The 57671-nt window shown below is 44.7% G+C and carries 47 protein-coding genes and 1 pseudogene (2 of these 48 only partly in view); 23 read left to right on the forward strand and 25 right to left on the reverse strand.

Translation table 11 applies throughout. The features are described from left to right. Together AB4249_RS02325 and AB4249_RS02330 are read right to left on the reverse strand one after the other, a co-directional pair. Window positions 1-184: the 5' end (the start) of a hypothetical protein gene (locus AB4249_RS02325; RefSeq protein ID WP_372102263.1), read on the reverse strand. 3332 nt of this gene lie to the left of the window's left edge; 184 of the gene's 3516 nt are visible here — the first part of the coding sequence; its start codon is at window positions 182-184; its stop codon lies beyond the left edge, outside the window. Between the two features lie 27 nt (window positions 185-211). Next, a complete protein-coding gene (locus tag AB4249_RS02330) occupies window positions 212-10606 on the reverse strand; it encodes a hypothetical protein (RefSeq protein ID WP_372102315.1) in 10395 nt (3464 codons plus the stop codon). Between the two features lie 310 nt (window positions 10607-10916). Here AB4249_RS02330 and AB4249_RS02335 point away from each other — a divergent pair, with 310 nt between their 5' ends. After that, the gene (locus AB4249_RS02335; RefSeq protein ID WP_372102264.1) at window positions 10917-12776 is read left to right on the forward strand and encodes a helix-turn-helix domain-containing protein; all 1860 of its coding nucleotides are present in this window, start codon (window positions 10917-10919) and stop codon (window positions 12774-12776) included. Window positions 12777-12804: 28 nt separating this feature from the next. Here the strand turns inward: AB4249_RS02335 and AB4249_RS02340 are convergent, their stop codons facing one another. Beyond that, window positions 12805-13671 (reverse strand): LysR family transcriptional regulator, encoded by an 867-nt coding sequence (locus AB4249_RS02340; RefSeq protein ID WP_136979691.1) that lies wholly within the window; start codon window positions 13669-13671, stop codon window positions 12805-12807. Window positions 13672-13812: 141 nt separating this feature from the next. On the opposite strand from AB4249_RS02340, the gene AB4249_RS02345 reads away from it, so the two are divergent. Next, window positions 13813-14187: a nuclear transport factor 2 family protein gene (locus tag AB4249_RS02345; protein WP_372102265.1), complete on the forward strand. Its 375-nt coding sequence runs from the start codon at window positions 13813-13815 to the stop codon at window positions 14185-14187. 204 nt (window positions 14188-14391) lie between these two features. Here AB4249_RS02345 and proX read toward each other — a convergent pair whose 3' ends face one another. Genes proX through proV form a run of 3 tightly spaced genes read right to left on the reverse strand, consistent with a single transcriptional unit; the run spans window position 14392 to window position 17677 of the window. Beyond that, complete coding sequence (gene proX, locus AB4249_RS02350; protein WP_372102266.1) at window positions 14392-15399, reverse strand: glycine betaine/L-proline ABC transporter substrate-binding protein ProX; 1008 nt, start codon at window positions 15397-15399, stop codon at window positions 14392-14394. Beyond that, a complete protein-coding gene (proW, locus tag AB4249_RS02355; RefSeq protein WP_102393819.1) occupies window positions 15392-16486 on the reverse strand; it encodes a glycine betaine/L-proline ABC transporter permease ProW in 1095 nt (364 codons plus the stop codon). The genes proX and proW overlap by 8 nt, the downstream gene beginning before the upstream one ends. 3 nt (window positions 16487-16489) lie before the next feature. Then, entirely contained in the window at window positions 16490-17677 is a 1188-nt protein-coding gene (gene proV / locus AB4249_RS02360) for a glycine betaine/L-proline ABC transporter ATP-binding protein ProV (protein ID WP_017067805.1), read from the reverse strand. A 640-nt stretch (window positions 17678-18317) separates the two neighbouring features. On the opposite strand from proV, the gene AB4249_RS02365 reads away from it, so the two are divergent. Continuing rightward, window positions 18318-19055 (forward strand): HAD-IIB family hydrolase, encoded by a 738-nt coding sequence (locus tag AB4249_RS02365; RefSeq protein ID WP_372102267.1) that lies wholly within the window; start codon window positions 18318-18320, stop codon window positions 19053-19055. Window positions 19056-19104: 49 nt separating this feature from the next. Here the strand turns inward: AB4249_RS02365 and AB4249_RS02370 are convergent, their stop codons facing one another. Then, complete coding sequence (locus AB4249_RS02370; protein ID WP_017065368.1) at window positions 19105-19317, reverse strand: TIGR02450 family Trp-rich protein; 213 nt, start codon at window positions 19315-19317, stop codon at window positions 19105-19107. A gap of 176 nt (window positions 19318-19493) precedes the next feature. Between AB4249_RS02370 and AB4249_RS02375 the strand changes: the two genes are divergently transcribed. Both AB4249_RS02375 and AB4249_RS02380 read left to right on the forward strand, forming a co-directional pair. Next, entirely contained in the window at window positions 19494-19769 is a 276-nt protein-coding gene (locus AB4249_RS02375) for a nitrogenase-stabilizing/protective protein NifW (protein ID WP_102333174.1), read from the forward strand. A 135-nt stretch (window positions 19770-19904) separates the two neighbouring features. Continuing rightward, the gene (locus AB4249_RS02380) at window positions 19905-21029 is read left to right on the forward strand and encodes a M14-type cytosolic carboxypeptidase (RefSeq protein WP_017060330.1); all 1125 of its coding nucleotides are present in this window, start codon (window positions 19905-19907) and stop codon (window positions 21027-21029) included. A 143-nt stretch (window positions 21030-21172) separates the two neighbouring features. On the opposite strand, the gene AB4249_RS02385 is transcribed toward AB4249_RS02380, so the two are convergent. Continuing rightward, a complete protein-coding gene (locus AB4249_RS02385; protein WP_017060329.1) occupies window positions 21173-21529 on the reverse strand; it encodes a hypothetical protein in 357 nt (118 codons plus the stop codon). Between the two features lie 267 nt (window positions 21530-21796). Next, window positions 21797-22420: pseudogene (locus AB4249_RS02390) on the reverse strand (LysE family translocator). A 209-nt stretch (window positions 22421-22629) separates the two neighbouring features. Between AB4249_RS02390 and AB4249_RS02395 the strand changes: the two are divergent. From AB4249_RS02395 to AB4249_RS02405, 3 genes are all read left to right on the forward strand, one after another. Beyond that, entirely contained in the window at window positions 22630-23868 is a 1239-nt protein-coding gene (locus AB4249_RS02395; protein ID WP_372102268.1) for a DEAD/DEAH box helicase, read from the forward strand. A 250-nt stretch (window positions 23869-24118) separates the two neighbouring features. Further along, window positions 24119-24340, forward strand: a complete 222-nt coding sequence (locus tag AB4249_RS02400) for a hypothetical protein (RefSeq protein ID WP_004734659.1) — start codon at window positions 24119-24121, stop codon at window positions 24338-24340. A 142-nt stretch (window positions 24341-24482) separates the two neighbouring features. Continuing rightward, the gene (locus AB4249_RS02405) at window positions 24483-24785 is read left to right on the forward strand and encodes a thiamine-binding protein (protein WP_017065764.1); all 303 of its coding nucleotides are present in this window, start codon (window positions 24483-24485) and stop codon (window positions 24783-24785) included. Window positions 24786-24842: 57 nt separating this feature from the next. Here AB4249_RS02405 and AB4249_RS02410 read toward each other — a convergent pair whose 3' ends face one another. Next, on the reverse strand, window positions 24843-25010 hold the full coding sequence (locus AB4249_RS02410) for a hypothetical protein (RefSeq protein WP_017060325.1): 168 nt from the start codon (window positions 25008-25010) through the stop codon (window positions 24843-24845). Between the two features lie 109 nt (window positions 25011-25119). Continuing rightward, window positions 25120-25383 (reverse strand): DUF1289 domain-containing protein, encoded by a 264-nt coding sequence (locus AB4249_RS02415; protein ID WP_017060324.1) that lies wholly within the window; start codon window positions 25381-25383, stop codon window positions 25120-25122. A 188-nt stretch (window positions 25384-25571) separates the two neighbouring features. Here AB4249_RS02415 and AB4249_RS02420 point away from each other — a divergent pair, with 188 nt between their 5' ends. From AB4249_RS02420 to AB4249_RS02440, 5 genes are all read left to right on the forward strand, one after another. Continuing rightward, entirely contained in the window at window positions 25572-26018 is a 447-nt protein-coding gene (locus AB4249_RS02420) for an META domain-containing protein (RefSeq protein ID WP_004734625.1), read from the forward strand. 428 nt (window positions 26019-26446) lie between these two features. Beyond that, the gene (locus tag AB4249_RS02425; protein ID WP_017060323.1) at window positions 26447-27613 is read left to right on the forward strand and encodes an ABC transporter substrate-binding protein; all 1167 of its coding nucleotides are present in this window, start codon (window positions 26447-26449) and stop codon (window positions 27611-27613) included. Window positions 27614-27618: 5 nt separating this feature from the next. Then, complete coding sequence (locus AB4249_RS02430) at window positions 27619-29319, forward strand: ABC transporter permease (RefSeq protein WP_372102269.1); 1701 nt, start codon at window positions 27619-27621, stop codon at window positions 29317-29319. Next, window positions 29285-29935 carry an ATP-binding cassette domain-containing protein gene (locus AB4249_RS02435; protein ID WP_017065359.1) on the forward strand — a complete coding sequence of 217 codons (651 nt, stop codon included), beginning with the start codon at window positions 29285-29287 and terminating at the stop codon, window positions 29933-29935. Before AB4249_RS02430 ends, AB4249_RS02435 begins: the two co-directional genes overlap by 35 nt. Further along, window positions 29925-30542, forward strand: a complete 618-nt coding sequence (locus tag AB4249_RS02440; RefSeq protein ID WP_017060320.1) for a CDP-alcohol phosphatidyltransferase family protein — start codon at window positions 29925-29927, stop codon at window positions 30540-30542. Before AB4249_RS02435 ends, AB4249_RS02440 begins: the two co-directional genes overlap by 11 nt. A 93-nt stretch (window positions 30543-30635) precedes the next feature. Here the strand turns inward: AB4249_RS02440 and AB4249_RS02445 are convergent, their stop codons facing one another. The 4 genes from AB4249_RS02445 to AB4249_RS02460 all read right to left on the reverse strand — a co-directional run bounded on the left by AB4249_RS02445 (window position 30636) and on the right by AB4249_RS02460 (window position 35712). Further along, entirely contained in the window at window positions 30636-31589 is a 954-nt protein-coding gene (locus tag AB4249_RS02445; protein ID WP_372102270.1) for a class I SAM-dependent methyltransferase, read from the reverse strand. An 8-nt stretch (window positions 31590-31597) separates the two neighbouring features. Further along, window positions 31598-32296 carry a TIGR01621 family pseudouridine synthase gene (locus AB4249_RS02450; protein WP_017060318.1) on the reverse strand — a complete coding sequence of 233 codons (699 nt, stop codon included), beginning with the start codon at window positions 32294-32296 and terminating at the stop codon, window positions 31598-31600. 177 nt (window positions 32297-32473) lie between these two features. After that, complete coding sequence (locus tag AB4249_RS02455; RefSeq protein ID WP_372102271.1) at window positions 32474-34090, reverse strand: methyl-accepting chemotaxis protein; 1617 nt, start codon at window positions 34088-34090, stop codon at window positions 32474-32476. A gap of 188 nt (window positions 34091-34278) precedes the next feature. Then, window positions 34279-35712: a sodium-dependent transporter gene (locus tag AB4249_RS02460; RefSeq protein ID WP_050546918.1), complete on the reverse strand. Its 1434-nt coding sequence runs from the start codon at window positions 35710-35712 to the stop codon at window positions 34279-34281. Between the two features lie 366 nt (window positions 35713-36078). Between AB4249_RS02460 and cls the strand changes: the two genes are divergently transcribed. Continuing rightward, a complete protein-coding gene (cls, locus tag AB4249_RS02465; RefSeq protein WP_372102272.1) occupies window positions 36079-37533 on the forward strand; it encodes a cardiolipin synthase in 1455 nt (484 codons plus the stop codon). Window positions 37534-37715: 182 nt separating this feature from the next. Then, window positions 37716-38900, forward strand: a complete 1185-nt coding sequence (locus AB4249_RS02470; protein WP_017065338.1) for a cystathionine beta-lyase — start codon at window positions 37716-37718, stop codon at window positions 38898-38900. Between the two features lie 244 nt (window positions 38901-39144). Here the strand turns inward: AB4249_RS02470 and AB4249_RS02475 are convergent, their stop codons facing one another. The 7 genes from AB4249_RS02475 to pspA all read right to left on the reverse strand — a co-directional run bounded on the left by AB4249_RS02475 (window position 39145) and on the right by pspA (window position 46469). Beyond that, the gene (locus tag AB4249_RS02475) at window positions 39145-39711 is read right to left on the reverse strand and encodes a DNA-3-methyladenine glycosylase I (RefSeq protein WP_017065337.1); all 567 of its coding nucleotides are present in this window, start codon (window positions 39709-39711) and stop codon (window positions 39145-39147) included. Window positions 39712-39787: 76 nt separating this feature from the next. Next, window positions 39788-42898, reverse strand: a complete 3111-nt coding sequence (locus AB4249_RS02480; RefSeq protein ID WP_372102273.1) for an efflux RND transporter permease subunit — start codon at window positions 42896-42898, stop codon at window positions 39788-39790. Further along, entirely contained in the window at window positions 42891-43976 is a 1086-nt protein-coding gene (locus AB4249_RS02485) for an efflux RND transporter periplasmic adaptor subunit (RefSeq protein WP_029222096.1), read from the reverse strand. The genes AB4249_RS02480 and AB4249_RS02485 overlap by 8 nt, the downstream gene beginning before the upstream one ends. 1 nt (window position 43977) lies before the next feature. After that, complete coding sequence (locus AB4249_RS02490) at window positions 43978-45012, reverse strand: efflux RND transporter periplasmic adaptor subunit (protein WP_017086192.1); 1035 nt, start codon at window positions 45010-45012, stop codon at window positions 43978-43980. A gap of 157 nt (window positions 45013-45169) precedes the next feature. Beyond that, the gene (gene pspC / locus AB4249_RS02495; RefSeq protein ID WP_372102274.1) at window positions 45170-45556 is read right to left on the reverse strand and encodes an envelope stress response membrane protein PspC; all 387 of its coding nucleotides are present in this window, start codon (window positions 45554-45556) and stop codon (window positions 45170-45172) included. Continuing rightward, window positions 45549-45782: an envelope stress response membrane protein PspB gene (gene pspB / locus AB4249_RS02500; RefSeq protein ID WP_004734605.1), complete on the reverse strand. Its 234-nt coding sequence runs from the start codon at window positions 45780-45782 to the stop codon at window positions 45549-45551. Before pspB ends, pspC begins: the two co-directional genes overlap by 8 nt. Before the next feature lie 15 nt (window positions 45783-45797). Beyond that, window positions 45798-46469 carry a phage shock protein PspA gene (pspA, locus tag AB4249_RS02505; protein ID WP_004734604.1) on the reverse strand — a complete coding sequence of 224 codons (672 nt, stop codon included), beginning with the start codon at window positions 46467-46469 and terminating at the stop codon, window positions 45798-45800. A gap of 316 nt (window positions 46470-46785) precedes the next feature. Here pspA and pspF point away from each other — a divergent pair, with 316 nt between their 5' ends. From pspF to AB4249_RS02540, 7 genes are all read left to right on the forward strand, one after another. Next, window positions 46786-47808: a phage shock protein operon transcriptional activator gene (gene pspF, locus AB4249_RS02510; RefSeq protein WP_065583878.1), complete on the forward strand. Its 1023-nt coding sequence runs from the start codon at window positions 46786-46788 to the stop codon at window positions 47806-47808. A 102-nt stretch (window positions 47809-47910) separates the two neighbouring features. After that, window positions 47911-49533, forward strand: a complete 1623-nt coding sequence (sapA, locus tag AB4249_RS02515) for an ABC transporter substrate-binding protein SapA (protein WP_372102275.1) — start codon at window positions 47911-47913, stop codon at window positions 49531-49533. After that, window positions 49533-50495, forward strand: a complete 963-nt coding sequence (locus tag AB4249_RS02520; protein WP_017060307.1) for an ABC transporter permease subunit — start codon at window positions 49533-49535, stop codon at window positions 50493-50495. The genes sapA and AB4249_RS02520 overlap by 1 nt, the downstream gene beginning before the upstream one ends. Beyond that, complete coding sequence (locus tag AB4249_RS02525; RefSeq protein ID WP_372102276.1) at window positions 50482-51369, forward strand: ABC transporter permease subunit; 888 nt, start codon at window positions 50482-50484, stop codon at window positions 51367-51369. The genes AB4249_RS02520 and AB4249_RS02525 overlap by 14 nt, the downstream gene beginning before the upstream one ends. Continuing rightward, window positions 51369-52370 (forward strand): oligopeptide/dipeptide ABC transporter ATP-binding protein, encoded by a 1002-nt coding sequence (locus AB4249_RS02530; RefSeq protein WP_017060305.1) that lies wholly within the window; start codon window positions 51369-51371, stop codon window positions 52368-52370. The genes AB4249_RS02525 and AB4249_RS02530 overlap by 1 nt, the downstream gene beginning before the upstream one ends. Further along, window positions 52367-53149, forward strand: coding sequence for an ATP-binding cassette domain-containing protein (locus tag AB4249_RS02535; RefSeq protein ID WP_017060304.1), 783 nt, complete (start codon window positions 52367-52369; stop codon window positions 53147-53149). Before AB4249_RS02530 ends, AB4249_RS02535 begins: the two co-directional genes overlap by 4 nt. Before the next feature lie 36 nt (window positions 53150-53185). After that, on the forward strand, window positions 53186-53965 hold the full coding sequence (locus AB4249_RS02540; protein ID WP_029236443.1) for a DUF2927 domain-containing protein: 780 nt from the start codon (window positions 53186-53188) through the stop codon (window positions 53963-53965). A 98-nt stretch (window positions 53966-54063) separates the two neighbouring features. Here the strand turns inward: AB4249_RS02540 and AB4249_RS02545 are convergent, their stop codons facing one another. Both AB4249_RS02545 and AB4249_RS02550 read right to left on the reverse strand, forming a co-directional pair. Further along, entirely contained in the window at window positions 54064-54453 is a 390-nt protein-coding gene (locus AB4249_RS02545) for a DUF2750 domain-containing protein (protein ID WP_004734596.1), read from the reverse strand. A gap of 149 nt (window positions 54454-54602) precedes the next feature. Further along, window positions 54603-55508 carry a manganese-dependent inorganic pyrophosphatase gene (locus AB4249_RS02550; RefSeq protein WP_017065328.1) on the reverse strand — a complete coding sequence of 302 codons (906 nt, stop codon included), beginning with the start codon at window positions 55506-55508 and terminating at the stop codon, window positions 54603-54605. Window positions 55509-55709: 201 nt separating this feature from the next. Between AB4249_RS02550 and AB4249_RS02555 the strand changes: the two genes are divergently transcribed. After that, window positions 55710-56924: a putative manganese transporter gene (locus tag AB4249_RS02555; RefSeq protein WP_372102277.1), complete on the forward strand. Its 1215-nt coding sequence runs from the start codon at window positions 55710-55712 to the stop codon at window positions 56922-56924. Between the two features lie 294 nt (window positions 56925-57218). On the opposite strand, the gene torA is transcribed toward AB4249_RS02555, so the two are convergent. After that, on the reverse strand, window positions 57219-57671 hold the 3' end of the coding sequence (gene torA / locus AB4249_RS02560) for a trimethylamine-N-oxide reductase TorA (protein WP_102320260.1). 2010 nt of this gene lie beyond the right edge of the window; only the last 453 of its 2463 coding nucleotides appear in the window; the start codon falls outside the window, past its right edge — the gene reads right to left on this strand; its stop codon occupies window positions 57219-57221.

A 57671-nucleotide genomic window follows, 5' to 3' on the forward strand; every position in this document is an offset into this window, starting at 1 on the left:
CCCAAATAGCGCCTTGCTCTAAGTAAATACGCGAGCTGTCTTGGTCTTGGTTCGGCTTGGTGATTTCAATGCCAGTCGTCTCAGAACCGAGTTTTTCAAGCTTACCTGTGTCTTTCGCTACCGCCATTACAGGGATGGCAGTCAACAAACACGTCGCTAAACGAGACTTACTAAATACTTTCATACAATTTCCAGATACGGTTCCAATGGCTTACTTCTGTTCACTTTGTTGGTCTTTGCGATGAACGCTAAAGTTGAACTTGGTGAGCTTGTTCGGGGTAATTCGCAACACTTTCGGGTTTTCGCTTACCACTTCCATGGAGGTGGAGAGCGAATCAGTGTCCAACTTCACTAGGAAGTTCTTACCTTTCTTATTGAGTACCCATTGGTCGGGCACGTGGTAACGACCGTACTGGTCTGTGTAAATAACGATTCCCTCAACCGTCATCAACTTAACGCCCGGAATACCATCTTCGTAAATACCTTTGTTCTCGATAACGATTTCCCACAGGTAATCCTCACCATCGCGATACAGGTTTCTGGTTACGTTGAGATTTTCCGCGCTCAGTCCCTTCTTCTTATCGGATTCATGCTTAAACTGAATCTGACCTTGTGCGTCGAACTCGATGCGAGAGCCCGCATCAGTCGTGACGTAGAAATCAAAGCTTTGCTGCGTGCGAGTTTTAAATTGAATCACCACTTTGCTGGTTTCTGGCAGTGTTCGATTTACTGAGTGTCCCCAAAGGTCACCAAGCTCCAAACCTTGTTCAAGTGCAGTGGTTATCGCACCATCTTGAATAGCAACGTCTTGACCATCACGAATGATGTGCGTCGAATCAGCGATGTAGCCTTGTGTTGCTAAGTTCGCAGTTAGCTCAACATCAAACGCGGTTGCATCAGCTTGGAATCCATCTTTGTTATGATCTTCAAAAACTTTACCGATGATCGATGAGGTATCGAACACCTTGTCCGGCTCAATGGTCACTTTGGCGGTGTCTTCATTAGAAACAGCCGAGCCATCAACCTTCGCTACTGCGGTGTTGATGTAATCACCAAAAGTGGCACCTACCGAGACACGCAATAAGTAACGAATACGCAGCTTCTCGCCCGGATCAAAGTTCAACGATGTGAACATTAACTTGCCCGTATCTGATGGATCTTGAGAGATAACCTGATCGTCTTCCGTACCGAACTCACCATCAATGCCGCTTAGCACAACTTCTGATGTATCCACGATGTATTTCAGACCACCTGGGTAACGGTCTTCCACAGTCACGTTCTTAAAGTAAGATTCATTGTTGTTCTCAACGATGATCTCGTACTCAACCGCATCACCCACTTGCGCGGTATCTTGCAACGCAGACTTGGTCAGCTCCAACTCTCCAGAATTATCAGGAATCTTCTTGATATGAGTAGTTACACTGTCGCTGGTTTCGGTACCGTCAGATTCGGTCGCCGTAAAGGTATTGGTAATGTCGTCATCCAAGCCCTTACCTAGCGTACCCACGACCTCAAACGCGTAAGCATTTCGTTTGTTGGATTTGAGGTTAACGGTAGTGTCTAAGTCTTTATTCGACGGGAAAGAATGACGCTGAATAACCGCGCCTGAGTCGTCGACTTCCACACCTTCAATTGTCCAATCGATAAAGACTTTATTACCTGTGCTGTTTTGTAGTCCACTGATCTCATCGGTTAGACGAACATTAGCCGCGTTACCTTGACCGTTGTTGGTCACGGCTAAGTAATAAGTGACACTGTCGTCATCTTCGGTGTATTCAGGCTTATCAGAACGTTTTTCAACAACCAGATCAGCACCCACTGGCGGCAAATCCAAAGCAGATACTTGATCTGCCACTGCCTGCATCGAGGTTTCAGAGGCCAACATGCCTTTAGAACGAGCGCGCATCGCTGGGCTACCAGTTAAGTCGAGGTAGTATCCAAGCACATCGATATTAGTCAGCATGTCTTCGTTGACCGTCAATGTGAACGTGTAATCAATCTTGCCGCCCGGCGATATGTCGACCAAGGTGAACAGGTCTTTGTCGTCATCAAAGGTGCCAGGTTGAGTTTCAGCCCCTTCTGATGTTGCCGTTAGTGTCCATTCATCAAACGCATTACTAAAATTACCATCAATATGATCACCCATGGATTCAGAGAACTGGGTGTAAAGCGCGACATCTTTGGCTATACCTCGGCCTATGTTTTGCACCACTAAGTGATACTCAACCTGCTCTCCCGGCACGTAATACGGGGCATCGGTAAACAGCTCAGCTTGAACCACAGCCGCAACTGTTTGAACTGGAGGACTGATAACATCGCCGCCATCTACTTGCGCAGTATTAATGATGTGTCCGGTCGCGGTATCGACTACGGTGCCTTTTGAGCGGAACACAACTGTGCCGTGCGGTGCAATATCCACACTGTACTCAATCGGGCTAATTTGCTCCGTCGTCGTTCCTACCGTGGTTGACTCAACAACCAAAGAAGTGGTTCCAGCAACAAAAGCAGGCCCAGTGGTACCATCGTAATAGCCCACCTCTATCGTGCTCATGTCATCGACAACACTTAAATCGCTGATGTAGTTGTTAGAGGTGTTTTCAATGGTAATCAAGAATTCCAGCTCACCACCCGGCTCATACTCGGTTTGTACGTTAGTTTTCGTCGCAACAAACTCAGAGTCTTTCGGTGTCATGACTACCGTTGAGTCTTGTGGTGTTCCGTTATAAGTGATGGTTGCCGTGTTACTGATATCGCCAATCGCCGTCGTACGAATCAACGCCTTAACATGGAATGTCACGGTACTTTGTGGCGCCACATCCATACTCACATCGATATCTTCACTCAAGTCGAACGTCTTGGGAGTGACAACAGAGCGATCATCCGAGGCGTCAAAGCTCACTTCCCATAGTAGGAATGCCGACTCTTGTTTATCCGCGGTCGTGTCGACTTGAATGTCACTGATGATGTCTTGAAGTTGAACACCAGATGCAAACGCATCAGAGCTGTTGGTTACGGTGATGTCGTAGTTAATCAGCTTGGTTACTTCATACGATGGCGTATCAACCGTCTTCTTGACCGAAACCGTCGCCAACACTGGTGTACTGGTAGCACTGTCATCAAATGTTGTGCCGTCAAAGGTCGCTGATGCGATGTTAGTAATATCGCCTGTCGCCAACGGATTAGTCGCAACTTGAATAGTGAAAACAATACTGTCTTGAGGCGCAATATCGAGCGTCTCATGAAGGTCTTCACCACGGGTTGCATCCGGTACTGGGGTTTCACCGGTTGTCGATACCGCCGATATTTGGATTGAAGCAGGGTCAAAAGCTTGTTCAGTCGTACCACCTGCAATCGTGGTTTCAACCGACTTCAGCGCATCTTCAATAGCAACATCTTCAGCCCAACCTAAGCCGTTATTCTTAACGGTCACGGTGTACTGAAGTGTTTCTCCCGGAAGGTACTCTGCTTTATCGACATCTTTAGTGATCTCAACTTGCGCATCTTCTGGAATGTAGGTCGCGTCTGCAGAGTGCTCACCGTCGTCGCTATCAACTTTAACGACGTTAGTGATCTCGCCTTTGGCCTTATCATTAACAGTGTTGGTCACGACAAATGAATAACTGTCACCCGGGTGAATGCTGTAAGTCGCACTATAACCCTGTGCGTTATTAACCACATCTTTGCGAGCGTTCAGGGCTGGATCGCCACTGCCATCAAGCTGTTCGTCGCTAATGATCCAATTACCTGTCAACGCTTGCTCTTGATCTGGGCTGTTAGCCACCTCTGTCATGATAGTGTCGATACGATCGGTTAGAACTTGATCGACAAGGTAACCTTCACCCGTGTTAGCCACAGTGACCTTGTATGAGATTGGTTGACCCGGTTGGTATTTGGCATCAGGTTCTGCAATTGGCGTCGTTTCTTTGGTTAGAACCAATTGACCCGACTTCGGAGTGATAAAGCCTTCTCGTAAGCGAGCAATCTTTGAATCGTCCAAACCATGTCGTAGATAAGCCGTATTAGTAAAGCGCCCAATCGCGTCATCTCGTACCTTGCCTTGGACGTGAATACGGACAACTGTGTACTTATCACCGCCACCCGTACCGGCATCGTCACGCCCTGCCATCTTGATCGATTCAACAGGTAAATCGATGTCAGGACTGTTTTGACCAACTAGCTTATCTAACTCTGAGAAATCATTAGCGTCAGGGTCTGACGGCGCCGAGTTATAAAGCACATCGTAATCAACCGTCCATTCTGTCAATGCCGTTTTCATTGAGCCGTCGACGGTTTCGACTTCAAAGCCGCTGATGATGTCACGAATCGAAAACAGGCCAGAATCCACATCGTCATTGGTGATGTCGATGTAGTAATTCACTGTTCCACCCGGCACGTACTCAGGCGTATCCGTCCATTTATCAATCAGGATATTCGAGCGGCCCGGATCAAGTACGATGTCGTTGGTGTTATCACCGTTCACTTGCGCCGTGTTGGTAATAGTGCCTGTCGCTGAAGTCGACACGGTGCCTTTCACGTCAAACACAATACGCTCACCAGGACGAAGATCGACAGTTGCATTCAATGGTACGCTACCGTTGTAGTTACCTTGCACGTCATAAGTGCCAACAGGTTCAACCGCAATAGCCGTTGTCCAGCTAGAGAACGCATCATCGCCATCTTCGGTTTTAATGGTGTGAATCGCATCAATAACGCTCACGTCATTTGCGATGCTATCGCCTGTGTTATCTAACGTAACTTGATACTCAACATCACCACGTGGTGCGTAAGTACAACCGCTGCCATCGTTTGAAGGAACAGAACACCCTGCCGATTCACCATCGGTATACACCAAGGTTTTGAAGTAATCGAGTTCAGCATCTTTAGGTGGTATCACTTGCGACGTTGCAGAGTCACTTCCTGCGGTCACTTGGTTCGCATCAATCGTGCCCAAAGCGTCGTCACGAACGACACCGGTTAAGTTAAAGGTCAGCACTTCTCCCGCTGCAATATCGGTTTCAATATCAAGGTTGCCACTGGTGTTGTAGCTTGGTACATAGGTATCAATGTTGGCATCAATACCATTGCTGACTTCATGGATTATATCGCCAGAAACAAAAGCGGATTCCGTTTTACCGCCAATCACTTCGACTTGAATGTCTGTGATTGTGTCTTTGATCTGAATATCATTCGCCCAACCGTTTTCAGGGTTTGTGACTACAAATTCATACTCAACTTCGTCACCCGGAAGATAGGTATCACCATCATTGAACGGGTTGCCGTTGATCGACACCACCCGTTTTTCAACACTGGTATTATTTTCAAGCGGCATTAAATTCGCTGTTCGAGCACTACCGTCATACGTCGCTTTATTTTGAATGTCACCCAATGCATCTTCACGAATTTGAGCATGAATAGTGAACGTTAGGCTTTCTTGAGGCGCGATAACAATTTCGTTATCAATATTGATGTTATTGCCCGGAACAAAGTCAATCGCGTCTGTAATCGAACCTACCGCTGCCGTTTTTTCTAGCTGCACTTCCCAACCAGATAAAAATGGCTGGCCGACAGGGTCAGTGCCAGACGTCGAGGCATCTTCTGCAATGCGAGTCTGAATTGCAGAAATAGTATCTTCAAGGCGAGAACCATACTCAATACCATTACCCGTGTTCTTAATTTGAACTCGGTAGTAAACCTCACTTTCACCAGCGACTTGAGAATACTCAGTCTTTGCCGAGGAGAGGCCTGCGTCATAAAATGCTTTCTTAGAGAACGAAATTTCAGGCTCAGCCATCTTTGCAGGTGGAGATACGGCAATTAGTTCATTTCCGTCATCTTCATCGATGTACGCTCGGTTAGTGAAAGAACCTACTGCTTTCGGACTGATTTTGGCCTTGATGACGTAACGCACAAACGATGACAATACTACACCGCCAAAGTTGTCTGCCGATATATCAAAGTGCGTATCAATCGGTTGATTGTCTTTAATCGAGTTATCTACATCAGGATCTGAAATCCCCGATCCATCAGCGAAAGTTTCAATCGTCCAACTATCAAACGCCGAACCGCGAGTTCCATCGTAGTATTGAGTCGTTATCTGGTCGATATCATCACGCAGGCTAATGTCATCAACGTGCGCCGATGCGATGTTCTCGATTAGGATTTCATACTCGATGTAGCCGCCAGGCATGTAATTGGTAGCACCAACCAACTCATTACCATCCGTGTCGTAGTAAGCCAGAATGTTTTTTTCGTAATCAATTTTGCGACCAGTTTGCGAAATATTATGAGATATCGTGTCGCCATCGACGGTTAGAACGTTAACAACATCGCCATTGGCTTTGTCATTGATGGTCGCGACAACTTGGTACTCAAGCTTAGCGCCCATCGGAATATCGGCTTCAACATTTAGGTTACTGTTGGTTGATGTGTAAACATTGCCAGCACCTGCGCCCGCATCCACATACTCAGAATCAGTTCCAGTTGCGATCGATGTGATGGTCCAATCTGAATACGCTGGTCCTGTATTACCATCCACTAAGCTGACCGTAATATCTTCGAGGTTATCGACGATTGGAATATCGTGAGCGTTACCTTTGCCGTCATTCTCAATCACTAAGTGATAGGTCACGGTTTGAGCGGGCTCGTACACCGCTTCATCAGTCGTTTTATCAAAATCTAAATGGTAGCCATCGGGAATCACGACGGTATCTCGATAATGAATATCACCGACCGCATCCGGTCTTACGGTACCTGTTACTGTGTAAGTCACGTCTTCGCCAGCATCGATATCAATCGAGGTTACGATGTCAGTGTCGTTCGCAACATCACCGTCTTTGGTACCATCTGTTGTACCCGCGTTCGCAGGATCGCTCTTAGCAACCGCCACCGTAAACTTGTTTGAACCTACCGAATCATCGAAAAATGGATTACCTGAATTGCCATCTTGTAGCTCCACTGATATGTCATTAATCAGTTCGTTAACGTCTACGTTGTTTCGATAACCATGTCCATCTTGAGAGTTGTACCTAATGGTATAAGTCAACTCATCTCCCGGAGAGTAGCGGTTAATGTTAGTAGTGCGAACAACGCCGCCGTTATTATGTACCTGATGGTTTTCAGCCACGGCACGTTTGGCATACTCACAATCGTCAGTACAACCGGCATTATCATCATGAATCAGCACGGCTTCGTTGCGGATTATGCCGCCGTCTCTGTCCGCTACACCGTTAGATACCGCATTGTCTTTGACATGCGCCTTAATACGCACCGTGACAAAGTCTTTGGCCGGAATTGAAACTGGGAACTCCACATCTTCAGTCGTTTGAGGGCCGAAACCAGAGCCAGTATCAACAGACCAATAGTCAAACGGGTTTTGATTAAGAACATCTTCTACTTCACCATCTTTATCATTCGCTAGCGTAGTAGTGATCTCACTCAGGCGATCCATGAAGATAAGATCGGTCTCATCAGTGTCGCTGTTATTGCCAATAACGATGGTGTAGGTGAGATCTTCACCCGGCGTGTAGCGGACAACATCGGTCGTTTTGGCTAATGAAACATTGATGTCATAGGTACTGTGTGAGTTATCTATTTGAGCGGAAGAGCTGTGGTCACGGTCTGTAATAGGATCGTAAACATCAACACGGTTCGATACTTGTTCTTCTTCATAGTCAGACTTAACAATGCCGCTCACCTCATAGTGAACCCACCCTCCGGGAGTGATATCAACGTCGGTATCGATGTCAGTGTCGTTAGCAATGTCACCGTAACGAGAACCCGGTTTATCTGTGTTGGTCGAACCTACAATTGTCCAACTATTAAAGAAGTTAAGCGCTGAAATACTATCTTGTACCGTTGCGTCATTTGCATAGCCAACACCGCGGTTATAGATATAAATATCGAACGTAGCGCGCTCACCTACAACAAAGTCGGTATTTTGAGCGGTCTTAGCGACTACAAGATTCGGCTCGCTAGGATAGGTACGTACCGTATCCGATAGATTAGTATCTGGTCCCGTCACTGTTGCGGTATTGGTGAATGCTCCCCAAAGAATCTCACTGTCGACACTGCGATCGAGTGTCCCAACAATGGTATAAGTAATCGTCGCACCTGGCGGGAGCTGAGCGGTGGCATCCAGATCATTGTTATCCGAGAACGATCCAGGGTCAGTCACGGCTTTCACCCACGGGGAGTCTGCCTCTCTTTCTGCACTGATCGTCCACGAAGAGAACACGGGCTTGGTTTCACCCGGCTCGTGAAGTAACTCTGCTTCTATGGTACTGATTTCATCTTTAACATTGATGTTAGAGGCGAAACCGTTCCCTGCTGGGTTGGTAATGCTGATCGTATAAGTGACAGTATTGGTGGTGTCGGTATACGCGTTTTGTTCGTCATGACCATCAACACGCTTATCCAATACTAAGTAGTAATCTCGTGGGTATGAGCCTCTATCGGAATAAAGTACGCTGTCAACCGTCACTTCATTACGGATTTCATCATCGGCAATGGGGTTTACGATCGCGGCAATGCTATAAACGATCTTATCGTGTGGAGCTAGCTTTGCCTTCACATCTAAGATCTTTTGATTCTTCTGATTACCTTCTATGTCATCAGTAAAGCCGGGATCACTGTTTGTCGAAATTGAGCCGTCAGAGGCATAAGATTTCGCAGTAATAATCCAGCTCAAATACGCTTTAGTCGGTGTATCATTAATAGACTGAGTCATGACAGAGACTAAATCATCATAAACCGGTATATCAATCGCATAGCCGTCACCGTTATTCTCTACCGTGATGTCGTAGTTCAGGGTACCGCCAGCTGAGTAGTAACGAGAATCCACTTCCTTTTGGACCTTTAATTTCGAGTTTGGCATTTGGACGCCAGAACCCGACTCGCCTAAGTTATCCCCTAAGCACAAGCCGGCATCGGTACCATCATCAACAATCTGCCCCACACTGGTGTCTGCCACTTTTGCGGTCAGCTTATAATGAACGAAGCCCTCAGGTGCGAGGTCGACTTTCAAATTGATGTCGTTTGTTGTCCAAGTATTGTAATTAAATGAACCATAATTCGATCCTTCACCACTTCTATCAGCGACTTCAAGCTTCCACTCGGAAAATGCTGAAGCATTAGAGCCATCCGCTTGCTCTGTCACGATACAAGCAAATTTATCGACAACTTCGATATCGTTGGCGAAGAACTCTGTGTCCTTGTTAGAAATAACAATGTCATAGACCACTTCGTTATCACCGACTATCCCCGGAACATAAGTCGTATCTGTGGTGTTCTTATTACGTGTAATTTGACTTGATGACGTCGTCAGAACGTCTTTCGAATCGAGAATATTGGCCAAAGCATCGCCAGAATCTGCGTGGCCATCAGCATCAACCACTCGGGCTGCAACTTGGGGAATTTGACCAATAGACACAGGGCTAACGTCCACCACAACGGAATAAACAATCTGCTCACCGGGATAGATAGACACTTTGTCTTCTAGTGACTTGTTGGACTCCTTTCCAGATGCATTGAGTTCAGAAAGGCTATTAGAACCGATCGAGGTCACTTCATTGGTCCAAAAATCGTAAGGGTTACCAACCGTGTCAGTTGCGTTCTTTTCGTTGCTGACATCGTTACCTAGATCGGTTTCAAGATCCGCAAGAAACTGCTGAACCGAATAATAGTACGCGATACCAGTGTTTGCTTGATTAGCAACCGTGACCGTATAGGAAAACTCATCGTCGACTAGGTAGTTATCCGATTGGTTCAAGGTATGTGTCAGGGTGATACTAGGCTCAGTGGGTGGAGTGATAACCTCATCCACTGTGACCAAGTCATCGCGTGTTTCAGCGGTTATACCGTCATTAACAATGTCGCCGACTAAATTGTCGGCAACGGTCGCTTGAATTTCGTAAGTCACTGACCCACCTATATCAATCGACGCAGCACTTACTGATAAGTCCCCTGATTCGGCGAAGGTGCCTGGATCGCTTTTGCTGCCTTCAACCTTGCTTACTGAGTTAACGTTGTCAGTAAAGGCTTGTTGCAAAGCCCCTTCAATATTGAGTGCCTTTATGTCTGAAATGACATCTTGAACGTCGAGCGCCTGAATAAACGTATCGCCAGTATTCGAAACCTTAATCTTATAGGTGAGTTTGTTATTGAGTTGATAGTTCGCTTTATCGACCGAAACAACAACATCATGTTGATACACACCACGCTGAATGGATTCTGTATTTGATTCAACAGCATCCAATAGTCCAGTGCTCGCACTTGCGAAGTTATCAATCGTACCGGCTGCGTTAGCAGAAACGGTGGCGACCATGGTGTAGGTCACTGACCCACCAGCCGCAATACGCACACCTGATGCATCTAAGTTTCCGAAGCGACTGTAATCACCTGGAGATGACAGGAAGGAGGATTGCGCTTGAGTCGAGACTTGCGAGAACGCGCTGACATTATTCCCTTGGTCATCTGTCGTTAAGATATTTAACAGCTCATCCTTAACGTCCAACTCAGCAATAGCTTTATCCGACTCATTCGTTAAAACAAGCGTATAAGCCACCTCTTGGTCGTTGTCATAAGACGCACTGTCAACAGACAGATCCATAACAAGACCCGTTGTGTCCGCATAGGAGGCAAATGGAATCAATAAAATAGATAAGAAAAAGGCAAGGTTGTATCTGAACATTAACGCGCACTTCACAGTAGATTGACAAGTGTCTAGGCAAAAAGCCATAGATTTGACGTCACTAATTTGGCACTTAGCCTATTAGGTAGGGACATGCGCAACATACAGTTCAAATAATCCGAACAATTAACATCTGTAAAAAACAAATTACTGAAGATGTTAAATAGAGAATCTGATGTCTAAATTAGAATCAAGACATTGAGTTAATTATCAGAAGGTTAATGTTTTAATGAGTGAGTTTTCACAGTTGTTACGTAACTTCAGAAAGGAACTTCAATTTACACAAACAGAGTTTGCAACCTACTTAAATCAGCTGGACGACGAGTTTAATGCGGTTGACGTCGTAACGATAAATCGTTGGGAAAACAGTAAGGTAAAGCCTAGTACATACAAAGCACTCAAGATCTTACAGTACCTTGGCGGAGATTTGTTTGAGACAATAAAGAGCTTTAAATCCGAACAAAAAGACACACTAATCGAACTGTTTTTAAACGAATCCTATGGCTCATTTCAAAGTAGAATTTCAGCTCTATCAGGCCTGAATCAACAACAAGGCAAACGCAACTTTAAGTCACGGCCTTTAATGTCAGAGCCGTGTGACACTGGCGTTATCGACAGAATCAAACTACTTTCTAAATTCACAAAAGTCGATATTTCGCCATTGGACCAAATTGATTTATATCTCTACTACTGTGAGAAAAAAGCACATGGTCACAAGCTGATCAATGTTGATGGCGACATTGTGAGTCACAACGTAGGCTTTTTCTTTGAAGACCATCAATTTGAAACATTAAAAACTCAAGAGCTAGATCTAAGAATGGCCTGCTCTTTAAATTCAAGCAAAAGCATAAATTATTTTAATATAAGCTCACACTCAGAGACAAAAGATCATGTTATTGAGCATATAGTTTCAGACATACAGTTACTTTCTCAGAACAAAAACATTAAAAAATATTCTGTTTTAGTAAAAGACCCCAATATGATGAGACTCTTGAAGAGTGTGGGGTTTGAAGTATTTAAATTTTCAGAACCTTCTGCTAAAAAATGTAATATTACATTCAAAAATAAATATTATAGCTACTGTATATTAACGATTGATAAAATAGACTATCTGACTAATCGGAACGTAATGTCACTAATCAAAGATGAATATTCTACCATGATGAAATTTCCGCAATTACTGCGCGAAGCGCGCAAGAAATTGAAGTTAACGCAAAAGGATTTTGCGGCATACATTAATCACTTAGATGATGAATTCAGCTCTGTAGATGTCGTAACGATAAATCGATGGGAAAATAGCAAAGTAAAGCCAAGTAATTACAAAGCCCTAAAGCTACTGGACTGCCTTGGTCTGGACTTGTATACAACGTTGAAATCCTTTGATTCAGAAGATAACGAAGACAGTGCATTACTTGAAGACTTCCTTCGTGAGAGGTTCTTTTCGTTTCAAAGCCGAATATCGTCTATCACTAAAGGGGAAATAGAAGAAGGCTGCGACTGTCAGATCATGCCACTAATGACAGATCAGAATGACAAATCAGTAATAGATAGAATAAAGCTGATTTCACAATATACAAAGGTGGATCCTTCAGCTCTTGATACTATCGACCTGTTTCTCTATTGCAGTGAAAAAAAGGCGCATGGCAGAAAAATGGTCGATGTTAATGGCGATATTGTTAGTCATAGCCTAGGTTTTTTCTTCAACGAAGAGGTATTCGAGCAATACCAAAATAAACATCTACATATTAAGCAAGCCTGCTCTTTAGATTCTAATCATAACTTAAATTACATTGTGGTTAGCGGTCACTCTGAGAAGCGTGAACAATCTATTGCGAACCTGATTTCCGATATGAAGCTTCTTGCAAGAAATACTAAGATTAAAAAGTATTCCATGATCATAAAGAACCCAAGTGCATTGGAACTTATGAAGAACATCGGATTTGAAATATGGAAGTTTTCAGAACCAACAGAACAAAAGTCGAACATCACCTTCAAAAACAAAAACTACCGCTATTGCGTACTGACTATCGACAAGATCGAATTACTGAGTAATAAACATGTTATTTCTTTTATTAGTAAATATGGTTAAGCACCGGATTTTACCAACGATAGAAAGCTTATACTAAATTCTGCTTAAGCTTTTCTTCCAACGCTTGGATACACAGCTTGATGGCGATAGGCGTATTTGAAGCAAATGGGTTTAGCGCATAAACCGTGTTGGTGGGTAATTCAAAGCTTGGCAGCACGTCGACAACATCACCAAATAACTGAGGAATGCAGAAATCTGGAATCACACCGATACCAACACCTGATTTAATCAGTGCAAGGCAACTGTGGAACGAATTGGTGACGCAACTAGCTTGCTGTTGGTAGACAAAGTCCTGCTCAGTTTGAGAACTAAAATGATGAGTCACCTGCTTTCCCTGCCAAGAGTTTGCAATGTAAGGAATCGATTCAAGCTCACGTTTACGCATGCTTTCAACGCCACATAACACATCTTTAAACTCACCTAAACGCTTTTGCTTTAAGTTACTGTCACGAGAACTGCCCACTCGTACCGCGAGATCAATATCGTGCTCCATGAAGTCTAAATGCTGATCGTCGCTTATCAGTTCTGGCTTTAACTTCGGATATTGTTTCATCAGATCGGCAATAACAGGCGCTACCAATAAATCCATCAAGGCATTCGGAGCTGTGATACGAATCCGGCCTTGTGGCTCTTCTAGCTCGGCTTTTGCCATATCCCAAGCCGATTCAGCGATCACATTGATGTCTTTGCAACTCAAATAAAAGCGCTCACCCATGCTTGTCAAAGTTTGTCTTCGTGTTGTGCGTTTAAGGAGAGAGGCGCCTAACTCTTGTTCTAGAATTTTGAGATGTTGACTGACGACAGATTTAGACAACTCTAACTTTTCAGCCGCAGCCGAGACTGAACCCTGATCTACGATATGAGCGAAAATCGACATCTGCTTTAGCTTACTCATCTTATTGTTCTCTTTTTACAAACAGTATTTTCTATTATCTCTGTTTTTCAAATCAATTTCCAAGACTAAACTCAATTCAACTTATCGAAATACCAAATAAAAAAGACAGTGCTCGAAACAAGACTGTTATGGAGAAAGACAATGTTAGACAACCAAATTTTAGAAGCATGTAAGCAAGGCATTAACGCGTGGCAAAAGGCTTTCAACAACCAAGATGCGAAAGGTTGTGCCGATCAATATACTAAAAGCTGTGTAATGGAAGCGCGTCCATTTGGTACTTTTGAAGGTCATGAAGCGATTCAAGCATTTTGGCAAAACATCATCGACCAAGGTTTCAAAGACGTTGATTACACCGATGTAAAATGGGAAGAGCACACAGACGGCGGTTACATTCTTACCGCGAGTTGGACAATGAACAAAGCGTTTGGCGTTGTACATCATGAACACTGGGCACTTGAAGCCGATGGCTGCGCTCGCTTAGTCAGCGACAACTTCGAAGTTCAAGGCGAACGCTAGAGCTGTAATTAACAGCTAGAAGCTCAAAAATAGAAACAGAAAACAAAAAGCCAGCCATCCAAATGGACTGCTGGCTTTATAATGTTCACTCTTGTCGCCCTTTCACTTGGTTTGAAGGTGATTGAGTGACTCTACACAATCACTCAACACGCTCATCATTTCAAATCAAAGTGTCTGGTAAGACAGAACAAATACAAGTCAAAGTTACAGTGCTGCTTTCTTCGCTTCTGTAATCCAACCATCGAACGTGCTTTGGTTCGCTTTGATCCAACCGTTTACGTGCGCTTCGATATCAGCAGAGCTGTTCTTACCTTTACTCATCATCATGTTCTGAGCGCTTACATCATTGATGTTAAGTTTGATGATTTCAAAAAGCTTCGCTGCTGATGGGTTGTTCTTAGCAAACTCTTTATTCGCAATAATGCGCATTGAGTTCATTTCGAAGCCGTAGTTTTTGCCGTTAGATAGCGTCGTATCCACGTTCGAACGCTCGCCAGGAAGTGCTGAGAAAGGAACTTCTAACCAAACTACATCTTCGTTAGGCACCAATACGCCACTTACCCAGTAAGGTGTCCACGTGTAGTAAAGGATTGATTCACCCTTTTGGTAACGAGAAATTGTATCTGCAATGATTGCAGCGTAGTTACCTTGGTTGTGAGTTACCGTATCGTCCAGTTTGAACGCTGAAAGTTGGTGTTCAATCACCATCTCACAACCCCAACCTGGGTTACAGCCTGTTAGGTCTGCTTTGCCATCACCGTCCGCATCAAACAGCTTCGCGATTTTTGGATCAGTTAATTGACCAATGTTGGTGATGTTGTACTTTTCAGCCGTTTTCTTATCAATTAGGTAACCTTGAGCAGCGCCGCTTACATATTGGCCTTCACGGTAGAATTTCTCATCACCACCTGCCATTGTGTATTTATCAGCATGAAGCGGGAACCAACCTACCGTTAGGAACGTTGCGTCACCCTTTGCAATCGAGGTGTAGCCTACGTTGTAGTCCACTTCTTGAGTTGATTTCACGTCATAACCCAGTTCTTCTAGAGCACGGTTAACGATCAATGTTTGGAATGTCTCTTCCGCTACAGACGATTGAACAGGCTGAACTGATACGCCATCACCCGGTAGGCTTGCTGCCCACACGTTAGTCGATACCGCTAATGTAGAAACGATGCTTACTGCGAGTTTAGTCTTCCATGAATTATTCATTGGTGTTTTTCCTTAATTGAAGTTCTGATTTGTTACCGCGATTAAGTACATTCAGTACAAGGGAAACAGGTCCCATGCGATACCAGCGTAATTTTGTATTACCAGCGTTGACACCAAGTACTTGGGTGATGCGGTCTAATAAGATGGCTAAGATAACGATACCTAAGCCACCAACAGCGGCCAGTCCCATATCTAAACGGCCAATACCTCTCAGTACCATTTGACCTAAACCGCCTACCGCAATCATTGATGCGATAACCACCATAGATAGCGACAACATCAGTGTTTGGTTCACGCCCGCCATGATAGTTGGCAATGCAAGTGGCAGTTGAATTCGGTAAAGCATCTGCTTTTTGCTTGCACCGAATGAGTGACCCGCTTCGATCAATTCTTCCGGAACTTGCTGAATACCCAAAATGGTCAAACGAACAACAGGAGGAAGTGCGAATATGATGGTCACCACGACACCCGGAACGTTACCGATACCAAACAACATGACGATCGGTACTAAATAAACGAAGGCTGGTGTGGTTTGCATAGCATCCAAAATTGGGCGCACGAATTTAGCCGCTGTGTTACTTCGAGCGAGCCATATCCCCATGGGTAAGCCAATCAATAGGCAGAAGAATACGGATGTCATGACCAGTGACAATGTGGTCATTGCTTCAGACCAAGCGCCAATCAAGCCAATGAAAGTCAAAGATACGGCCGTTGCAACGCCAAGCTTCAAGTTTGAAAACTGCCATGCCACTAGAAACAAGATGATCAACATGAATGGTGCTGGCGTAGACACCAACGCCGTTTCAAATGAACTTAGGATAAAATCGATAGGCACACGGATTGCCTGGAATAATGGGCGTCCGTGCTCAACTAACCAATTCAGTCCAGACTCAACCCAAGTGTCAACAGGCAGCACAGCCTCTGCAAAAGGGTTAAGTGGATCAAAAGGTGTCGTTTCAACGGTTTCGCTGCTTAACCAATCCGCTGACGGTGAGGTATCAGCGGATTGACCCCAAGGATCACTTGCAGGTTGAGCTGGAGGAGCCGATTGAGACCATGGGTCATTATTTGTTTGTTCAGACGACATGATCTACCCCTTATCCAATGTTTGTAACAGTCGTGACTTAGTCACCACGCCAAAGTAATTACCTTGCTCATCCACAACAGGCACTGAGTAAGGCACACCACCAACTAGGCCAAGCACATCATTGATTGGTAAATCAGGGTTCAGCGTTAGTCCATCATCGAGCTGTGCGCTGATGAGTGATTTGTTCTCTTTGTGGGCTTTACGAAGCGAGTCGATAGAGACAATGCCGGAGTAACGGCTGCTCTTCTCAACTACGATGCCGTACTCGCGGTCGTTATCCATCAAAATTTGTAGAGCGGACGCTGGGCCATCGTGTTCTGATTTTTTAAATACCGCAGCTGGCTTCTTACGCGCAATGTCTTTCACAGTAAGTACGCTTGCTACGTTCACACCACGGAAGAAAGCTTCGACATAATCATTCGCTGGGTTACTAAGAATATCGTCTGGAGTACCTACTTGAACCACTTCGCCATTTTGCATAATCGCAATTCGGTCACCGATACGCATCGCTTCATCCAAATCATGCGAGATAAAAACAATGGTTCGTTTATCGTCATTTTGAAGGCGAATAAGCTCATCTTGCATTTCCGTACGAATCAAAGGATCGAGCGCCGAGAACGCTTCATCCATCAACAAGATATCTGGGTCACATGCTAGTGCACGAGCCAAACCAACACGCTGCTTCATACCACCAGATAGTTCATCTGGGTAAGATTCTGAATATGCGCCAAGGCCAACACGTTCAAGTGCTTCAAGTGCTGACTGCTTTCGTTGCTCAACTTCAACACCCGCAAGCTCTAGACCAAATGCGGCATTCTCGATGACCGTCATATGCGGCATCAAAGCGAAATTTTGGAAAACCATCGAGATGTTGTTGCGGCGAACTTCGCGGAGTTCATCTTCTGAGATGTGGGCAATGTCTTTGCCTCGAAGAAGCACATTGCCTTTGGTTGGTTCGATCAAGCGGTTAAGAAGGCGTACTAGGGTTGATTTGCCAGATCCTGACAGTCCCATTATGACGAAAATCTCGCCTTCTTGGATACTAAGAGAAACATCGTTAACGCCGATCGTTAGCCCTGTTTCTTCGAAAACTTTATCTTTATTTGCGCCTTCATTAATCATTGTAAAAGCACGGTCGGTGTCTTCACCAAACACCTTGTACAGTCCCTTAACTTCCAGTATGGGATCCATGTAATCTAATCCTTTCTCAGTTATTTAAACTTAAATTGGTTATTTAAACCCGAAAAACAATTAGCACTCTAAGTAATTGACACGTGTAAATCAAGGTTCTTCGCTCGGTAAAACAAGGCAACAGACTGAAACCAGACCAGCAACAACAAGACCAAAAAATAAGCAAAAACAAAGCAAGCCACTGATAATAAAAGGGATAAATTAGATAAGCGTACGGCCAATATTATGTATTACGTAGTCGTAGATTATTGAATATTAATTTTACATTAGAGTGATTAATAGGCTGAATGAACCAACAAAAGCCACAATTAGTTCGTGCACAAATAATTCGAATACGAACTATTTATTAAGCTTTCATGATGTTTCCGAGGCGAAAGTTCGCTCGGTAACAAGGATAAGATCGACTCTCAATCTCTACCTAAAAACCAAAGGTCAACCGGCTAAAGTCAGCGAGTTGAAATCAACCTTTTCAACCAAGAATTTTAATACGTCACACCAACTGTGATACTTGCTGCAAACTGTCAATTGGTGATTATCTAAGCTGAACTTCAACTTGTAGAGTGCTCATTACTGAGCCATTCTTTATAAAAGAAATAAGCATTTTCCCGTGACGAAATAGAGAAAAAGACAAGGAATTCGAATGATAAAAATGTTGGTGTGTGACTTTGACGGTACGCTTGATGGAGGCTCATCTCACGGTGTTAACCAGCTATTTGATTACCTCACAGAACAACCTGATATTCGCTTTATCATCGCGACAGGAAGAACATTACCTTCGATTCGAATGGGTTTAGAATCGGATAACTACCCGAAGCCACACAGTATTATTAGCGATGTGGGCACCAAAATTCATCATGTTCATTCCCAAAAACCAGACCATGTTTGGCATAACCAACTGGAAGCTTCTTGGAACAAAACAAAGGTAGAGACGGCTCTCGCACCCCTTGATTTTATGGGTGAGCGCATAGAAAACCATCAAGGCGATTACAAGATCACCTTTGAAGGAAAGCTTTCAGAGCCTCAACACGAACTGATTGAATCTAGCTTGGAGATGCACGGATTAGATGTTCACCTTACTTACTCTCATGATTGGTACTTAGATATCACACCAAAAGGCGTTAACAAGGCGACTGCGATTCACCACCTACTCGAACAACACGATTTGAGCGTTGCAGAAGTGTGCGTCGCAGGTGACTCAGCTAACGACACCTCAATGCTCACCATTGAAGGCGTAAACTCGATACTGGTTGCTAACCATTACCCAGAGGTTGCTCACCTATCGGATAGAGACAACGTATACACGAGTAGAGCAACACATGCTGAGGGTGTCTTAGAAGGCCTTAAATACTGGCAAGGGCGTGCGTCGAGTATCCGATAAACGCCAGTTCGCCATTAACAACAGATTAGAATCAAACAGGCTTCTAGCCCTACTTCCAGCCTGGGAGCCAATTTTGATTATCAGTAAGCTCTCGCCAATTGATGTTTTCTTCTCGTTTAGTCATTACTGCCTCTATCATGCAGCGCACTACTTCCCCTTCATCAAATTCAACTTCTGTGACCATAAAGTGCTTTTCTTTCTTCAAAGGGCTAACGGCCGTCCATTTACTGCGAAGTAGTTTCTTTGGATTGATTCGATTCATTGGTTCTGTCCTGTCTTAGTTTTTTAATACTTTATCTATAATCCTCAAAGAGTTAAAAAGATCACTTCAAGTTTAAAAAGCCCACGATTCAAACCCAGGTAAGTCATAACTAAAATCAATAAAACAAATCGTAAACTCGATACAATAGTTGTCACCAGAACAAAAACCTACTTCCCATGAGCCAAACAGAATTCCAACAAAAAATAGCGAGTTTCACTGCCATCGAACAAGCGCTTGATTATTTTGAGATTGGCTTTGATAGCAAGTTCATCGACCAAAATAGAGTCGAGCTTATGAAACGCTTTAATGGTTATCTGATCCTGTCAAAACCCGATGATTGGTTCTCAGGAAGAAGAGCGCTGAAAAACGCTTATTGTAAGGTTCAACGCAGCAAGTTAGATCGCCACACACGTTCAGCCTGTCGTGGGTGTACAACTTGTCAGCGTCGATAGATAGGAAGTACTGCTCAAAGTAGAGAACTAAAAAGTAGATAGTTGAAATAACATCTCATTACGATTTAGTTAGTGGTTTGCTCGAAAAAAAGTGTGCTAGTCTTACGGCAACTCAACTACGAGATAAAAACTACAATGAAAATTTTCAGCAATTTCGAAAGCGGCAACATTCACGTCGTTTCTGCAGATTCACCACAAAACATTCAACTGACGATCCCAGCAGACTATCAAACTGAAATCTCTCAGTGGTTTCACTTCCGCTTAGAAAGTGAAGCTCAACAATCTCACCACTTTGAAATCGGTCAATTGGCAACATCTGCCTACCCTGAAGGCTGGAAAGATTACGATGTAGTTGCATCGTATGACCGTGAAGAGTGGTTCCGTATCCCATCTCAGTTCGATGGCGATACATTAAGCTTCGATATCATCCCTGAACACGATTCAATGTACTTCGCGTACTTCGCGCCGTACTCATACGATCGTCACCAAGATCTTCTGCACAATGCTCAAACGCACCCTGCTTGTAAGCTTGAAACTCTAGGTCAGACGCTAGACAACAACGACATCACTTTGCTAACCATCGGCGAGCCAAGTGAAGAGAAGAAAAACATCTGGGTTATTGGTCGCCAACACCCTGGCGAGACGATGGCTGAATGGCTGATCGAAGGCCTGCTACAACGCCTACTTGATGAAACAGATACGGTTGGTCGCTCTCTTCTAGACAGCGTTGTGTTCAGAGTTGTACCAAACATGAATCCAGATGGCAGCATCCGCGGTCACCTGCGTACTAACGCGATTGGCGTAAACCTGAACCGCGAATGGCAATCACCTTCTATGGAACGCAGCCCAGAGGTATTCCTTGTTCGCGAGCGTATGCTGGAAACGGGCGTTGACCTGTGTCTAGATATTCACGGCGACGAAGCGATTCCATATAACTTTGTAGCAGGTAGCGAAGGCACACCTTCTTACAACGAGCGCATCGCGAAGCTAGAGAGCCACTTCAAGCAAGCACTGCTCACTATCACGCCAGAGTTCCAAGATGAATTTGGTTACGATAAAGACGAACCAGGCAAAGCAAACATGACAGTTGGCACAAACTGGATTGGTGAGCAATTCAAGTGTTTGGCTTACACCGTCGAGATGCCATTTAAAGATCACATCAGTCACGCTGACGAACTTTACGGCTGGTCTCCAGAACGAAGTGTCGCGTTTGGTCACGATATGCTAGCCGCAGTTTGGGCTACAGTAGACGAGCTATAAGGCGAACTAAGCTCATTAGCTTTACCTGTATCGCCTTTGGTTTATAAGAATCTGGGCTATAGATAGAACAAAGCCCAGCACTTGTGAAAGTGCTGGGCTTTTTAATATCGGCTTGGATGAGTGAATCTAACTTTAAAAGCTTTCTATGCCACTCTGAGGCTAGCAAAAAACACTGGGTATCTTTGCCTAATGTGGCGTTGTTCAGACACCATATCTTTGAAGCTCGGACCTTGTGATAACTGAACGATCACTTCGTCACCTTCTTGTCGCAATACAGCACCGCTAATATCGATACTGTTGTTGTCATGCAACCTCAAGGTGCCGGCCATTGAAAAGCCACGATAAACCGGAATGATGTTACGCATCATCAGGCGTACACCCTTTTCAGAAACTTCGCTGACATGAAAAAGCTCATCCTTAATTCGCATCACCGGACGAGCCTTTTGAGGGTACTTTAAGCGGTAATATTTGCGTTTCTGGGTGAATGAATCTTCACGCATTGGTGACTCCCTGTCTCTGTTATTTCGGTCAAGCAATAGGCTGTAGCTTCAATTGGTCTCAAATAAACACATTCACCAAATTGATAGCTAATAATTATATCGACTTCCCGAGCTAATGCTTTAGAGATTTATACAGAGAAACACTGATTGCTTAGCATTCAGTAAAAAATGAGAACTGAATCGGAAATGAAAACTAAGATGGAAACGAGAACTAAGCCGGAAATGAACTGAGCCAATAGCTAAAAATCCAATTCTTCGCGTCGTACTCTAAAGCTGAAACAATGCCAACTGAATGCTGAAGCCCACGAATAGAACCCCACACACAATGTTCATCATTTGCGAGGTGCGCTTTTGAACCAACAAGCGCTTAAAGGTATCCGCCATTAAGATCACAACCAAGAACCACATCGACACCACTGACGCTTGAATTGCACCGAGTATCAAACTGTCTGTCACAATCGCATCTGTTGAAACAAATTGAGGGAATATAGAAAGATAAAACAGGACGATTTTAGGATTCAGTAGATTAGTGAGGAGCCCTTTGAAAAATTGGCTGTAAAGCTTACTTCCCGATGCACTGACCACAGAGAGCACACCCTCTTGAGCGCGCAGCGCCGCACGAAAATGGTTATACCCAAGCCAGACAAGATACAAAACCCCAGCCCACTTTAGCCCTTCAAAGGCCATGGGAGTGTTCGACAGTAATAGGCTTATGCCGTTGGCCGAGATAAAGGCGTGAAAAAAAACCACATGACACGCCCAACACGTTCACAAATGCGAACAGCTTCTTTGAGTTAAGGCTGTGCTTAATACCAACAGCGCATTTGGGCCCGGGATAATGGCAATAAAAAACACGATAACGATAAACAGCCAGATACTGTCCCAACTCATTTCGATCTCATTTCATGAACATTTTTAGGGCGGACATTGTACGTCCATTCAGTGCCATTACAATATGATAAACGCTTAATTATCGCGTATAGCTAACAGACATAATTCGCGCGTATAATGAATGTGTTTATCGTCTAACATACAAAACTGATTCTCTAACATTTGTAGCCCTGATAGACTCCACCTCCTTTTTGATACTTGGTTCATTTATGTCATTTGATAGCCTAACCCTTAACGCAAAAACCGTCTCCGCGCTCTCATCTCAATTCAATAAGCCGACAGAGATACAGCAAGCGGTAATTCCTACCATTATTGCGGGGAAAGACGTACTCGCATTGGCTCAAACGGGCAGCGGTAAAACATTGGCGTTCGGCTTACCTTTACTGAATAACATCAACCAAGATGTGAATGAACTGCAAGCACTGATCATTGTTCCAACCCGTGAACTTGCATCTCAAGTGACCAAATCTTTAGAACCGATCGCGACAACGCTCAATATCAAATTGGTAACGCTAACGGGCGGCGTAAATACTGATGATCAACAGCAACAATTATCGACTAAACCACAATTAGCCATCGCCACACCGGGCCGCCTACTTGCTTTAATCAAAAGTGATGAACTGGATATAGCTCGGTGTTCATCATTGGTTCTTGATGAAGCCGACCGCCTGATCGACATGGGATTTTGGCCAGATATTCAAGCGATTACTTCAGCACTACCGAGCAAACGTCAGTCACTGTTGTTCTCTGCGACACTTCCGCCCGAATTAGTAGGTCAGGCTGAAGAGCTTCTTTCAAATCCAGTTAAGGTCACGACACATCAAGAAAACAGCGTGGTCGCGGCTATTGAAGAAACCCTGTATTTAGTGAACAAAGGCAGTAAAGCTCAAGCACTTATCGCCCTACTTCATCAGACCCCATGGCCGCAAGTATTGGTGTTCATTGGCGCAAAAGATAATGCCGACGCATTAACCAAGCGATTGAATAAAGCCAAAATCAGTGTGAGTGCGTTACATGGAAATAAGAGCCAAGAAGAACGAGAGCAAGCATTAGAAAGTTTCAAAAATGGCGAGACTCGTGTGCTTATCGCGACAGACGTGATGGCTCGCGGCATCCATATTGATCAGCTGCCTGTCGTGATTAATTTTGATTTGCCGACACACTCCGCAACTTACGTACACCGAGTTGGTCGCACAGCAAGAGCAGGAAGCACTGGTTGCGCTATCTCTCTGGTTAGTCACAGCGAAACTGACTACCTAAATGCGATTCGTACTCTGACCAATAAGCCTCTTGTGCTACAAGCATTAGAAGGTTTCCCTGTTACAGACAAACCTGCATCTGAAGTGACAGCTCGCAAACGTCCACCTAAAGACAAAATGGCTAACCGAAGAACCGCAAAGAAGAAAAGTGCTAAGCAATTTAAGAGCAAGCTAAGTTCTTCAAAATAACCAGCTCTTCAAAATAACCATAGAAAATCGATTAGCCCAGTTTGCACTGGGCTTTTTATATGCAATCAAATGTAAAATCACAACCTATCGACTCAGACAAAATGCCAATTTAAATGACACTTTTGTGAATTATGATGCCAAGGTATTGATTCTTGGTTGCTCAAAAAAAATACTTTCTGATCACGTTGACGCCCCTATATCTGGCAACTAGATTTTTCTATTAGTGTCTAAAAACCGGGAGGTCATTGAAATGAAACGTGCAAGCTCTACATATCGATTACAACTGATTAAGGAAGTGGCTACTCGCCGAGATCGTCAGAGTTCCAATGACCCAATGGCAAACTACATACAAAACCTAATCGACAACAAAGACGACTGTGATACCTCGGTGGAACGCAACCAGAGGTTCAGTGGTAGTCATTTTGATGAGCATATTGGTGGTTGGGTTAGCGACCACTGGGGTAGCAAGTAGTCCGATATCTCCAGTCACTCGTGTCATAAATAAAGCAGCGTAACCGCTGTAGAATTTATCTCCGCATTAACCTATCATCTGCAACAAATCCCTATCATTGAGTAAGCAGAAAGTGTCTGAGTTAAAAAGAGAAAAAGAAGTGATGGTTGCCTTCCAAGTGATCCCTCGCGTTAAAGAAGGCAACAACTTCGAAGTAGTTGATAAAGCCATTGAAGTTGTGAAAGCAGCCGATGTCCCTTTCCAAGTTGGTGCGATGGAAACCACAATGAAAGGTGAACTCAATCAATTACTCGATATCGTTAAAAAAGCAGAACAAGCTTGCTACGATGCAGGGGCGGTAGAAGTGATCACAAACATTAAGATTCACAGTAAAACCACCGAGGCCGATGATACATTTTGCACGTACCATCGTGGTGTAACGAAAGCGAATCACATGTTTGTTTAATCACATTTTTGTTTCTGAAAACTGAGCTTTAAGAAAGGCTCTGAAGAACCAGTGGTGTTATTGGAAAGGCATGTCTGATAGGTGAGAAAGGATTTCCATTCGTTCTTCTTCTGACATCGAATGCCAATCACGCGGAGTCTCTTCAGGGTCATCTTTTGCCCCGATCGGTTTTCGGTCAAGTGCTTTGACTGGCTCTTTTTTGATTTTTACGTTCTTTTTATTCATACCGACACCACTCCTTCTGGTACAAAGGTACCTACTTTAATATTACACCCCAACCATTATGTAAAGTAATAGTTACTTCGGAGTTAAATAAAATCTAAATACTTCCTCTTTAGCCAAAAAGATCTCTTTGGGGACTGGTATTTCCCTCTTCATCGACCTGCTTACCAATCAAGTTTTTTTGATTCATTATTTTTCTTCTATAGCGCTGACGACACAGCTTTATCACGTGCAATTGTTCTGACGGTGTCATCGACATCCAATTAAAGCGCTCTTCTCTCTTGCGCATACAACCGTTGCAATAGCCTTTGTCATCGCTTGAACAAACCCCAACGCAAGGGCTTGGAACTTGGAAAAACTCTAACTGCTCCACCATGCCTCCTTACACATTCAAAATTACGCTTACTCTCTCAAAAATAAGCGATTAATTTGTCGCCTGGCTCATGAAATCCATACTAAACTATGACCTTATACTGACACATATAGTGTTTTGTAAACTATACTTTGAACCCATCAAGTTACACTTATCCGGTAACTTCGTTCTTTCCTTTGGAGCCTTATAATATGAAGTTTAGTTCAAAAAAATTACTAGCAGTAGCCGCTTTACCTATGATGCTAGCAGCATGCACAACAACAGGTGACAACGCGATGCAAGTAACACCAACCGATCTACAGCACCATAATTGGGAACTTGCGCAAATTGATGGCAAGGACATTGTGAAAAGCGAAGACCAAGCAGCTCCTCGTCTAGAGATCGGCGAAAAGATGACTGCAAACGGCATGGCTGGTTGTAACAACTTCTTCGGTCAAGGCGAGCTGAAAGACGGTCAATTCCGTATCAAGCAAATGGGCATGACAATGAAAATGTGTCACGGCTCTGCGATGGAAATCGAACAATCGGTTTCTGCTACTCTAAGCGAGTGGAGCGACGTAACGCTAACAAACGATACGCTAGTACTGAAAAACGATGTACACACGCTAACGTACACAATTCGTGACTGGGTAAACTAATCCGTCATCGAAACCAAATACTGATTAAAGGAGCCTGATGGCTCCTTTTTTATTGTCAGCTTGCCCTCACTACTTCTTCAAAATTGACGCTCATCGCCGACTTTTCGTACCAACCTCCAATAAACCTCAAAAATCTCTCATTTAGATGCAATAAATTCAACGGTTCAGCGGTCTGTTGCTAGGATGGCAAAAGCCTAGAGTCTGTCGAGTTTTCGAGATGATTACGTATCGAACAAAACTCAACCGAGAACTCCCTGCTTGTTCTCAAGTAATTGATTGAATTTACTGTTGAATTAGAATTTATTTCAGAAACAGATAGAATAACTATTAGGGCATGTTGATCTTTCGTTAACCACGAAGGGTCAATACGCAATAGGGAGTTCGAAAATACAATGCTCTTGCCCGTTCACTACCAAATGGAAAAGTTTATGAACAAGATAGTAAGTACGTTAGGAATCATGGCAACCGTTGCATACAGCGCAACCATTTATGCTGATGAAGCAACATCCACCGACAGCTGGAACCAAATAGAACAGCAGGCAGAGGGAGAAACTGTCTACTTTCACGCTTGGGGCGGAAGCCAAGAGATCAATCGTTACCTACAGTGGGCAGGCAAGAAATTACAAAGTGACTACGGTGTCACGTTAAAGCATGTGAAAGTGACCGATATTGCGGAAACCACCACTCGACTGCTTGCTGAAAAAGCGGCAGGAAAGAACAGTGAAGGCAGCGTCGATATCGTCTGGATTAATGGCGAGAACTTCCGTTCGATGAAAGACAACGCGCTATTGTTTGGGCCATTTACGGAATCACTTCCAAATTGGCAGTATGTCGATAAGTCTCTGCCAATTGATGTCGATTTCTCAGAGCCGACAGAAGGCTTAGAAGCACCGTGGGGCGTGGGACAACTGGTGTTCATTCATGACCAAGAAACACTTCACAACCCGCCACAATCATTCTCTGAGATGTTAAGCTACGCTCAGGCTTTCCCGAACCGCTTAAGCTACCCTCGCCCACCAGAGTTTCATGGCACGAGCTTCATTAAGTCACTACTGATTGAACTAACAAACAATAACCCTGCGCTGGCTCAGCCGGTTTCAGAAGACAACTTCCAAGAAGTAACGGCACCACTGTGGGCTTACTTAGATAAATTCCATAAAGTGGCGTGGCGCGGTGGAAAGCAGTTCCCAGCAGGCACATCGGAAAGCATCCAACTTCTGGATGACGGACAGATCGATCTCGCGATTACGTTTAATCCAAACTCTGTTTATTCAGCACAAGCCAGTGGTCGCTTAGCCGAAACCACTAAGGCTTATGCTCTAGAAAGCGGCGCTCTATCTAACATTCACTTCCTTGCGATTCCTTGGAACGCCAATGCAACCGCGGGTGCTCAAGTGACCATTAACTTCTTACTGAGCCCTGAAGCACAGTCTCGCAAGGGGGACCTCAATGTTTGGGGCGATCCTTCGGTTCTGAGCAGCAAGTACCTCACTGGCAGCGCTAAAAACACCCAGCAATTTAAATCGGTTGATGAACCACACCCTAGCTGGCAAAACGCGCTCGAGAAAGAGTGGCTTAAGCGATACGGTAACTAGTCTTCATGCTACGCGCTCTATATTTTGTTGTTATAGCTGTATGCATTATCCCGACCATTCCTGGGGTAGCGGGAGTCGTGGCTTCGTCACTGAGTTTCATACCGCCCCTTGGTTTAGAGGAGCCGACACTCAACGGTTTTAGCCAAGTCTTTCAATGGGAAGGGGCTTGGCACTCTATTGGCTTAAGCCTAGGTTCAGCAATTGCAAGCAGCTATATAGCCTGCTTCCTGACCTTTTGTATTCTTCAAGCCTCTTGGGGAAACAAGTTTTGGAGAAAGATTGAGTTTACGCTATCGCCAATGCTTGCCATTCCACATGTAGCTTTCGCTATCGGCTTTGCTTTTCTGTTTAGTCCAACGGGGCTTGGCGCAAGAGCGGTACATCACTTGCTCGGCGAATCGGCTACCAGCTCTGAATTGGCTTTGTTGATCAAAGATCCTTACGCGTTTGGCCTAATCATTATGCTCGCACTCAAAGAAGTTCCTTTCTTGTTGCTGATGAGCATATCGATACTTCAACAAATCGATGTAGAACGTATCACTAAGGTGAGTGCATCACTCGGTTACAGCCGCGCTCAGATCTGGTGGAAGTGTATTTTCCCACAATGGTTTACTAAGCTTCGCTTCCCAATGCTGGCTGTGCTCGCCTATAGCGTCTCGGTTGTCGACATCGCTCTGATCATTGGCCCAACCAACCCACCGACTTTTGCCGTTTTAGTGTGGCAATGGTTCAACGATCCAGATCTTAACCTACTTCCTCGAGCTGCTGCTGGTGCGATCGTTTTGTTTGGTTTAGCTTCGTTGATCATCGCCTTGGCGCGTTTAGTTGAATGGGCGGTTCTCAAGTACTTTCGAACTTGGCAGTATTCAGGAAGAACAGGGGCTAACTTGCCGGGGAAAACCGTATTCACAGTCCTTGCTAGCCTTTCATTGCTGATCATTCCTTTAATGGTAATTTGGAGCGTTGCTCAGCGTTGGCGCTTCCCCGATTTACTGCCGAGCCGCTACAGCATGCGTTTTTGGGAGTTCGAGTGGGATGGCATCATAAGCACCGTTGGTCAAAGCTTATGGATTGGTCTGATTGCTGCTTCAATCGCTTTGTTGCTTGCGCTGATTGCTCACGAATACAGAATCAAATACAAGTGGCAAGTCCCAGGCTTTATTATCGCTATTCCAATGTTAATACCTCAACTGTCAGTGTTGTTCGGCATGCAAATCACCACTCTATACATTGGCAGCAGTGCCTACGAGCTTTGGGTTATTTGGGCGCATGTTTTCTTCGCCTTTCCATTTGTGTACTTGTCTTTGGACGGCCCATGGAAAAGCTTCAACGATGGGCTGATAAAAGCTTCATTGAGCTTGGGTAAATCGCCATTTCAAAGCTGGTATTCGATCAAGCTGCCTATATTACTGCCCGCCATCGCCTTCGCTTGGGCGGTTGGGATCAGTGTGAGCTTAGCTCAGTACCTACCGACATTGATGCTCGGTGCTGGTCGTATTAGCACCATCACCACAGAAGCCGTTGCCCTAACCAGTGGTTTCGACCGCAGGGTAACCGCAATTTATGCCATTTGGCAGGCCTTGTTGCCTCTGTTCTTTTTCTCTTTAGCGATATTAGTCAGCCGACTTCAACTTAGATATCGCCGTCTTACTTTTAAAGGTTTCCTAAGTAATGAGTCTGTACCTCAACGACCTCGCCATCCGTAAAACCGATGGAGATTCGCTGTTCTCAGCGCTAAACGTCACATTAGAATCTGGCCAAATACTGGCTTTGATGGGGCCGAGTGGCTGCGGAAAGTCGACCTTACTGGATGCGATTGCTGGTCACTTAAGTGAAGAGTTTTCGTACTCTGGCACCGTTGTGTTGAACAATATTCAGCTCGACGAGCTTCCATCACATCAGCGTGAAGTCGGTATTTTGTTTCAAGATGACTTGTTGTTTCCGCACCTCAAAGTATGGGAAAACTTGGCCTTTTCGTTACCGAACTCTGTTAAAGGTTCCGCTCGCCAAAAACAAGCAATGGCTGCACTAAAAGACATAGAGCTAACTCACTTAGCTGAATCTTTCCCGGATCAAATATCCGGCGGTCAACGCGCAAGAATAAGCTTGACTCGTATGTTGTTAGCCAAGCCTAAACTCGCCCTGCTTGACGAACCGTTCAGTAAGTTAGACCAAGAGCTCAGAGCACAATTTCGCGATTGGGTCTTCGAACAGCTGACCAAAGCGAATATCCCTACATTAATGGTCACGCACGACGAAGCCGATGTACCTCAAGGGGCAGAAGTACTGTCTTGGCCATGGAGAAGTAACCATGCTGGATAAGTACTCCATTAAGGTCATTAAGTGGCCATTAAATCAGTCTGCTAAGTTACTAAACCAATTGGGTATCACGGCCAATCAAACCACGTTATTCGGATTTCTGATTGGGTGTTTAGCGTTTCCAGCGTTGGCATTTCAACAATATGAGTGGGCGTTAGGCTTCATTGTGTTTAATAGAGTATGTGATGGGCTTGATGGAGCCTTGGCTCGAATCCAAGGCATTAGTGATGCGGGCGGTTTCCTCGATATCAGCCTAGATTTCCTATTCTACTCGCTGATCCCTTTTGGATTTGTCATTGCCAACCCAGAACACAACGCCATTGCCGGTGCGTTTTTGATCTTCTCTTTTATCGGCACAGGCAGCAGCTTTTTAGCGTTTGCGGTTATGGCAGGCAAGCGAGGCATTGAAAACCCAGTCTATAAGCATAAGTCTCTGTACTACATGTCAGGGCTAACCGAAGGCACTGAAACCATCGCCTGTTTCATCGCGTTCTGTATTTGGCCTCAACACTTTGCAGTTATCGCTTACACCTTTGGTGCAGCTTGTTGGCTAACCACGTTCATGCGTATTTATTTTGGTTTTCAGACACTAAAAAACCAAGCTAGTTAATAAATGAGTTAGTTTCTTGCACCTATAAAAACGCCGCTCATTGTGAGCGGCGTTTTCTATATTAGTATGGATAATGCCCGCTAAATCATGACATCAAGCTTCAGCTGAAGCCGTGATTTTAAACCTCAATACCTTTAGGCTTGAATCAAGGTCGACATCGACAAACTCAGGCGGGTTGTCCAGACGCTCAATGAACTCAACGCTTGGTGCTTCTTCTGCCATCGTCTCAATCAGGAAGTTTGGTGATACTGCTGGTGAGTTCACACACGCAATCACTTCACCGCCTTCAGTTAGAAGTTCAGGCAAACGACGTAAGATTTTTTTGTAATCTTTGGTTAGAGCAAAGCTGCCTTTTTGGAACGAAGGTGGATCGATGATAACGAGCTCGTAAGGACCGCCCTTCTTGATTTTCCCCCACGACTTAAAGATATCGTAGCCAAGGAAGTTAACCGAGCGCATATCGTGTTCATTCAGACGGTGGTTATCGCGACCTTTGTTTAGCGAGCCACGTGACATGTCCACGTTCATGCATTGACGAGCGCCACCAGCGATAGCCGCGACAGAGAAACCACAAGTGTATGCAAACAGGTTAAGAACGTTCTTATCCTTGGCATTATCTTGTACCCACTGACGACCATTACGCATGTCTAGGAACAAACCGAAGTTCTGATTACGGCCAATGTCTAATTGGTACTTAAGGCCATGCTCAACCACAACCGGAGAGTCATTCAACTCACCACATAGAACCTCTGAAGGCGCACCATCGGCATAACGGTGTTGCAGAACAATGCTTGTGCCCTGCTTTGATTGCCAGATATCTTTGTTGGTGAGTTCAACCAATCCAGCTTTAAGAGATGACAAGAATTCATCGTCGACTTCTTTAAACACGTTAACCAGTAGCTGTCCATCAACCCAGTCACATGTCAGTTGCTCTAGACCAGGCCAAAACTTACCGCGCCCGTGGAAAATACGGCGTAGTTCGTTTGGTACTTCATTAAGTTGCTGTTCAATATGACTAAAAAACAGAGGTAAAGCTGATGCTTCCATTATTTCACTCACTTAGTGTTTAGCTTTGGCCAAGTTAATGACCAAGGTTCAAGCCAACTGTCCAAACCGTTCGACACGGTTTCTTGATGCCACTTCTCACCCAAGGAGTTTAGGCTTCTTGGATCGCAGACATATTCGTAGGCTTGTGATTGATAGGCAAATCGAATCGCGAAGGCATGCAGATAACCTCTGTCAGCCTCACTCGATGGATTATAAATAGGGTCACCAACAATGGCTGAGCCGATCGACTTCATCGCGACACGGATCTGGTGAGTTCGCCCCGTATAGGGTTTGCATAACAGCAGACGCTCACCGGGTTCAGCCGTTGCTGATAAAAACTGAGTAATCGCAGGGTTCTCTTTGGATGTCAGAAGTTTCCAACTTGAGCGTCGTGAGCGCTCCATGTCTCCTGAGATCAAACCTTGCTTTTTCTTTGGCTTCTTAGAACCGATCGCAAGGTAGTATTTCTCTACTTCACGCTTTGCAAATAGCTGTGAAAGCTCGCTCGCCGCCGACGCATTTTTTGCCAGCAGCAGAATGCCCGAAGTCATTTTATCTAGTCGATGAACGAGATACAGCTTAGGCTCATTAATTGCCTTAGCAACTTCTTGAAGCAACATGGTATCGCCATCGTCTTTGTGGACGCTGACTCCAGGGTGCTTATTGATAAGTAAAAAATCAGAGTGGTTCAGAAGAATATCGAACATTAAAGGCTAGCTCCATTGTAGAACGTGGAGTATACCTCGTCTGAACCCAGATTCCAGCTACGAAAAAGCCCAACTCACTCAATAAATATTGAATCGTTGGGCTTCTTTTCAGCAACTAGCGATCAGTGCGTGGTCTTTACTCGATTACCAATAGGTAAATAGAACCAAGCTACCGCTTTACCCCAGTTTAAACTTACCAACTAATGATTCTAGCTCAGCAACCTTAGCGTTCAAGCCTGATGTATTTTCGGAGCTACGAGTTGCTAGCTGCAGAGATTGCTCAGAGATATCGCTAATCGCGGTAATGTCCGCTGCAATTTCTTTGGTCACAGCCGTCTGTTCTTCTGCCGCAGTCGCAATAGAGTTAACCATGCTTTGTACATTGCCCGCACCGCTCACAATCGCTTCTAGAGCCGAAACAGCACCTGAGCTTTGCTCAACACCAATCTCAACTAAACGACAGTTATCTTGAGTGTAAGTCACCGCTTCTTGAGTGCCCGATTGAATCGATTGAATGATGCCCGAGACTTCTCGTGTCGCTTTGGTTGTTCTTTCTGCTAGCGCTCGCACTTCATCGGCTACCACAGCAAAACCACGACCAAACTCGCCTGCACGTGCCGCTTCAATTGCAGCGTTAAGAGCTAACAGGTTAGTTTGCTCAGCAATGTCTTCGATTACCTTGATAACGCTACCAATCTGCTCACCGTGAGAACCTAGAGTATTCATTTGCAACGACATATCGCTCATTTGAGTCGACACTTGTTGAATACTCGCCACCATCTCAACAATCACGTTGCGGCCATCTTCTGCAGAGGTTTCTGAGCGACGTGCTTCTTCATAAGTTGAAGTACCTTGCTGCGCCACTTCAGAAATGGTCAAGCTTAGCTCTTCAGCAGCCGTTGCAATCAAGTTAGCTTTGTCTGCTTGAGCTGATGCACCAGTAACGATGTCTTGGCTAATAGAAGAGAGCTCCCCTGTCACCGATTGGACTTGGTGAGTCACAGACGAGATTGAACCTAATAGGTCTACTAGTGATTTCTGCATCTGGTTAATCGACTTAGCCAGTTCAGCCAATTCATCACCAGAATCATCAATAATGTCGCCTGCCGTTAGGTCACCATTTGCTACACGTCGTGCTACTTGTTCTACACGAGTAAGACGATTGGTAATAGAGCTAGACAATAGATACGCAATCACACAACCAAAGACAATCGCAATAGCAGACAACACCATGATGGTGCGCTCGATGGTAGTAAACGTGTCGGTTAGTGTCAGTAGTGACTGTTCTGTATCTGCGCGCTCACTTGCTGACGCTTGATCCAGTAAGTTCTCAATAGGGATAAGATTGCTCTCATACAAAGATCGTAGCTGTTGAATATTGGCTAGTAGCGCAGCTTCATCATTGATCTTCGGCACAAGCTTTGATTCAAACTCTTGAGTGAAACGCCCCATCAGGTCTTCAATTCGCTGAATACGGCGGTGGTCTTCCGAACCTCTACTCTCCAAACGCTTAGCCTGCTCGATAGCTTGAGCAAATTCGTTCTTGCTGGTTCGATAATCATTGAGTGCGTTATCAACCAGTGTAATTGCACCAAGCGCATCTCGGTATACATCACCCGCTTCATCAATCAGTACCAGGTAGGTAACAGTACCCGGAACATCGTCCATTCTAATTTCATCTGCGCTCTGGTGCGCGCCGATAACTTCTATCCATACAATACTGACTAACGTAACAAGCACCGCCAATATAGAGCCAAAACCGGCATACAGTTTCTTTCTCACTGACAATTTCACACAACACCTACCTAAATTAAATACCGATCAAAAATTCTTGATATTCAATATATCGGCTAGGTGACGGATAACTTTAGTGAATGTAATGTTTTATTTTTTGATAAGAATTAAGTATTTGAATAAAAAAACGGGAGCCATTGGCTCCCGTTTCTTAACTTACTTTAGCTCGCGATTGTAGCTTCTTAAAACTATAGCTTCTTAGAGATAAGCGCAGAGCCAGCAATAATACCAATACCTAGTAGCATGATTGCACCTTTACCGCTGTCGAAGCCAGAAGAGATACCCATGAATGCAACGATTGCGATAGCTACTGGGATGATGTACTTAACTAGCGTGTACCATAGACCGAATAGTGGGAAAGATACTTCACCATCGTTAGTGATTTCTTTCTCTAGGTCAGCACGGTTTAGTCTCCAACCAGCGAAGATACATACCAACATACCGCCAACCGCTAGGAAAATCTTATCCGTTAGTAGGTCGAAAATGTCGAACGCGCCAGTATCAAACAGTGTTGGACCGAAGCCGCCAAGTGATAGAGAAGCGAAGATACATAGAATCGCCATTACAACACTTGCAGACAGTACCGCTGTTACACGCTTCATGCCTTTCTCATCGATTAGGTAAGAAACCACAACTTCAAGTAGAGATACTGAAGATGTTAGTGCCGCAACACTCAAACCAACGAAGAACATAAGAGCAAATAGAAGACCAACTACGCCGCCCATTTCAGCGAATAGCTGAGGAACAACAACGAATACTAAACCAGGGCCCGCTGCAGGTTCCATACCGAACGCAAACATTGCAGGGAACATTGCAACACCAGCTAGAATAGCAACACCAGTATCCATTGCGGTTACCATTGCTGTTGTCTGAACTAGGTTCTCTTTCTTCTTAAGGTAAGAACCGTATGTCATCATACAACCCATACCAAGACTTAGAGAGAAGAATGCTTGACCTAGAGCGGCTAGGATTACATTGCTGTCTACTTTAGAGAAGTCAGGACTGAATAGGAACTCAAGACCAGCCATCGCGCCCGGAAGCATAATGCCTTTGATTGATACTACAATAAGGATAATGAAAAGAAGCGGCATCAGGATCTTACCTGCTTTCTCAATACCACCAGAGATACCTTTCATAACGATAACAACGTTAAGTAGTAGGTATAAGCCCATCCACATTAGTGGTTGAACTGGGTTTGAGATAAAGCCACCAAAGCTATCACCAATTGCTTCTGGTGCGTCTAGAAGACCACCTGCAATTTTACCGATGTATGCGATTGACCAACCGCCTACTACTGGGTAGAAACCCATGATAAGTAGACCACTGAATACGCCGATAACGCCAGCGAACGTCCAACGACGGTCAGTTGTTTTAAATGCACCTACTGCTGATTTTTGCGTATGACGGCCAATCGCAAATTCAGTCAGCATGACACTGAAACCAATAAAAATTACAAAAAACAGGTAAATGGCAACGAATGCACCACCGCCACTTTCACCTGCTGTGTATGGGAATTTCCAAATGTTACCTAAGCCAACAGCAGAACCTGCTGCAGCCATTACGAATCCTAACTTCGAACCCCAGGTATCGCGGGGTGTTGTGGTTGTATTACTAGTAGCCACGTGTACTCCAAACTTTTGTGTTATGTGATGTTGTGTTTTGCTTTGGGTGGCGTCTTTAAAAGGAAGGTGTATAAATAAATTTACACACCTAAAAGATTTGATTGACGCTCGTTGTCTAGCAAGTAAACCAGTTTAAGAATAAAATTGGAAGAGCATACCGTACAAATTTCGTTAAAGATGTAAATTTTTATGGTTAAATGCCGACTTTTCATACAAAACAATCGTTTTCTTCTTAAGTTGACCAAAACTTAACAACTTTAACCTATTTACATCTTTTGCTCTATTTTGTAAATAGTTGAATCCTTAAATTCCCATATCCGTTAAATAGCATTACTATCTAAGTGTCTCTTTTTTCGAGTATTCAATGTGGATAAGCTTTATCATTTTTTAACTTTGGCCTCTGTTGTTTTGTACTGGGTTCTCGTAGCCGGTGTGACGTTTCGTGTTGTACTAAAACGACGCTCTGTCAGCGTTTCTCTTGCTTGGCTAATGGTTATCTACATTATCCCGATTGTTGGTGTAGCTTGTTACTTCCTTTTTGGTGAGCTAAACCTAGGCAGAAAAAGGGCTGAACGCGCTCATCGTATGTTTACCCCTTTCGGCGACTGGTTCCGTCAATTGAATGATTGCCAACTTCACCAACCAGGGAAAGTCGGCTCCCCTATCCATAAGATTGACGAGCTTTGTAACAATCGAATGGGCATCCCTGCACTCAGTGGAAACACTCTATCGCTGCAATCTTCACCAAACGAGATCCTACACGCAATTATCGAAGATATAGAAAATGCACAAACCAGTATCAAGATGGTTTTCTATATTTGGCATCCAGGTGGCCTGACCGATTCGGTTGCCTCTGCGCTGATTCGCGCTGCAAAACGTGGCGTAGATGTTAAAGTTTTGCTCGATTCAGCCGGTAGCCCTCGCTTTTTCAAAAGCCACTGGCAGTCAATGATGAAGGACGCAAGCGTTCAAGTCGTACAAGCACTAGAAGTGAGCCCATGGCGTATTTTCTTACGTCGCCTAGATTTAAGACAACACCGCAAAATCATTGTGATTGACGAGACTATCGCCTATACGGGTTCAATGAACATGGTCGATCCTGCTCACTTCAAACAAAGTTCCGGCGTTGGTCGTTGGATTGATGTAATGGTCAGAGTGACTGGGCCAACCGTTAATGTGTTATCCGCTATTCATGGCTGGGATTGGGAAGTTGAGACTGGTGAACGCATTCTCCCTGATATACCTGAATGCCCAGTTGAAGAAATCATGACACATCATCCGGTTCAAGTAGTGCCGTCTGGCCCTGGCATGCCGGAATATTTGATCTTACAAGTACTGACCATCGCCATCAATCAAGCGAATCATTCTGTACGTATTACTACACCTTATTTTGTGCCAAGTGCTGACTTACTCGAAACACTTAAGATGACAGCTCAACGCGGCGTAACTGTAGAACTGATCATTCCACACAATAACGATTCACTAATGGTTAAATGGGCTTCTCGTGCGTTTTATACCGAGTTGCTTGAAGCTGGCGTGAAGATCTATGAATTTTACGGTGGCCTTCTTCATACCAAATCGGTAGTGATCGATGAAGAGTTTTGCTTGATCGGAACCGTCAATATCGACATGCGCAGTTTGTGGCTCAACTTTGAAGTGACTCTGGCTGTGGATGATGTGCATTTCACGCAAAAACTGTCTGAGCTGCAGAAATCTTATATCGCTTCATCCCACTCTGTAGAGTTAGAACAGTGGGAGCAAAGAAACCTTAGTAATCGCTTCTTTGAGAGGCTGTTCTACTTGTTCAACCCACTCCTATAATTCCAGCAATGAGTCGATTATGGCTCGTTGTTTCCCCATCGATCATTTTTAACCTTTCACTGTTAACTGAGTGAAAGGTTAAAAATCGTAAGAAAAGCGCAAAAATCCCCGCTCCGCTCTTGCTTTGAACACTCTTGGCATGTTTTAAATAGGACATAACCGATTGATAAGGAATTCACAGCATGTCCGAGAACAAAACCACTAAACTTATCACTGCCGGTCGTGATAAGAAGTGGACCAATGGTGTTGTTAACCCACCAGTACAACGCGCTTCAACTGTCGTATTTAACTCAGTAGAAGAGAAGCGTAAAGCTACGATTAACCGCGCTAACAAGACCCTTTTTTACGGACGTCGTGGAACCAACACTCATTTTGCCTTCCAAGATGCGATGGTTGAAGTAGAAGGCGGCGCGGGTTGTGCACTGTACCCGTGTGGTACAGCAGCAATTTCGAATGCCATTCTCTCTTTTGTAGAAACAGGTGATCATATTTTAATGGTTGACACCTGCTACGAACCTACTCGTGATTTCTGTGACACCATCATGAAAAAGATGGGGGTAGAGACAACTTACTACGAGCCAACGATTGGTGAAGGTATCCAAGACCTTATCAAGCCAAACACTAAGGTGCTGTTTACTGAGTCTCCAGGCTCTGTCACCATGGAAGTGCAGGATATTCCAACACTAGCGCGTATCGCTCATGAACATGACATCATCGTTATGCTAGACAATACTTGGGCGGCTGGCGTGAACTTCTCACCGTTTGATTTTGGTGTTGATATCTCGATTCAAGCAGCGACCAAATACATCGTGGGTCACTCTGATGTGATGCTAGGTACGGCAGTCGCCAATGAGAAATGCTGGGATCAACTAAGAGAGCAAAGTTACTTGATGGGGCAATGTGTCTCACCTGATGATGCTTATTTAGGGCTTCGCGGCATTCGTACTCTTGATGTGCGTCTACGGCAACACGCAGAAAGCAGCTTGAAGGTCGCAAAATGGTTAGAGACTCGTCCTGAAGTTAACCACGTTCGTCACCCTGCTCTTGAGTCTTGCCCAGGCCATGAATTCTTCAAACGAGATTTTACTGGCGGTAATGGCTTGTTCTCTTTTGTACTCAACAACTCTAATATCAAAGCGACGACAGCGTTACTTGATGGAATGACACATTTTAGTATGGGTTACTCTTGGGGTGGATTTGAAAGTTTGATTCTAGCTAACGAACCAAGCAGTTTTGACAGCTTGAGAACTGTTGCCAATCCTAATTTCGAAGGTACCTTGATACGTGTTCATATTGGGTTAGAAGATGTTGATGACCTGATTGCTGATCTAGAGGCGGGATTAGAACGTTATAGCGCTCTGATTTAATCTGAGACGATAGGTCTAATATGCAAAAAAGGCAGGATATTCCTGCCTTTTTCTGTTTAAAGCATAACTCAAAATACTCATATTCAGATACTTCAGCTCATAATACAAACCGCTCATAGTCCAGAAGCTTTCAAAGCCAATATTGAACCTTAAAGCACATCTACTTAAAGATCTCAGAGCGATGAAAAAATGGCTATGAATTTTTCAATTTCTAAGTGATTGTTCCGCTGAAATAAATAACACTTTATTTGTGTGGGCAACCGACTAAATGATCATTGACCATACCTGTTGCTTGCATAAATGCGTAACAGATTGTTTCTCCTACAAACTTAAAGCCTCTCTTCTTCAAAAACTTACTCATCGCTTTAGATTGCTCGGTAGAAGCGGGAACTTGAGACATCTCAGTCCATTGATTCACGATCACTTCATTATCAACAAATTGCCATAAGGCATTAGAAAGAGAGCCGAACTCTTTCTGTAATTCAAGCGTTGCTCGTGCATTGTTGTATACCGAAGCAATCTTACCCCTGTGTTTAACCACATCGAAGTTTTCAATGATGTGCGGCACGTTGTCTTCATTCAGCTCAGCTAGCTTGTTTAGATCGTAATTATCGAACGCGGCACGATAGCCTTCACGCTTTTTAAGGATCGTAATCCAACTCAGACCTGCTTGAGCACCTTCTAAAGTAATGAACTCAAACAGAACTTGGTCATCATAAACAGGCACGCCCCACTCTGCATCGTGGTACTCCCTTTCAAGCTCATGTTTAAGCGCCCATGCACACGTTCTATCCACTGTATTAGCTTCCATTTCGATGGTCTCTTTTAGTAATCATACATAAAAATAATGCCCCAATTAGGGGCATTATTTCAAAGGTCAGTTGACGTTAAGCCACTTCAATTTTATGGAACAAACGATACAGCACAGGCACTACGATTAGCGTGAGTACAGTCGCAAAGCCTAAACCAAACATGATGGTTACTGCCATTGGTTTGAAGAAGATATCCGGTAGTAGAGGGATCATACCTAGAATGGTGGTAATCGCCGCCATACATACCGGGCGAACACGACTCAGAGCCGCATCAACAACCGCTACATACGGATCTTTACCAGATTTCATCTCAATCTCAATTTGATCAAGTAGTACGATACCGTTCTTCAGAAGCATCCCAGATAGACTCAAGAAGCCCAACAGCGCCATAAAGCCGAATGGTGTATTCAAGGCTAGCAAGCCTGTCGTCACCCCTATCAACGCCAATGGAACCGTTAACCAAACGATCAGAGGCTCTTTCACCGAGTTAAACAAGAACACAGTGATTAAGAACATGAACAAGTAACCCAGAGGCATGGTTGTGAACAGTGACGCCTGTGCATCTGCTGACGACTCATATTCACCCCCCCATTCCAATGAGTAACCCGGAGGCATCTCAATCGCTTCAATCTGTGGTTGTAAGCGTTTCTGTAGAGTTGAGGCCGTCTCTTCACCCAATAGATCAGGATCCGCCATTACCGTTAGCATACGCTTACGGTTCTTACGGATGATCAGTGGATCTTCCCATTCTAGCTCGTAACCTAACGTTACTTGTTGAAGCGGGATGTACTCACTTAATGCTGGGCTCCAGATCTTCATGCCTTCGATGTTACGAATATCGACACGCTCGTCTTCAGGCAAACGAGCCACAATCGGCATTAACGTTGTACCATCACGATACACACCAATCGACTTACCAGAGAAAGACATTGCTAGGAAATCATCAACGTCAGATTTAGTAATACCATAACGACGCGCTTGGCTTTCATTGAACTGAGGCTCTAATACCTTAGTTCTTTCACGCCAATCGTGACGAACGTTAAATGCGCCTTCATCAGCACGCATGATGTCCATCACTTGTGCAGCGATTGAACGTAAAACCGTTGGATCAGAACCCACTATTCGCGCTTCAATTTTCGCACCGCCACCAGGACCTAATTCGATCTGTTTAAGCTTGTAGTCAATCTCTGGGAACTGACCATTTACATGTTCACGGAAGCGTTTCATTAGCCCTTCAAGTACTACATAACTTTTCACACGAACCGTTATCTCGCCGTAAGCGCTATAACTTTTCTCTGGCGCATAAGTCAGCATGAAACGTTGCAGGCCTTTACCCGCGGTTGTCGTGATATGTTCAACTTCGTCCTGCCCAGCTAGCCAACTCTCAAGCACTTTAAGCTTGGTATTGGTCGCTCGAATATCGGTACCTTCTGGCATCCACACATCCACTTGGAACATAGGTGTGGTTGAAGACGGGAAGAAGGCTTGCTTAACGAAACCAAAACCGTACACACTCGCGCCTAAACCAATAATCAGAACAAACATGGTTAACCAAGCACGCTTCATACAGAACTCAAGGAAGTTTTTGTAGATAACAAAAACCATCCCGTTGTATGGGTCCTTACCTTCGTTATCTGGATCGACCTTCTGACCTTTAAAGAACATGTCGGCAAAGAACGGCGTGAGCGAGATGGCAGTAAACCAACTCAGCATCAAGGAGATCAGTAGCACCGTGAACAAGGTGCCACAGTATTCGCCTGTTGAGTCTTCAGATAAACCAATTGGAGCAAACGCAGTCACCGCAATAACCGTCGCACCAAGCAGCGGCCATTTGGTTTGGGTTACGATATCGGTGGCGGCCTGCATCCGGGTTCGCCCCTTCTGCGTGCCGATCAATATCCCTTCCACCACCACAATGGCATTATCCACCAGCATCCCCAAGGCGATAACCAACGCGCCCAGTGAAATACGTTGTAGGTCGATCTTGAAGTACTGCATGAAAATGAATGTACCGAATACGGTCAATAGCAGTATCAAACCAATCAATAGGCCCGATCTTAGTCCCATGAAGAACAGTAACACCACGATTACGATCGCAACCGCCTGCCCTAAACTCACCACAAATCCGCTTACCGACTTGTTCACCTCTTTAGGTTGGTTATAAACCTCGGAGATGTCGATACCGACGGGTTGTTGATATCTAAGCTCGGCGAGTCTTCGATCAAAGTCTTCACCCACTGCGACCACGTTCACGCCTTGCGCAAAAGAGACACCCAGGTTAAGCGCGAGTTCGCCGTTATAACCAATGATGTTACTCGGTACCTCAACGTAACCACGGGTTACATTCGCCACATCTTTTAGATAGATAAGCCCTTGAGCGCCACCTTCCGTAAGAATCAAATCTCCAAGCTGTTCAACGTTTTGGAACTCACCCGTTGGATGGATTCGAATATATTCATCACCAATCCTTACCGCTCCTGCACTTGATACAATATTTTGAGTCGATAAAAGGTTAAATACCGTGCTTGGAGACAGACCCAGAGAGCTTATCCGTTTCATCGATATCTCAATGAACACTTGCTCTTGTTGTTGGCCGGAAACGGAGACTTTACTGACCCCATCAACCAACTCTAGCTCTCGCCTTAGGTAATCAATGTAATCCAGCAGCTCTTTGTAGCTATAGCCATCCCCCGTCACCGCCAGCAAAATACCGTAAACGTCACCGAAATCATCGATGACTTGAGGATCATTGACGCCGGGTGGCAGTTCAACCTTGAGATCATTCACTTTTCGGCGAAGTTCATCCCATATTTGCGGAAGATCATCTGGGCCGTAGTTGTTCTTCATCGTCACCGTTACCTGTGATAGGCCGCGGCTAGAGATAGAGTTCACTTCGTCCACATAGGTAAGTTGTTGAATCGCTTTTTCTAGTGGGTAAGTAACTTCTTCTTCAACTTGTTGAGGTGTGGCCCCTGGGTAAGAGGTCACAACCATCGCATCTTTGATGGTAAAGGCAGGATCTTCTAAACGACCCAAGCCGAAAAAGGCAGAGACACCACCAATAAGAAAGATCAGAGATAGCATCCAGCTAATGACTTTGTTACGTATAAAGTAAGAAGCAACACCTGTGATCTGATCATCACCCTGTTGATCGTCATTTTGGGGCTTGTTATTTACTTCACTCATTGTTCGTCTCCTGAGACAATACTTCCACTGTCATCCCATCTCGCAATCGCGATACGCCTGCAACAACGACATGCTGCCCCATTTCTAATCCTTTCATGATCTGCAATGTTTTCTGATTGGCTTTTCCTATTACGACTTGCTGTTTTGAGACGGTACTGTCGTCATTAAGCACCCATACATAAGAGTTCTGGCGCGTTAAATCATCGCCATCCGCATTAAACACAGCTTCGATTGGGATAAGTACCCCAGCTTTTAACTCCAAGCCGATATCTCGCCCATTTGACGTCACCTCAACGGCCATACCATCCAGAATCAAATCATCTTCCGGCATAGGTAGAGCAAGCGTCACCGTGAACGTGCCCGTGCTTGGGTCAGGTTCAGTGGTAAACTCCTTAATAGCCGCCGTGTATTCATTGCCACTGGGTACTCTTACCACAGCCTCAACATTCGATAACAGCTGTTCGCTAGGCTGATTCACGTAAATCTGGTCAGGCAGTTGGATAACAACCTCAACATCCTCGACACTGTGAATGTTCACGACCTGCTGGCCTACCTGAATATTTTCATATTGATCGACACTGACACGAGAAATGATCCCATCAACAGGAGCACGAAGCTTAGTGAACGACAAGCGCAGTTTTGCGAGTTCCAGCTCGGCATAAGCGATCTGGCGTTGAGCAGCAATTTCATCAAACTGTGACTTCGCCAATAAGCCTTTCTTCACTAGCGGACTTGAACGTCTGTATTGGCTGTTAATTACCGTGTAACGCGCCTGAGCATTGTCGACATCCAGTTGATAATCGGTAGGGTCAAGCTCTGCAATGATGTCTCCTTGTGAAACACGCTCACCTTCTTTCACATCAAGCTTATTGATTTCACCAGCGACTCGAAAGCTGAGATGAGCCTTCTCGGCAGCGTTTGCAACCGCTGGGAAATAGAGTTTGTCGCTAAAGTCGATGACTGAAATCTCGATAGCTTTAACCAAGGGCGTGTTATTCACTTCTACAACTTGTTTATCTTCACAAGCCGTAAGTAAAGCCAAACACGACAGTCCAGCGGCCACTTTAAGTGTTTTCATGTTATAGCCCCCTTTCCTTGATCCACTCTCGAACTTTAACGCCCGGTTCAAGACCATTAACACCAGAAGTTACGATGCGATCACCATCGTTCAACCCTGAAACAATATGGCGCTTTTCATCGATGATGATTGCGACATTTTCAACAATACCGTCGCTATTCACGCGCCACACAGAGACATCATCGCCATCAGTCATCATTGCTGATGTGGGAATTTTTGTGGCGGCTGCTAACGCTGAAACTAAATGAACTGTGCCTGACATACCCGGCAAAATACCAACATCGGTGGGTCTTTCCATTACCATGGTGACTTTGTACGACCCGGTTTTGGGATCCGCTTCAGTATCAACTTCTTGGAATGCTAAAGCGTAGGAGCTACCAGGGAAAGCATCAAAAACCATGGTTGCATCCGTCTCAAACCCTGAAGAAAAGCGCGTGATAAGTTGGTCGGGTAATAAGAATACGACTTTGAGGATTTGATTCGTTTGAATATTCATCACGCCTTGTTTAGCCGCAATGTATTCATGGTTTTCAGCAGGAATGATGGAGATAGTACCATCGTAAGGTGCAACCAAAGTGGTATAACGTAGGTTGGCTTTTGCTTGGTTAAGCACCGCTTTAGCAGAATTATGATTAGCTTTCGCTTGGTCGAAGTCTTGCTCAGATACGACGCGATCTTTGCGCAACTTAATGGAACGTTGGTATTGAACATCGGCAAGCTTAAAGTTGGCTCTCGCTTGCTTCTCTAACAACTGATATTCGTCAGGATTAAGCGTTGCAAGCCCATCACCTTTGGTAACCTGTTGACCAGATGTGACATCGATAGTCTGAAGTAGCCCTGGAACACGAAATGCCAGTACTGCTTTGTCACCAGCTTCTGTGGTGGCTGGAAAGCTACGTTCAAAAGCATTACTACCGACGGAGACAGTGAAGAGTTTGGCGGGTCTAGAATCAGGTTCAGGTACGGGAGGAAGCTCCTTACCACACCCAGACAACCCAGCTAAGGCTGTCAATAGGACAACGGAGGCTCTATACATTAGTGATCATCCATAACTATAAATATTTTTATAACATAGATTAATTACATGTAACTTACCAGTTATCGTAAGATTTATTTAGACAAAATTATTAAAAAAAATAACGGCTTGGAATAAATTTTCCTAAACCGTTATCTAATGTTTTTCAGGTTTACCACTACATGTTCTTAAATGCGCGGTCGACTTTGAAAGTATCCGAAGTCACATAAGCTTCCATATTGCGGACACTGGTCTCTAATTTCTGGAAATCACCCTCTAAAGTGCCCAGTAACGACTCTGCGGTTTGCCCTTTTTCCCAAGGTTTTTGCTTGAGCGTGTGCTTTTGTTTGGCCTTCATCTGATCGACATACTGAGGTGGTTGTTTTTCAAGCATAAATGTCAAAGCTACATACGCTAATAACACCAAAAAGCTACCACCAAGCAGTGCCGCCGAGATAACCAAGATGCGAACCAACCACACTTCAAGGCCAAAGTAGTTCGCTAACCCTGCACACACTCCAGACAACTTACCGTTAATAGGATCGCGATACAGTTCTCTACTCATAGTTTCGTCTCCAGTTAGGTGACTCCGCATCCAGTATTTTTTCTAGCGTTTTCACTCGATCTTGCATCGATTCAGCTTGAGCAGAAAGCTTGTGCAAACGCTGAAGATCCGTTTCTGAAAGACCATTACTGGATTTCTTCTTGCTGCGGTAATGTAAGAACAACCATAGCGGTGCCACGAAGATTAAAAAGACAATCAGTGGGCCTGCAATTAGAAATGTTGACATAGACAACTCCTAAAATTATTTATCGCGGTTTTCAACTTGTTGCTTCAGTTTCGCCAGCTCTTTTTCAATTTCATCTTGAGCTTGTAGATCTGCAAATTCTTGGTCTAACGATTTTGCGTTACCTGTTTTGGCGTAAACATCTGCTTCAGCTTCTAATTCATCCACTTTACGCGAGAATTGCTCAAACTTCGCCATTGCTTCGTGGGTTTTGCTTGAATGCAGATGCTTTTGAACATCACGACGATTGCTTGCCGCATTATTACGAATCATTAATGCTTGCTGCTTCGCACGTGTTTCTGCGATTTTGGTTTCAAGCTTGCCAATCTCACTGGTCAGCTTTTCGATGGTTTCGTGAACCAAGGTTTGCTCTGTGTGAAGGCTTTTGATTATATCTTCAAGTTTTTGCTTTTCTATTAGCGCCGCTCTAGCTAAGTCTTCACGTTGTTTAGTTAGTGCTAGTGTCGCTTTATTTTGCCAATCTAGAATCTGAGTTTCGATAGCTTCAACTTTACGCGCTAACTCTTTTTTATCTGCGATAGCTTTAGCGGAGTTAGTGCGAACCTCAACCAGCGTATCTTCCATTTCTTGGATAATCAGGCGAATCATCTTTTCAGGATCTTCAGCCTTGTCTAAAAGTGCACTGATGTTCGAATTTACAATGTCTGCAAAGCGAGAAAAAATACCCATGAGGAACTCCTTAATTACAATGATGGCAAATGTGCTTTAAAGCGTTATTCGATTTCTCAATCCACTTGCTCAAAAATTTACGTTTGTTGTTAAACCTACCATAAGTAATCCAAGTAACGTGCCAACTTTTAAGCCATTTATTATCAGATACTTACAATAAAATGGTGATTAACCCGAACCATGCTATGATGAATTTAGCCAAGTATTGGTATTTTTCACCACTACGACTCTTATACTTAAGCTATTTACATGATGTGATTTAAATAAAGCCCTCTAAATCACATCCATCGGCGCTCAAATCACACAAGGACCCGCTATGCAGCAGAACCTCATTGGTGAATCACCCAGTTTTCTCTCCGTTTTAGATAAAGTGTCCCAACTCGCACCAATCGAAAGACCGATTCTGATCATTGGAGAGCGTGGTACGGGTAAAGAGTTGATCGCACAAAGACTGCATTACCTTTCAAGACGTTGGGATCAACCTTTGATCTCATTGAACTGCTCAACCCTCAGTGAAGGTTTGATTGATTCTGAGTTGTTTGGTCATGAATCGGGGTCCTTTACGGGTTCGAAAGGTCGTCATCAGGGTCGATTTGAAAGAGCGGAAGGTGGAACACTGTTTCTTGATGAGCTCGCGACCACGCCCCTAGCCGTTCAAGAGAAGCTATTGCGCGTTATTGAATACGGGCAGTATGAACGTGTCGGCGGACAAAAAGCTTTAAGTGCCAACGTCAGACTGGTGTGTGCGACCAACGCTGACTTGCCAGACATGGCATTAAGGGGCGAATTCAGAGCCGACTTATTGGACAGGCTCGCGTTTGACGTGATTACTATACCCCCTCTTCGAGAGCGAAAAGAAGACATCACGCTGCTGGCAGAATACTACGCCATTAAGATGTGCCGTGAATTAGAATTGGAGTTGTTTGTTGGCTTTGCTCCGTCTGCCGTTGAGGCGCTGCTGGATTATTCATGGCCGGGGAATGTGCGAGAACTCAAGAACGTTATTGAGCGCGCAGTCTACCAGCACGGTAAAGACCCATATCCTATTGAATCTTTGGTGTTTAACCCATTCAAACCCGCATGGAAAATAGATCAAGATTCCACGCATGAAATTGGCAATGCGCCGTCCAACAGCCATACTTCATCAGAGAGCTTGTTTTCTTTGCCGCTTGATTACAAAGCATGGCAAGAACAACAAGACATCAAGCTGCTCAATCAAGCCCTAAAGCAGAGCAAGTACAACCAGAAACAAGCAGCAGAATTACTTGGATTAACCTACAACCAATTACGTGGAATGGTGAGGAAGTACGCGATTGTCGGACAAGCTAACGATAAATAGCTGTCCACGCTTGATTATTATTTGGAGCCGAATAAATAAAATGTTAAATTGTCCGGATCTTGAGGCTCCTCTAACGCCTCGTTTCGAAAAGTATTTCTTTTTATGAAAGCACTAATAAGACTATCACTGAGCATCTGTACGCTGAGCTTTCTCGCTGGATGTGGTGAGAGTGTGAATCACGAGCAAATCCGTGAAAAAGGCTTCATTTATTGCGGCCAAGGTAATCCTAGTACCTTCAACCCACAGCTGGTTGATAGTGGCATTACCGCAGAATCGCTGAGTCCTCAAATTTTCGATACACTGCTCACTCTTGATCCGATGACGTACCGACCAAAACAGAACTTGGCGACAAGTTGGTCTGTTGATAAATCAGGTACAGAGTACACGTTCAAACTGCGCCCAAATGTTGCGTTCCAAACCACAGACTGGTTCACCCCAACTCGTAGCATGAATGCACAAGATGTGGTGTTTAGCTTTGAACGTGTCATTGATAGTTCAAACCCATTTCATTATGTGGGTGGCGGCCTATACCCAAGGTTTGCCGGAATCGACTTCAAAAACCTGATCGTCGATATCACCGCAGTTGATGACCTAACGGTGAAATTCCAATTAAGTCGCCCAGACAATTCGTTTCTCAACAATATCGCCACCAGCTATGCAGTCATTCACTCTAAGGAGTATGCCAATCAGCTCATTGCAGCGGATGAGAAAAATCGAATCGATTCCAATCCAGTCGGCACTGGCCCTTTCTACTTAGATGAATACCAAGTCAACGACCTAGTGCGCTTGAAAAAGAACAAGCACTACTGGAAAGGTGAAGTACAAATGGACCAAGTTGTGTTCGATACTTCGCAACGTGGAACAGGCACACTTGCCAAGCTTCTGCGTAGTGAGTGTGACGTGCTCAACTCACCAATTTCTAGCCAAATCCCTATTATTCAGGCTCATGAAGAGTTGAAGATTTCTGCTACTCCGGCGGTTAATGTCTCTTTCATCGCGCTGAATACTGAGCACCCTGCACTGCGTGACTCTCGAGTTCGTAAAGCGCTCAACTTAGCCATCAATCGTCAGAACATTCTTGATTCTGTGTATTACGGTACAGGAACCAAAGCCTACACCTTGCTTCCTCCGACTTCTTGGGCTCACCAAAAAGACAGCGTTCAAGTTCGCTACGACCGAAACTATGCGGTTGCGCTTCTCAAAGAAGCTGGCGTTGAACCTGGGTTAGAGCTTTCAATGTGGGTACCACTAGAGCCACGCGCATACAATCCAAGTCCAAGAAAAACGGCAGAACTTATCCAAGCAAACTTAGCCGATATTGGTATTGAATTGAAACTCTATACCGACGACCGATTTGACCGCACACAGTTGTCCTCTATTTCCTCAACAGACTTGTTGCTTACAGGCTGGATAGGCAATACCGGTGACCCGGACAACTTCTTACGTCCGCTGCTCTCATGCAGCTCTGAGCGTGCAGGGTTAAACGTCTCGATGTGGTGTAATTCAGACTTTGATTTCCTTCTCGACTTAGCATTAGAGATCAATCAACAAAGGCACCGTGTGAACTTGTACCGACAAGCCCAAAACATTCTCAATGAAGAAGTTCCTGTGATTCCTTTAGCTCATGGCGTGCAATTTCGCGTGCACGATCGTTCGCTAACAGGCTTTAAAGCAAGTCCTTTCAATGCCCAACCTTTTGATCAAGTCAGAAGAGAGGTGCAGTAATGTTTTGGTATACATTAAGACGTGTAAACTTATTCGTTATTACGCTAGGAATTCTGACCTTGGTAGGTTTTTCCCTGCTTCGATTAGACCAAACCTCACCTTGGGCAATTCAAGATTTTTGGCCCGGTTGGATTAGCTATATCACTGAATTATCGACGCTAAACTTTGGCCTAAGCAAACACGGTGTGCCTATCATCGATGAGTTGGTCCTGGTGTTCCCTGCAACGCTAGAGCTGTGCTTCTTTGCCTTTGTGTTGGCACTCATCATCGGTATCCCTTTCGGCACCATTGCTGGTATGAGACAAGGTAAATTTGTTGATACCACCATATCGTTCACCTCAATGGCCGGTTACTCTGCGCCTATATTTTGGGTCGCGTTGCTGATGATCATGGTGTTTTCACTGCACTTTGAAATGTTCCCAGTTGGTGGCCGATACGACCTACTTTACGAGATTGAACACGTGACTGGATTCGCGATGATTGACGCCTTTTTTGCCGAGGGTCGCTACCGTGCGCACGCACTACAAAGTGTTATCGAGCACATGGCGTTGCCTTGTCTTGTTTTAGCACTGGCGCCAACGACTCAGGTCATCCGATTGATGAGAGCGTCAGTGGCTGAAGTAATGACGCAAAACTACATCCGCGCTGCGCGAATTAAAGGTCTTTCCACTAGAGAGATCATCACGCAGCACGTGCTAAGAAACGCGATACCTCCGATTATTCCTAAGGTCGGTGTTCAGCTATCGAGTATGTTAACGCTTGCTATTGTTACCGAGTCTATCTTTAACTGGCCGGGCATTGGCCGCTGGTTATTGGATGCCTTATCGAATCAAGATTACGTTTCAATTCAAGCTGGTGTAATTGTGGTGGCTACCTTAGTTTTGACCGCTAATATTCTGTCCGATCTACTGGGCGCGATGATCAATCCACTGGTAAGGAAGGAATGGTATGCTAACAAATAACGTCTACCAAGAAGAACAGATTCCAACCCAGTTCGAACGTTTCTGGCGCAGCTTCCGCAGCAATAATCTAGCTATGTTTGGCTTGTGGTGTTTGGTGCTTATCATTCTGGTCACCGTCACTTCACCGTGGCTAGCCCCGCATGATGCACAAGAACAAACCGGTCACCTATTAACGCCGCCCTCTTGGGATCCTGCGGGAACGGTAGAATACTTTTTGGGTACGGATGACTTAGGCAGAGATATTCTCTCTCGCCTAATAATTGGCTCTCAGTTAACCTTCGGCGCCGCGGTGGTGATTACCTTTATCGCAGCCGTCATTGGTTGTCTGATTGGCGTACTTGCTGGTATGACGCGCGGTTTACTATCAAGCACGCTAAACCACCTGCTTGATACTGTTATGTCGATTCCATCTCTTCTGCTGGCGATTATCTTCGTGGCATTCCTTGGCTTTGGGGAGTTTAATATCTTACTCTCCTTGTGCTTAGCACTGATCCCGCGCTTTATACGCTCGGTGTACATTGCCGTGCATGCTGAAGTAGAAAAAGACTATATTCTGGCTTCTCGCCTTGATGGTGCGAACGATTTTTACCTGCTATGGAACTCAATCCTTCCGAACATCCTTACCGTGATCGCTCTTGAAGTTACGCTGGCACTGTCAGTCGCAATTCTTGATATCACGGCTTTAGGTTTCCTAGGGCTTGGCGCTCAAGCACCGAGTACCGAATGGGGCTCCATCTTGGGTGATTCGGTCGAGTTGATTTACCTTGCGCCATGGACAGTTACCCTACCCGGCTTAGCTATTATGTTTACAGTTATCGTGATTAACCTCGTCGGTGAAGGTGTTCGCCAAGCGCTAAATGCAGGAATCGAATAATGCCGTTACTTGATATTCGACATCTAACCATCGAGATTGAGACCCCTCAAGGGATGGTTAAAGCCGTAGATCGAATGAGTATTACCCTCAATGAAGGGGAAATTCGTGGCTTAGTAGGTGAATCAGGCTCAGGTAAGAGTTTGGTTGCAAAAGCGATCGTCGGAGTATGTAAAGAAAACTGGAAGGTTTCTGCAGACCGAATGCGCTTAGGTAATATCGACCTACTGCAACTGACGCCGAAAGAAAGACGCCGAGTGATCGCCCGCGATATCGCAATGATCTTCCAAGAGCCATCAACGTGTCTTGACCCTTCTGAAAAAGTAGGTAACCAGCTCGTTGAAGCGATCCCTTCCCATTCGTTTGAAGGTCGTTGGTGGCAACGATTTAAGTGGCGTAAGAAGCAAGCGATCGCATTACTACACAAAGTCGGCATCAAAGACCACTCTCGCCTAATGGACAGTTACTCTTATGAGCTGACAGATGGTGAGTGTCAAAAAGTCATGATCGCAATGGCGATCGCTGCCAAGCCAAAAGTCTTGATTGCTGACGAGCCAACCAACGATTTAGACCCAATTACACAGTCTCAAATATTGCGTCTTTTGAGTCGTATGAACCAGATCAATAACACCACCATCGTGTTGATCGGCCATGACTTAACCACCATTACCCAATGGGCGACTCGCATTACCGTGATGTACTGTGGTCAATCGGTAGAATCCGCTGATACACCGAAGCTGTTGGATGCACCAAAGCACCCGTACACCGTTGCTTTGTTAAAAGCGATGCCAGACTTTAACGACTGGATTCCCCACAAGGAGAAGCTCCAGTCTTTGCCGGGGTCAATTCCACCGCTGCAACATCTTCCTATTGGTTGTCGATTAGGGCCTCGCTGCCCATACGCACAAAGGCAGTGTGTCGAGATCCCACATACGAAACGTATCAAGAACCATAAGTTCAACTGTCACTTCCCTCTGAATATGGAGAAGAAAAAGAAATCATGAGTGCATTATTAGAAGTCAGTGATTTGTCTAAAGACTTTACGACTCGCTCTGGTCTTTTCCGTAAAAAGATTCATCAGGCGGTGAAGCCAGTTAGCTTTTCTCTTGAAGCAGGCCAGACAATTGGTTTTATCGGCCAGAATGGTTCTGGCAAATCAACATTAGCCAGAATGCTCGCAGGCATGGTGGAGCCAACCGCAGGCGAGATCCGCGTGAATGGCGAAAAGCTAGAGCACAAAGACTACTCGACTCGTTGTAAGCTGATTCGAATGATCTTCCAAGATCCGAATACGTCACTTAACCCGCGCATTCAGATCGGTCGAATTCTTGAAGGTCCATTAAAGCGAAACACCAACATGCCTCCAGAAGCTCGTATGCGTCGTGTGAAAGACACACTACTGCGCGTAGGCCTTCTACCGGAACATGCGTATTTCTACCCTCAGATGCTTGCTGCAGGCCAGAAACAAAGGGTTTGTTTGGCTCGTGCCTTAATACTTCAGCCATCCATCATTGTTGCTGATGAAGCTTTAAATGGTTTGGACATGGCAATGCGCTCGCAAATCATCAATCTGTTCTTAGAGTTACAAGAAGAGATGGGCGTATCGTTCGTTTATGTATCTCAACACCTCGGTATTGTTAAGCACATTACCGACAAGATTATTGTCATGCATGAAGGCAATGTGGTTGAGAGTGGGGAAACGGATCAAGTGTTAACCAATCCAACTCACCAAATCACCCAAAGATTGGTTGAGAGCCATTTCTCCAAAGCGCCGAACCACTAATCTCGAATCACGCTACGTTCAACAAAGGGGAAAGGTATGTTATTAAGAGCTTCAATGCTTCCCCTTTTGTTGGCGCTGTTTTCCTTTAACGCAACAAGCACACCGCTCACCTGGCTAGATAGAAGCTTCGTCGAAACTGCCTTTTATAACGTCGCACTTCAACACGAATATTCCCAAGGCAACAAACCACTCGCCAAATGGAAACAACCGATCAAGATTTGGATCGATCATCGAGTGGGCGATGAGGAACTGCATCAAGAGCTCACAGAGCTTCATATCAAACACTTATCTGAAGTCACCCAACATCCAATAACAATCGTCAGTAAAGAGTCCGAAGCGAACGTTAAATGGATATACACAAGGCAGAGCCAGTGGGTATCTGAGGCGAAATCGGTGCTCAAGCTCAAATCAACTCAACATTTAAATAGCGCCATCTGCACGGCGGGCTATAGAACCAATTCTAAAGGCGAGATTGTATACGCTGGGATTGTAATCCCAGTTGATCAGGCAAGATCGCGAGGTAAGCTGGTCGCCTGTATCGTGGAAGAGATCACACAAGTTCTAGGCCTGCCGAATGATTCAGATAAAGCCTACCCTTCTATTTTCAACGACCACACGCCAGAAGACTTATTATCGCCGTTAGACGTAGTGCTACTGCAATTGCTGTATGAACCAGAATTGAAAGCTGGAATGACAAAATCTGAAGTAAAACCTATCGTTCGAAAGATACTCAAGAGATACAGCAAAACAGGTGTGCTTCAGCAAGCTTCTAAAGCCGCACAGCAAGCGCCTTTGTATCAGTTGATTGGGTATTGACGAATATACGTTGGAAGCAGCTTAGATGGGATAATTGAATGATAGCGCTGCCTAAGAAAGGCAACGCTGACTTACGATGTTACTGTATTACGAAAGAACTAGCGCTTAGCTGCCTGCTTTTTCAATTCGAAGTCGAACTCATCCGGGAACAAGATAACGCCTTCTTCTTGCTCGTTCGGGAATACTACAACAGCAAGTTCGTCGTCTTCTAGACCGTTCGTCCAGCGACTGTGCCATTTGTTCAACGAAATAGACTCAGCTTTACACTCAGACCAATCACCCGTTGCCCATGATTCTGCGAACTCTTGGTTTGGCCATACTGGAACACAATCTTCATCTTCTGTGTTCAGCATTACACAACCGTGTTCATCGGTTAAGATCCATACTTCACGGTTTGCTACGATTTCTTTCACACAGTATTTCAGGCGTTGCTCGCCCGTGTACTTGTTGATTTCAGCGATTTTTTTATCGTCTAGCTGTGTAGTCATCTTAATTTCCTACTTTAGTCAGTAACTTTGCTCTTAAAGCTATTTTATGCCGAGTGTTGTTAACTTCAAACATTATCGATGAAGAAGAAAGTCTACTTCAAAGAAAAACGCCTGCTAAATAAGCAGGCGTTTAATATTAAGCGACTTGATTAAACAAGCTCACCTTGTAGCCAAGGCCAGCCTTGCTTCTTACGGCTTAGTGTATTTTCCATCATTAATACGCCGCCTTTCTCGTGCTTAACCAATTTCTCAGCCCACTCACCTTTGTATAGAAGACGAGTTTGAGCAGTAGTGATATCTGTTAGCATTACCGCAGCGAACGCTAGACCGTCTTTCTCACAACGCTCTTCAAGATCAGCTTCTAGCGCTTCGATCATGCCGTCTACTTGCTCAAGAGTCGCAAGTTCAACTTGACCAACAACAACATCACGACCGTTGAATGGGTAGCCTTTAAGGTCTTTTTCTACTAGCTGTGCAGCAGATAGGCCTTCGATGTTTGTTTTTGCGATTAGAAGCGCTTTGATGAATGCATCAACGTCAGTTACGCCAGCAATTTCAGCAAGCTCAGCAACCGCGTCTTTGTCTTTTTGAGTACATGTTGGAGAAGCGAAACCCACTGTGTCTGAAAGAATTGCAGACATCATTAGTTTAGCGATTTGTTGAGAGATTGCGTGACCTTCAATCTTGAACATGTTGAAAAGTACAGTGTTTGTACAACCAACAGGCCAGATCCAAGCTTCCATTGGGTTTACTGTCATCACGTCGCCTAGACGGTGGTGATCAACAATACCTACGATCTCTGCATCAGCAACATCATCTGGTGCTTGTGCTAGATCTGAGTAGTCTACTAGCCAGATTTTCTCACCAGCAACAGAAGTACGAAGCTCTGGCTTTTCAGCACCAGCGACTTCTAGAATGTGTTGAGTTTCGCGGTTGATCTCGCCTTGGCGAATTGGTGTCGCTTCCTCGCCACGAGCCTTAAGAAGCTCAGTTGCAACTAACGCACTACAAATACTGTCACTATCAGGGTTTTTGTGACCAACAACTAAAATCATGTTTCTTCCTATTACACTAACAATTATGACTCTACCTTTAGAGCCTCTCTTTATTAGCCATACTTTACCTCATTTTTTTAGATTGGTCATGTTTCGTGGGTTTAGCCAATAGTAACAATAGATAAAAAAACAACAAATGCAATTGATAATTATTATCATTCGTATATATTTATCTTAAGCCACTAATTTTGAGTAACACCTATGGATCGACTAATCTCTTTTTTGCCAAGCAGTAGTGCTGCGAAAACAACTCAGTTTTCACTGTCATTTAAGCGCCTGCTTTTGCCTGTCTCACTTGCAGCTTTGGTTGCAGCCCCAGCTACACGAGAGCTGACGGTGACTACTTTGTCAGACGCGTTTTGGGCAGTGTCTTGTTATGTTGCTTTAACCTTGGCTATTTACCACTGGTTAAGTCTGTACATAAACAAAGATAACGTCTTCAATAAGCTCGTCCATCAATCTCGTTCAAACCAAGTGGTATTCGCGGCTCTCATGGGCGCGTTGCCCGGCTGTGGCGGTGCGATAGTGGTAACCACACAATTTATCTCGGGAAAACTCGGATTTGGTGCGGTAGTTGCGGTGCTCGTCTCAACCATGGGTGACGCGGCGTTCTTGCTCATAGCGAGCGAGCCTAAGACAGGTTTAGCCATGATGGCGATGGGCGTGATCGTGGGTACTGCGTCAGGCCGAATCATTAACTTGTTTCACGCAGACGACTTCTTACGCCCAAAAAAAGCAGAGAAAAATGAAGTGGTGAGCAGCTGTGCTTCTCAATCTCAAGACAAAGAATCGGTCTCTAAAAAAGCGATAAACCTGCAAGGTTACCTGTGGTCTGTACTGATTATTCCGGGTGCTGCCGTTGCCCTACTTGGCTCTTTTCAAGTCGATGTGAACGAGCTGCTCGCTTTGCCTGAAATGTCGATGGAATGGGCGGGGACAGTTTTGCTGATCAGCTCGATGTTTCTGTGGGGGCTAACCCGTGAAATTGAGGATTACAAATCAGCCGTGAGTGAGGACGAAAAGTGTATAGGCTCTCACCCATTGCAAAAGACCGCTCAAGACACCAACTTTGTCACAGCGTGGGTTGTGGTTGCCTTTCTCTTCTTCGAATTTGGCTCTGTGCTAGCAAATGTGGATTTTGCGACGCTATTCTCAAGCTGGGGCATTATGCTCCCCCTGGCAGGGGTCCTGATGGGCTTGCTACCGGGCTGTGGACCACAATTATTGGTGACTAGCCTTTACCTTTCAGGTGCGCTTCCACTTTCTGCTCAGGTAGGTAATGCAATTTCAAATGATGGTGACGCGCTATTCCCTGCGATTGCGATGGCTCCCAAAGCGGCACTGGTCGCGACCTTATACTCTAGTGTGCCCGCACTAATCTGTGCTTATAGCTACTGGTTTATATTTGAGATCTAACTTGAGTAGAGTTAACTCCATAGGCTTCTGTAAGGTCGGTACTTTGTATCGGCCTTTTTGTTTCCGCCTGCTTAAGTCTTTCCACAGGTTCTTTTTACATTCCCTTCCTGCTTCACTGCTTCTACCACCTCTCTCAAACAGCGCGTTACAGCCTGTCTCAAAAACGCCCTCTATTAGCCCTGTATAATGCTTATTTAGAAACACCAACACTGATATCAAAAATACAAAAAGCCCCTGTAAGAGTGCTTACAGGGGCTTTAATTCAAGCTTTAATCTTGGTTCTTAAGACAAGACTTAAGAAACTTCGATTGGACCACCGAATGAAGTTACTGGAGGCAGTTTGCCTTGGAACTTCTCGAAATCAACCAAACATGTGTTTGCTGACGTTGCTTGAGCAAGTTCAGACGTACCGATATCTTGAGTCAGTGTGTTTGGATCGCCGTATGTATCTAGCGCGCCCACTTTCTCGTTGATCGGACCGTACCAAGCACCTTCTTCGATACGAACAACACCAGGAGCGTAGCTATCCATTAGAACAGCACCTGCTAGTAGTTGACCACGGTCGTTAAACACACGTACTACATCGCCATCTTTGATGCCTTTCTTCTTAGCATCTACTGGGTTGATGTAGATTGGCTCACGGCCTTGTACCGCGTAAGTCGCACGCCACTCTTCAGATTCACACATCTGAGAGTGAAGACGCTTGTCTGGGTGACAAGATTGTAGCCAGTACGGGTGCTTGTCAGA

Origin of the sequence: Vibrio sp. 10N.261.55.F4 (genome assembly GCF_041470465.1) — a bacterium.
GTDB lineage: Bacteria > Pseudomonadota > Gammaproteobacteria > Enterobacterales > Vibrionaceae > Vibrio > Vibrio crassostreae_C.

Coding starts and splice junctions, on each gene's coding strand:
- AB4249_RS02365 (WP_372102267.1), top strand. CDS start 18,318: ATGATAAAAATGTTGGTGTGTGACTTTGACGGTACGCTTGATGGAGGC.
- AB4249_RS02550 (WP_017065328.1), bottom strand. CDS start 55,508: ATGATTTTAGTTGTTGGTCACAAAAACCCTGATAGTGACAGTATTTGT.
- AB4249_RS02535 (WP_017060304.1), top strand. CDS start 52,367: ATGAGTGCATTATTAGAAGTCAGTGATTTGTCTAAAGACTTTACGACT.
- AB4249_RS02400 (WP_004734659.1), top strand. CDS start 24,119: ATGAAACGTGCAAGCTCTACATATCGATTACAACTGATTAAGGAAGTG.
- AB4249_RS02470 (WP_017065338.1), top strand. CDS start 37,716: ATGTCCGAGAACAAAACCACTAAACTTATCACTGCCGGTCGTGATAAG.
- AB4249_RS02490 (WP_017086192.1), bottom strand. CDS start 45,012: ATGTATAGAGCCTCCGTTGTCCTATTGACAGCCTTAGCTGGGTTGTCT.
- AB4249_RS02415 (WP_017060324.1), bottom strand. CDS start 25,383: ATGGTGGAGCAGTTAGAGTTTTTCCAAGTTCCAAGCCCTTGCGTTGGG.
- AB4249_RS02555 (WP_372102277.1), top strand. CDS start 55,710: ATGGATCGACTAATCTCTTTTTTGCCAAGCAGTAGTGCTGCGAAAACA.
- AB4249_RS02425 (WP_017060323.1), top strand. CDS start 26,447: ATGAACAAGATAGTAAGTACGTTAGGAATCATGGCAACCGTTGCATAC.
- AB4249_RS02380 (WP_017060330.1), top strand. CDS start 19,905: ATGAAAATTTTCAGCAATTTCGAAAGCGGCAACATTCACGTCGTTTCT.
- AB4249_RS02525 (WP_372102276.1), top strand. CDS start 50,482: ATGCTAACAAATAACGTCTACCAAGAAGAACAGATTCCAACCCAGTTC.
- AB4249_RS02450 (WP_017060318.1), bottom strand. CDS start 32,296: ATGTTCGATATTCTTCTGAACCACTCTGATTTTTTACTTATCAATAAG.
- pspB (WP_004734605.1), bottom strand. CDS start 45,782: ATGTCAACATTTCTAATTGCAGGCCCACTGATTGTCTTTTTAATCTTC.
- AB4249_RS02385 (WP_017060329.1), bottom strand. CDS start 21,529: ATGCGTGAAGATTCATTCACCCAGAAACGCAAATATTACCGCTTAAAG.
- pspC (WP_372102274.1), bottom strand. CDS start 45,556: ATGAGTAGAGAACTGTATCGCGATCCTATTAACGGTAAGTTGTCTGGA.
- proV (WP_017067805.1), bottom strand. CDS start 17,677: ATGGATCCCATACTGGAAGTTAAGGGACTGTACAAGGTGTTTGGTGAA.
- proW (WP_102393819.1), bottom strand. CDS start 16,486: ATGTCGTCTGAACAAACAAATAATGACCCATGGTCTCAATCGGCTCCT.
- AB4249_RS02435 (WP_017065359.1), top strand. CDS start 29,285: ATGAGTCTGTACCTCAACGACCTCGCCATCCGTAAAACCGATGGAGAT.
- AB4249_RS02405 (WP_017065764.1), top strand. CDS start 24,483: ATGGTTGCCTTCCAAGTGATCCCTCGCGTTAAAGAAGGCAACAACTTC.
- AB4249_RS02430 (WP_372102269.1), top strand. CDS start 27,619: ATGCTACGCGCTCTATATTTTGTTGTTATAGCTGTATGCATTATCCCG.
- pspF (WP_065583878.1), top strand. CDS start 46,786: ATGCAGCAGAACCTCATTGGTGAATCACCCAGTTTTCTCTCCGTTTTA.
- AB4249_RS02395 (WP_372102268.1), top strand. CDS start 22,630: ATGTCATTTGATAGCCTAACCCTTAACGCAAAAACCGTCTCCGCGCTC.
- AB4249_RS02475 (WP_017065337.1), bottom strand. CDS start 39,711: ATGGAAGCTAATACAGTGGATAGAACGTGTGCATGGGCGCTTAAACAT.
- AB4249_RS02420 (WP_004734625.1), top strand. CDS start 25,572: ATGAAGTTTAGTTCAAAAAAATTACTAGCAGTAGCCGCTTTACCTATG.
- AB4249_RS02440 (WP_017060320.1), top strand. CDS start 29,925: ATGCTGGATAAGTACTCCATTAAGGTCATTAAGTGGCCATTAAATCAG.
- AB4249_RS02345 (WP_372102265.1), top strand. CDS start 13,813: ATGTTAGACAACCAAATTTTAGAAGCATGTAAGCAAGGCATTAACGCG.
- AB4249_RS02530 (WP_017060305.1), top strand. CDS start 51,369: ATGCCGTTACTTGATATTCGACATCTAACCATCGAGATTGAGACCCCT.
- AB4249_RS02480 (WP_372102273.1), bottom strand. CDS start 42,898: ATGAGTGAAGTAAATAACAAGCCCCAAAATGACGATCAACAGGGTGAT.
- pspA (WP_004734604.1), bottom strand. CDS start 46,469: ATGGGTATTTTTTCTCGCTTTGCAGACATTGTAAATTCGAACATCAGT.
- AB4249_RS02330 (WP_372102315.1), bottom strand. CDS start 10,606: ATGGATCTGTCTGTTGACAGTGCGTCTTATGACAACGACCAAGAGGTG.
- AB4249_RS02540 (WP_029236443.1), top strand. CDS start 53,186: ATGTTATTAAGAGCTTCAATGCTTCCCCTTTTGTTGGCGCTGTTTTCC.
- AB4249_RS02335 (WP_372102264.1), top strand. CDS start 10,917: ATGAGTGAGTTTTCACAGTTGTTACGTAACTTCAGAAAGGAACTTCAA.
- AB4249_RS02340 (WP_136979691.1), bottom strand. CDS start 13,671: ATGAGTAAGCTAAAGCAGATGTCGATTTTCGCTCATATCGTAGATCAG.
- AB4249_RS02545 (WP_004734596.1), bottom strand. CDS start 54,453: ATGACTACACAGCTAGACGATAAAAAAATCGCTGAAATCAACAAGTAC.
- sapA (WP_372102275.1), top strand. CDS start 47,911: ATGAAAGCACTAATAAGACTATCACTGAGCATCTGTACGCTGAGCTTT.
- AB4249_RS02375 (WP_102333174.1), top strand. CDS start 19,494: ATGAGCCAAACAGAATTCCAACAAAAAATAGCGAGTTTCACTGCCATC.
- AB4249_RS02370 (WP_017065368.1), bottom strand. CDS start 19,317: ATGAATCGAATCAATCCAAAGAAACTACTTCGCAGTAAATGGACGGCC.
- AB4249_RS02410 (WP_017060325.1), bottom strand. CDS start 25,010: ATGAATAAAAAGAACGTAAAAATCAAAAAAGAGCCAGTCAAAGCACTT.
- proX (WP_372102266.1), bottom strand. CDS start 15,399: ATGAATAATTCATGGAAGACTAAACTCGCAGTAAGCATCGTTTCTACA.
- AB4249_RS02520 (WP_017060307.1), top strand. CDS start 49,533: ATGTTTTGGTATACATTAAGACGTGTAAACTTATTCGTTATTACGCTA.
- AB4249_RS02485 (WP_029222096.1), bottom strand. CDS start 43,976: ATGAAAACACTTAAAGTGGCCGCTGGACTGTCGTGTTTGGCTTTACTT.
- AB4249_RS02445 (WP_372102270.1), bottom strand. CDS start 31,589: ATGGAAGCATCAGCTTTACCTCTGTTTTTTAGTCATATTGAACAGCAA.